The organism is Nitrospiria bacterium (assembly GCA_035498035.1).
GTDB lineage: Bacteria > Nitrospirota > Nitrospiria > JACQBZ01 > JACQBZ01 > JACQBZ01.
The window spans coordinates 1-43022 of record DATKAN010000006.1 but is presented as its reverse complement, the minus strand read 5'-3'; the positions used below and the strand labels follow the sequence as shown (position 1 = coordinate 43022).

General features: G+C 60.9%; 47 protein-coding genes and 1 tRNA gene. 21 read left to right on the top strand and 27 right to left on the bottom strand.

Annotated elements, in window-relative coordinates:
- The 4 genes from VMN77_00660 to VMN77_00645 all read right to left on the bottom strand — a co-directional run.
- A partial coding sequence (locus VMN77_00660; GenBank protein ID HTN42288.1) for a cardiolipin synthase B occupies positions 1 to 224 on the bottom strand: 224 nt, incomplete at its 3' end.
- 173 nt (positions 225 to 397) lie between these two features.
- Positions 398 to 472: transfer RNA gene (locus VMN77_00655), tRNA-Gly, on the bottom strand.
- A gap of 231 nt (positions 473 to 703) precedes the next feature.
- Positions 704 to 1207 (bottom strand): hypothetical protein, encoded by a 504-nt coding sequence (locus VMN77_00650; protein HTN42287.1) that lies wholly within the window; start codon positions 1205 to 1207, stop codon positions 704 to 706.
- 50 nt (positions 1208 to 1257) lie between these two features.
- Positions 1258 to 2079 carry a transketolase gene (locus VMN77_00645; GenBank protein ID HTN42286.1) on the bottom strand — a complete coding sequence of 274 codons (822 nt, stop codon included), beginning with the start codon at positions 2077 to 2079 and terminating at the stop codon, positions 1258 to 1260.
- Between the two features lie 132 nt (positions 2080 to 2211).
- On the opposite strand from VMN77_00645, the gene VMN77_00640 reads away from it, so the two are divergent.
- The 6 genes from VMN77_00640 to bcp all read left to right on the top strand — a co-directional run bounded on the left by VMN77_00640 (position 2212) and on the right by bcp (position 6609).
- A complete protein-coding gene (locus VMN77_00640; GenBank protein ID HTN42285.1) occupies positions 2212 to 2553 on the top strand; it encodes a hypothetical protein in 342 nt (113 codons plus the stop codon).
- A gap of 18 nt (positions 2554 to 2571) precedes the next feature.
- A complete protein-coding gene (gene def, locus VMN77_00635; GenBank protein ID HTN42284.1) occupies positions 2572 to 3120 on the top strand; it encodes a peptide deformylase in 549 nt (182 codons plus the stop codon).
- 117 nt (positions 3121 to 3237) lie between these two features.
- Positions 3238 to 4962, top strand: a complete 1725-nt coding sequence (locus VMN77_00630; GenBank protein HTN42283.1) for an ABC transporter ATP-binding protein — start codon at positions 3238 to 3240, stop codon at positions 4960 to 4962.
- 93 nt (positions 4963 to 5055) lie between these two features.
- Complete coding sequence (folB, locus tag VMN77_00625; protein ID HTN42282.1) at positions 5056 to 5412, top strand: dihydroneopterin aldolase; 357 nt, start codon at positions 5056 to 5058, stop codon at positions 5410 to 5412.
- Position 5413: 1 nt separating this feature from the next.
- Entirely contained in the window at positions 5414 to 6091 is a 678-nt protein-coding gene (locus VMN77_00620; GenBank protein HTN42281.1) for an LON peptidase substrate-binding domain-containing protein, read from the top strand.
- A 44-nt stretch (positions 6092 to 6135) separates the two neighbouring features.
- Complete coding sequence (gene bcp, locus VMN77_00615) at positions 6136 to 6609, top strand: thioredoxin-dependent thiol peroxidase (GenBank protein ID HTN42280.1); 474 nt, start codon at positions 6136 to 6138, stop codon at positions 6607 to 6609.
- Positions 6610 to 6678: 69 nt separating this feature from the next.
- On the opposite strand, the gene VMN77_00610 is transcribed toward bcp, so the two are convergent.
- A complete protein-coding gene (locus tag VMN77_00610) occupies positions 6679 to 7083 on the bottom strand; it encodes a 6-carboxytetrahydropterin synthase (protein HTN42279.1) in 405 nt (134 codons plus the stop codon).
- A gap of 204 nt (positions 7084 to 7287) precedes the next feature.
- Between VMN77_00610 and chrA the strand changes: the two genes are divergently transcribed.
- The 10 genes from chrA to VMN77_00560 all read left to right on the top strand — a co-directional run bounded on the left by chrA (position 7288) and on the right by VMN77_00560 (position 14987).
- On the top strand, positions 7288 to 8442 hold the full coding sequence (gene chrA / locus VMN77_00605; GenBank protein ID HTN42278.1) for a chromate efflux transporter: 1155 nt from the start codon (positions 7288 to 7290) through the stop codon (positions 8440 to 8442).
- A 124-nt stretch (positions 8443 to 8566) separates the two neighbouring features.
- Positions 8567 to 9241, top strand: a complete 675-nt coding sequence (locus tag VMN77_00600) for an aquaporin (GenBank protein ID HTN42277.1) — start codon at positions 8567 to 8569, stop codon at positions 9239 to 9241.
- The gene (locus VMN77_00595; GenBank protein HTN42276.1) at positions 9238 to 9633 is read left to right on the top strand and encodes an arsenate reductase ArsC; all 396 of its coding nucleotides are present in this window, start codon (positions 9238 to 9240) and stop codon (positions 9631 to 9633) included. The genes VMN77_00600 and VMN77_00595 overlap by 4 nt, the downstream gene beginning before the upstream one ends.
- A gap of 19 nt (positions 9634 to 9652) precedes the next feature.
- Positions 9653 to 10195: an RNA polymerase sigma factor SigZ gene (gene sigZ / locus VMN77_00590; GenBank protein HTN42275.1), complete on the top strand. Its 543-nt coding sequence runs from the start codon at positions 9653 to 9655 to the stop codon at positions 10193 to 10195.
- A gap of 86 nt (positions 10196 to 10281) precedes the next feature.
- Positions 10282 to 10902, top strand: coding sequence for a DUF2703 domain-containing protein (locus VMN77_00585; protein ID HTN42274.1), 621 nt, complete (start codon positions 10282 to 10284; stop codon positions 10900 to 10902).
- 86 nt (positions 10903 to 10988) lie between these two features.
- Positions 10989 to 11834, top strand: coding sequence for a 7-cyano-7-deazaguanine synthase (locus tag VMN77_00580; GenBank protein ID HTN42273.1), 846 nt, complete (start codon positions 10989 to 10991; stop codon positions 11832 to 11834).
- Positions 11831 to 12607 carry a cobalamin-binding protein gene (locus VMN77_00575; GenBank protein ID HTN42272.1) on the top strand — a complete coding sequence of 259 codons (777 nt, stop codon included), beginning with the start codon at positions 11831 to 11833 and terminating at the stop codon, positions 12605 to 12607. The genes VMN77_00580 and VMN77_00575 overlap by 4 nt, the downstream gene beginning before the upstream one ends.
- A 26-nt stretch (positions 12608 to 12633) precedes the next feature.
- Positions 12634 to 13599, top strand: a complete 966-nt coding sequence (locus VMN77_00570; GenBank protein HTN42271.1) for an ATP-binding cassette domain-containing protein — start codon at positions 12634 to 12636, stop codon at positions 13597 to 13599.
- On the top strand, positions 13596 to 14372 hold the full coding sequence (locus VMN77_00565) for an ABC transporter permease (GenBank protein HTN42270.1): 777 nt from the start codon (positions 13596 to 13598) through the stop codon (positions 14370 to 14372). The genes VMN77_00570 and VMN77_00565 overlap by 4 nt, the downstream gene beginning before the upstream one ends.
- A 237-nt stretch (positions 14373 to 14609) precedes the next feature.
- The gene (locus VMN77_00560) at positions 14610 to 14987 is read left to right on the top strand and encodes a 4Fe-4S dicluster domain-containing protein (protein HTN42269.1); all 378 of its coding nucleotides are present in this window, start codon (positions 14610 to 14612) and stop codon (positions 14985 to 14987) included.
- Between the two features lie 238 nt (positions 14988 to 15225).
- On the opposite strand, the gene VMN77_00555 is transcribed toward VMN77_00560, so the two are convergent.
- A complete protein-coding gene (locus VMN77_00555; GenBank protein ID HTN42268.1) occupies positions 15226 to 15615 on the bottom strand; it encodes a CBS domain-containing protein in 390 nt (129 codons plus the stop codon).
- 105 nt (positions 15616 to 15720) lie between these two features.
- Here VMN77_00555 and VMN77_00550 point away from each other — a divergent pair, with 105 nt between their 5' ends.
- The gene (locus VMN77_00550) at positions 15721 to 16578 is read left to right on the top strand and encodes a transglutaminase-like domain-containing protein (protein ID HTN42267.1); all 858 of its coding nucleotides are present in this window, start codon (positions 15721 to 15723) and stop codon (positions 16576 to 16578) included.
- On the opposite strand, the gene VMN77_00545 is transcribed toward VMN77_00550, so the two are convergent.
- From VMN77_00545 to VMN77_00490, 12 genes are all read right to left on the bottom strand, one after another.
- Positions 16561 to 16971: a (deoxy)nucleoside triphosphate pyrophosphohydrolase gene (locus VMN77_00545; GenBank protein ID HTN42266.1), complete on the bottom strand. Its 411-nt coding sequence runs from the start codon at positions 16969 to 16971 to the stop codon at positions 16561 to 16563. The genes VMN77_00550 and VMN77_00545 overlap by 18 nt on opposite strands.
- A 180-nt stretch (positions 16972 to 17151) precedes the next feature.
- On the bottom strand, positions 17152 to 17646 hold the full coding sequence (gene def / locus VMN77_00540; protein ID HTN42265.1) for a peptide deformylase: 495 nt from the start codon (positions 17644 to 17646) through the stop codon (positions 17152 to 17154).
- Between the two features lies 1 nt (position 17647).
- On the bottom strand, positions 17648 to 18196 hold the full coding sequence (locus tag VMN77_00535; GenBank protein HTN42264.1) for an ACT domain-containing protein: 549 nt from the start codon (positions 18194 to 18196) through the stop codon (positions 17648 to 17650).
- Positions 18197 to 18248: 52 nt separating this feature from the next.
- On the bottom strand, positions 18249 to 19424 hold the full coding sequence (gene thiI / locus VMN77_00530; protein HTN42263.1) for a tRNA uracil 4-sulfurtransferase ThiI: 1176 nt from the start codon (positions 19422 to 19424) through the stop codon (positions 18249 to 18251).
- A 157-nt stretch (positions 19425 to 19581) separates the two neighbouring features.
- Positions 19582 to 19899, bottom strand: coding sequence for a cupin domain-containing protein (locus tag VMN77_00525; protein ID HTN42262.1), 318 nt, complete (start codon positions 19897 to 19899; stop codon positions 19582 to 19584).
- Between the two features lie 4 nt (positions 19900 to 19903).
- On the bottom strand, positions 19904 to 20785 hold the full coding sequence (locus tag VMN77_00520; GenBank protein ID HTN42261.1) for a CoB--CoM heterodisulfide reductase iron-sulfur subunit B family protein: 882 nt from the start codon (positions 20783 to 20785) through the stop codon (positions 19904 to 19906).
- A complete protein-coding gene (locus VMN77_00515; protein ID HTN42260.1) occupies positions 20782 to 21744 on the bottom strand; it encodes a succinate dehydrogenase/fumarate reductase iron-sulfur subunit in 963 nt (320 codons plus the stop codon). The genes VMN77_00520 and VMN77_00515 overlap by 4 nt, the downstream gene beginning before the upstream one ends.
- Before the next feature lie 608 nt (positions 21745 to 22352).
- Positions 22353 to 23294: a lyase gene (locus VMN77_00510; protein HTN42259.1), complete on the bottom strand. Its 942-nt coding sequence runs from the start codon at positions 23292 to 23294 to the stop codon at positions 22353 to 22355.
- A 74-nt stretch (positions 23295 to 23368) separates the two neighbouring features.
- A complete protein-coding gene (locus tag VMN77_00505; GenBank protein HTN42258.1) occupies positions 23369 to 24814 on the bottom strand; it encodes an RtcB family protein in 1446 nt (481 codons plus the stop codon).
- 23 nt (positions 24815 to 24837) lie between these two features.
- Positions 24838 to 25272: an archease gene (locus VMN77_00500; GenBank protein ID HTN42257.1), complete on the bottom strand. Its 435-nt coding sequence runs from the start codon at positions 25270 to 25272 to the stop codon at positions 24838 to 24840.
- On the bottom strand, positions 25269 to 26396 hold the full coding sequence (locus VMN77_00495; GenBank protein HTN42256.1) for a Xaa-Pro peptidase family protein: 1128 nt from the start codon (positions 26394 to 26396) through the stop codon (positions 25269 to 25271). The genes VMN77_00500 and VMN77_00495 overlap by 4 nt, the downstream gene beginning before the upstream one ends.
- Before the next feature lie 54 nt (positions 26397 to 26450).
- Complete coding sequence (locus VMN77_00490) at positions 26451 to 27176, bottom strand: rhomboid family intramembrane serine protease (protein HTN42255.1); 726 nt, start codon at positions 27174 to 27176, stop codon at positions 26451 to 26453.
- Positions 27177 to 27288: 112 nt separating this feature from the next.
- Between VMN77_00490 and VMN77_00485 the strand changes: the two genes are divergently transcribed.
- Positions 27289 to 28134, top strand: a complete 846-nt coding sequence (locus tag VMN77_00485) for a patatin-like phospholipase family protein (protein ID HTN42254.1) — start codon at positions 27289 to 27291, stop codon at positions 28132 to 28134.
- Between the two features lie 72 nt (positions 28135 to 28206).
- Here the strand turns inward: VMN77_00485 and VMN77_00480 are convergent, their stop codons facing one another.
- Entirely contained in the window at positions 28207 to 29427 is a 1221-nt protein-coding gene (locus VMN77_00480; GenBank protein HTN42253.1) for a DEAD/DEAH box helicase, read from the bottom strand.
- 359 nt (positions 29428 to 29786) lie between these two features.
- Between VMN77_00480 and VMN77_00475 the strand changes: the two genes are divergently transcribed.
- A complete protein-coding gene (locus VMN77_00475) occupies positions 29787 to 30608 on the top strand; it encodes an SDR family oxidoreductase (GenBank protein HTN42252.1) in 822 nt (273 codons plus the stop codon).
- Here the strand turns inward: VMN77_00475 and VMN77_00470 are convergent.
- From VMN77_00470 to VMN77_00435, 8 genes are all read right to left on the bottom strand, one after another.
- Positions 30605 to 32047: a TldD/PmbA family protein gene (locus VMN77_00470; protein ID HTN42251.1), complete on the bottom strand. Its 1443-nt coding sequence runs from the start codon at positions 32045 to 32047 to the stop codon at positions 30605 to 30607. The genes VMN77_00475 and VMN77_00470 overlap by 4 nt on opposite strands.
- Before the next feature lie 52 nt (positions 32048 to 32099).
- On the bottom strand, positions 32100 to 33437 hold the full coding sequence (locus VMN77_00465; protein ID HTN42250.1) for a TldD/PmbA family protein: 1338 nt from the start codon (positions 33435 to 33437) through the stop codon (positions 32100 to 32102).
- Between the two features lie 6 nt (positions 33438 to 33443).
- Positions 33444 to 34655, bottom strand: coding sequence for a cytochrome b N-terminal domain-containing protein (locus tag VMN77_00460; protein ID HTN42249.1), 1212 nt, complete (start codon positions 34653 to 34655; stop codon positions 33444 to 33446).
- A 167-nt stretch (positions 34656 to 34822) separates the two neighbouring features.
- Complete coding sequence (locus VMN77_00455; protein ID HTN42248.1) at positions 34823 to 35659, bottom strand: SUMF1/EgtB/PvdO family nonheme iron enzyme; 837 nt, start codon at positions 35657 to 35659, stop codon at positions 34823 to 34825.
- A 221-nt stretch (positions 35660 to 35880) separates the two neighbouring features.
- On the bottom strand, positions 35881 to 37356 hold the full coding sequence (locus VMN77_00450) for an efflux transporter outer membrane subunit (GenBank protein HTN42247.1): 1476 nt from the start codon (positions 37354 to 37356) through the stop codon (positions 35881 to 35883).
- Between the two features lie 20 nt (positions 37357 to 37376).
- Entirely contained in the window at positions 37377 to 38864 is a 1488-nt protein-coding gene (locus VMN77_00445) for a DHA2 family efflux MFS transporter permease subunit (GenBank protein ID HTN42246.1), read from the bottom strand.
- A 47-nt stretch (positions 38865 to 38911) separates the two neighbouring features.
- A complete protein-coding gene (locus tag VMN77_00440; GenBank protein HTN42245.1) occupies positions 38912 to 40036 on the bottom strand; it encodes an HlyD family secretion protein in 1125 nt (374 codons plus the stop codon).
- A 2-nt stretch (positions 40037 to 40038) separates the two neighbouring features.
- A complete protein-coding gene (locus VMN77_00435) occupies positions 40039 to 40566 on the bottom strand; it encodes a MarR family transcriptional regulator (GenBank protein HTN42244.1) in 528 nt (175 codons plus the stop codon).
- A gap of 229 nt (positions 40567 to 40795) precedes the next feature.
- Here VMN77_00435 and VMN77_00430 point away from each other — a divergent pair, with 229 nt between their 5' ends.
- Together VMN77_00430 and prmA are read left to right on the top strand one after the other, a co-directional pair.
- The gene (locus VMN77_00430) at positions 40796 to 42130 is read left to right on the top strand and encodes a replication-associated recombination protein A (GenBank protein HTN42243.1); all 1335 of its coding nucleotides are present in this window, start codon (positions 40796 to 40798) and stop codon (positions 42128 to 42130) included.
- Positions 42030 to 43022 (top strand): 50S ribosomal protein L11 methyltransferase (prmA, locus tag VMN77_00425; GenBank protein ID HTN42242.1); only part of this gene is annotated, 993 nt, incomplete at its 3' end. The genes VMN77_00430 and prmA, both read left to right, overlap by 101 nt.

Genomic DNA, 43022 nt, shown 5'->3' with positions numbered 1-43022 from the left:
TCGTCTTCCTGGACGATGTAGTTTTCGAAGTAAACATGGCGTTTTGCCGCGCGGATCGCATCGAGCCACGCCGGATAATTTTCCCGCGCGTCGATGAGGAGGCGGATTTGGTTGCCTTCGATCAGGGGGGCCCCGGCCGCGCGCGAGAAAGCCTGGTTGGCCAGCGCGCGTAAGGTCGGGATCGCGTTGCGCTCACGGTTGTGGAGGGGGAGGGCGACACTCATGTCAAAACCCCCGGTCGCGTGTTTAAAGAGCGTGGAGGAGAGGAATAAAACCGGAGCGGAAGACGGGATTTGATAACGCACTGCGCCCAAGGCGCAGAATTTAAATCCTGCGCGCCAGCGCCTTCCTCCCGGAACCAAATCCCGTTCACCGGGAATCAATGGAATATAAAAAATGGAGCGGGAAACGGGATTTGAACCCGCGACCCTCGCCTTGGCAAGGCGATGCTCTACCACTGAGCTATTCCCGCATCCGGTAAGTCGGAAGATTCCGATTCAATTTTTAGCCCGGCTCGGGCATCGCCTTACTAAGCGACGGCTCTCAGCCGGAGCGCCTCAATCCTCGCTCTACCACTGAGCTATTCCCGCGTCCGGGTTGTTGAAGAATAATAAAGATAAACAAAGCGCGGAAAGTTACTATATCCAAAAACGGAGGAGATTGTCAATCGGCGCGGTTTGGACCCAAGCCTGCTCCGAACCATTCACAGCACCTTGAACTCGATCACCTTGGAGCTGGCCTTTCCCTGCGTGTCCTCGACGTAGAGTTCCACGGTGTGGTCGCCCTTCGGGAATTGGGCCTCGGGAGCATGGATCCGGTTGCCGGTCAGGTAGGGTTTGACCCGGTCGGTGATGTCGATCGAAAAGAATTTGATGTAGCGGACCTTGAGCGTGGACATGTTCGGCTCGGCCCCGTCCTTGGATTTATCGAATTCCACGTCGATCTCGACCGGCTGCTGGCCGATCTCTCCGCCGCCGGGCCGGACGACATCGATCTGGGGACCGTCCTTCAATTCCAGAATCATCGACCGGCCGACCTCGGTCATTCCCTTTTCCTTGGCCGTCTGATCCTGGTGGAGTACATCCTGGTCCGTTATGAGCTGAAGAACATCTTTTTTCGTCTGGGCTACGGTGAAGGAAGCCGCCGAGAAAAAGAGTACGGCGATCATTCCCCAAAGGATCCGTTGAGAAATTCGACCTGAATTCATCGGCGCGCTCTTGGAGGCTTCGAAAATGGACCGACCGATGCGGGAAGAGATTATCGCTGGTCGAGTTCGGCCAGCGCCCGCTCCATCTGCTCCGGCGTGGGCGGAATGCCGTGGAGCTCCGGCTTGTTTTCCATGAAGGAAACGCCCTTGCCCTTAACCGTCCGGGCGATGATCACGGTCGGCCTTCCCTTCGTGGCGCGGGCTTCATCAAAGGCCTTCGCGACCTGGTCCCAGTCGTGCCCGTCGATCTCGATCGCATGCCACTTGAAGGCCGTCCATTTATCGGCGAGCGGCGCGAGATCCATCACGTCCTTCACCCATCCGTCCTGTTGGGCCTGATTATGGTCGACCATGACGGTGAGATGATCCAGGCCGTGGTTTCCGGCGTGAAGCGCCGCTTCCCAGACCTGTCCCTCATCCAGCTCCCCGTCGCCCGTCATCACATAGACCCGGTAGTCCTTCCGATCCAGCCGTCCGGCCAGGGCCATGCCGATTCCGATCGAGATGCCTTGACCCAGCGATCCGGTTGAGGCCTCTACGCCGCCCATCCGGTGCCGTTCGGGGTGGCCTTGCAAGGGGCTGTCCAGCTTGCGCAGGGTTGTGAGCTGTTCGACCGGAAAATAGCCGCTGCGCGCCAGAAAGGAGTAGAGCGCGGGCGCCGCGTGCCCTTTGCTCAGAATGAAGCGGTCGCGGTCGGGCCAGTCCGGCCGCTTGGGATCATGCCGCAAAACCTGGAAGAAAAGTGTCGTCAGAATCTCAACGGTCGAAAGGGAACTGGTCGGATGACCGGATCCGGCGGCCGCGGTCATCCGGATGATGTCCTTTCGGACGGTGGTGGCCATTTTTTTAAGTTCGTCACGATTTGAGATCATCATAGTGTCCTTAAATTAACAAAAACCCGCCGCCAAGTCAATCATGATTTTGCCGTGGTTTCCCGGTTGACGCTGACAGGCAACTCCCCTATACTATCGGTTCAGACGCATTCACCGGTTGCGGGACACTCGATGGCTTCGGAGAAGATCGATCGGATCAAAAAGGTTCTCGCCGCGGACCCGGAGAGCGAGATGCTGTGGTTCAGCCTGGGCCAGGCTTACGCGGCGGAGGAATCGGCCGCGCTGGCCGTCGAGGCCTTTGAAAAGGCGATCGCGCTGAAGCCCGATTACACCGTCGTCTATGAACAGCTCGGCGGCGCTCTGGAAAAAATCGGAAAGATGGAAGAGGCCAAGGGCATCTACCGTAAAGGGATCGAGGTCGGTCAAAGGACGCGCGACATGATTCCGCTGGAACGGATGACGGCCCGCCTGGCCCGTCTCGAGAAAGGCCCCCGGCCCCGGCCGGCCGCATGAAAAGACGAGTGAGGCTTCATGTCGATCCTTAAAACGTCCAAGCTGGGAAATCCGGTCCTGCGACAGATCGCCAAGGAGGTCCCCCTCTCGGAGCTGAAGAGCCCGGCGATCCAGAAGCTGATCGACGACATGATCGAAACGATGCATGAATACGACGGCGTCGGGCTGGCCGCCCCCCAGGTGCACGAATCCAAGCAGATCGCCGTGATCGAGGTCCACAACAGCAAGCGGTATCCCTGGGCGCCCAAAGTCCCGTTGCTGATCCTCGTGAACCCGGCCTTTCTCTCCAAATCGGAAGAAACCTCCGAGGGATGGGAAGGCTGTTTGAGCGTGGAAGGCTTCCGCGGAAAGGTGCCCCGGTCCAAGAAGGTGGCGGTCCGTTTTCTCGACCGCCACGGAAAAGAACAGAAGCTGGAAGCCGAAGGCTTTCCGGCCGTCGTGCTTCAACATGAGCTGGACCATCTTGCCGGAAAGGTCTTTCTGGACCGGATGCACGACCTCTCGACGCTGACCCACCTCAAAGAATACGAGCGGTTTTGGATGAAGCCGCCGGATGAAGATTCATGAGCGGGTGGCCGGAAGCGGGGCGCCCCACCGCGCGCAGCCGGGGTCCCTACACCGGGCGGGGTGGCGAGCACGGTGGGGTTGCTGAAGGACAGGACCCGCGAATAAGGTAAAGGAAATATGCGATCTCTTTTCCGTGTCGTACGCTATATCAAGCCGTATCAACGCCTGGCCTACCTGACCCTGGCCTGCGCCGTTCTCACCACCACGCTCGAGATGGTCCCGCCGTGGCTCCTCAAGCGCGTGATCGACGACGTGATCCGGGGCGACAACCTCCCGCTGCTCCAATGGCTGATCCTCGGGCTGGTCGCGGTCCATCTGGGCCGGAACCTGTTGAACTCGGCGCGCATCCGCTTCAACAACACCCTGGAGCAGCGCGTGATCTACGACATGCGCGACCAGATCTATCGGGCCCTGCAGCGGCTCTCCGTCAGCTATTACGAGAACCGGGCGACGGGCGAGATCATGTCCCGCGTGGTCAACGACGTCAACAATTTGGAGCGGATCTTTATCGACGGCGTGGAGGCCCTGGTCATGGCCGGCCTCACGTTGCTGGGAATCATGGCGGTGCTTTTCTATCTGAACTGGCGGCTGGCCCTGATCGCCCTGATCCCGATCCCCTTCCTGGTTCTGGGGGCGACGGTCTTCACCACCCGCGTCCACAAGCTCTATCACCTCATCCGACAACAGGCGGCCCAGCTGAACGCGCTGCTCCAGGACAGCATCTCGGGAATTCGCGAGACCATGAGCTTCAACCGTGAAGCCTACGAGGTGGAACGCTTCAACCGGCAGAGCCTGGAATACAGCCGCGGCAACCTGCGGGTGGCGCGCATCTGGTCGGTCTATTCTCCCGGCATGATCCTGGTCGCTTCGACCGGCACCCTGCTCATTCTCTGGTTCGGCACCCATGCGGTACTGGAGGGCCGGATGACGGTCGGCGGACTGGTGGCCTTCCTGAGCTATCTGGGCCTTTTTTACACGCCGATCAACCAGATCCACTCGGTGAACCACATGCTCCAACAGTCGCTCGCCTCGGGCGAACGGGTCTTCGAGATCATGGACGCCGTGCCGGAGGTTTCCGACCGGTCCGGGGCGGTCCGTCCTCCCCGGAAAGCCGAAGGGTTTGTGGAGTTCAAGAACGTTTCGTTCCACTACCGCCCGAATGCTCCCGTCCTCCAGCAGATTTCCCTCCAGGCCTTTCCCGGCGAGAAGATCGCGCTGGTCGGTCCCAGCGGCAGCGGCAAGAGCACGATCATCAAACTGCTCATGCGGCTGTACGACGTCGACACGGGAGCGATCATGATCGACGGACGCGACGTCCGGGATCTCCAATTATCGTATCTCCGGGATCAGATCGGGGTCGTGGCCCAGGAGCCGTTTCTGTTCAACGGGACGGTGCGCGAGAATATTGTCTACGGGCGTCTGGATGCCACCGAAGAGGAGGTGACCGCGGCGGCCGAGGCGGCGCGGGCCCACGAGTTCATCCTCTCGCTTCCGGACGGCTACGCGACCTGGATCGGCGAGCGCGGCGTGAAGTTGTCGGTCGGTCAGAAACAACGGATCGCGATCGCGCGTGCGCTGCTCAAAGACCCGCCGATCATCATCTTCGACGAGGCCACCTCCAACATCGACACCGAGACCGAGGCCAAGATCCAGGAGGCCCTGGGCGCCCTGACCTACCATCGGACGACCTTCATCATCGCCCATCGTCTTTCCACCCTGAAGCACGTCAACAAGATCCTCGTCGTTCAGAACGGACGGATCATCGAGCGGGGAACCCACGAGGAGCTTCTCGCCGGGGGCGGCCTGTACACGCTTTTGTACGATGCGCAGTTTCAGATGTAGGGGCGCATGTAGGGGCGACACATGCGTCGCCCCTACCGGATCAATTGATGTTCACCACACGATTTGATATAGTCTGCTCCGGAGAACGACGGCATGGATAAAATAATCATCGACCATCTTGAATTTTACGGCCATTGCGGGATCACGCCCGAGGAGCAAAAAACCGGCCAGCGTTTCTCGCTGGATCTGGAAATCGGCTGCGACGTCCGCCGGATCGCCCAAACGGATCAGCTCCGCGAGGCCTTTGACTACGCCGCGATCTCGCGACGGCTGATCGAGATGGCCCGCAAGGAACAGTTCCGGCTGATCGAAACGATGGCCGAACGACTGGCCGAGGTCGTCCTTCGGGAATTCGGGGCGAAACGGGTGACGCTGCGCCTGAGAAAAACGGCTCCGCCCATCGAGCCGATCATGGCCTACTCGGCCGTTGAGATCCATCGCGAGGCATAAAATGATCCAAGACCGGCTCCCAAAAATCATTCCCCTGTTCCCGCTCCCCGCAACGGTTCTTTTTCCCAATACCTATTTGCCGCTCCATATCTTCGAGCCGAGATACCGGGAAATGGTCGAGGCCGTCCTGAACGATTCCACGGAAGCGGCCCGGATGATCGGGATGGTCCTCCTAAAAGAAAATTGGGAAAAGGGCTATTACGGCAATCCGCCGATCCACCCGATCGGCTGCATCGGCCGGATCATGCAGATCCATCGATTGAACGACGGACGCTACAATCTCGTCCTCTACGGTCAGGATCCGTTCCGGGTGAAAAAACAGCTCTACGACAAAAGCTACCGCCGGGCCTGGATCGAACCGTTTCGTCCGGCGGGGGAAACCGTCACCGCGCTGCCGGAACCGCTGCGGGATGAGCTGGTCCGTTCGCTGCAGGGCTATGCGAAACTGCGCGGCTGGGAAAACCAGATCAACACCCTCCTGGACATGCGGCTGGACGATGACCGGCTGGTTCAACTGCTGTCCTCCGAACTGGACACGACCCCGGTCGAGAAGCAGTTCCTGCTCGAGTCCGAGGACCTTGCGCAGCAAGGTCGGAGACTGCTCGATTTGATCGGGTTCATGACGGAAGAATACCGGTCCCGGAAGGAAACGAACCTGCCCTGGAATATCGGCGACTGAAGACCGGCGAAGCCATCGGACCGGAACAAGCAAAGGAGCGCATCATGGCCGCAAACGAGTTAAACGTCGGAGACGCCGCACCCGATTTCCGTCTCCCCTCCACCGAGGGAAGGGAAATCTCGCTGAAAGAGTTCCGCGGGAAGAAAAAGGTGGTATTGTACTTTTATCCCAAGGACGATACGCCCGGCTGCACGAAAGAGGCCTGCAGCTTCCGGGATGAACGCTCCAAATTCGACAAGGAAGACGCCGTCATCCTGGGCGTGAGCTTCGACGATCTGGAATCCCATAAAAAATTCGCGGGAAAATTCAAACTCCCCTTTCCGCTGCTGAGCGATGCCGACAAAAAGGTCGCCGAAGCCTACGGCGTTTACAAGGAAAAAAGCATGTACGGCCGGACCTACATGGGGATCGAGCGGAGCACCTTCGTGATCGACAAAGACGGAAAGATCGCCCGGATATACCGGAAGGTCAAGGTGGACGGCCACAGCGACGAGATTCTGGGGGCCCTGGGAACTTAATCAGCGAGCAAGGCGAGCGGGAGGGGGAGGCTCCGACGGCTTGGCCGACGGAGGGGGCGACGCAAGCCCCTATAACCCTTTATAGGCCGCGAAGGAGCTTTCGGATTCCCACATCCGGACCTCCGAAACCGGGAACCCTTTGGAACGCACGAATTCGAAGATCAATTTCGCGATGGACTCGGCCGTCGGGTTCGCGTCGAAGAGAAAAACCGGCTCGTTCATCTTCTGAAGCATCGGGAGCGCGGGGTCGTCCTTCCGCAAGAGCATCTTGTGGTCCAGCTCCCGGTCGAGCCAGCCCGCGACGACCTCCTTCACCTCCGTGAAATCCCGGACCATCCCGATCGCGTCCAGCTTGTCCGTCTCCAGCTCGATCTCGACCTTTCCGTTGTGGCCGTGGAGATGACGGCATTTGCCGTCGTAGTTCATCAGTCGGTGGCCGTAGCAGAATTCGATGGCCTTGGTGACTTTGTACACGAATCCCTCCGGGGTGTGGACAACAATGTCATCATACTAAAGGCGGATGACACGGTCAACAGATTTGAGAAGATAGACTATCTTTCCTTGCAGGCATAGTATTATTTATAATGATCGAGGTAAAGAAGGGCGGTCCCCTCACGAGCGCCAAGCCCGGCTGCATAAAGTAGGTGCGGCATCGGTCTGCGTGAATCGCTCCCAAAAATGAACCCATCGTTATTGCAGAGCCTGATCGAGGTGGCCGCGTTGTTTCTCAAGCTGGGCATGACCGGCTTCGGCGGGCCTGCGGCCCATATCGCCATGATGCACGATGAGACGGTTCGGCGCCGCGGGTGGCTGAGCGACCAGGAATTCCTCGATCTGGTCGGCGCGACCAACCTGATCCCCGGCCCGAACTCGACCGAGATGGCGATCCATCTCGGCTTCCGGCGGGCGGGATGGCCGGGGCTGATGGTCGGCGGCCTCTGTTTCATCCTGCCCGCCATGCTGATCGTCATGGGGCTGGCCTGGGTCTACGTGCGGTTCGGCTCCACGCCCCAGGCCGCGTGGCTGTTGTACGGCGTGAAGCCCGTCATCATGGCCATCATCGTGCAGGCCCTGTGGGGTCTTGGAAGGAGGGCCGTCCGCGGCCCGCTGCCCGGCGTGGTCGGGGCGGCCGTCCTCTCATCGTATTTTTTGGGCGTGAATGAAATCGCGTTGCTGTTCGCGGGGGGGCTGGTCGTCATGGTCGCCGCGAACGTCCGGCGATTGAGAAACCCGGTTCCGGGGCTTTTTCTCACGCCGGCCCTAGGCGGACGGAACCTGCTGGCGTCCTCCGCGGCGGTCGCCGCATCGTTCAGCCTGCCGGTGTTGTTCCTCACGTTTCTGAAAATCGGCGCGGTGTTGTACGGCAGCGGCTACGTCCTCCTCGCGTTTCTCCGTGCCGATTTCGTCGTGCGGTTCGGCTGGCTCACCGATCCTCAATTAATGGACGCCGTCGCGGTCGGCCAGGTCACGCCCGGACCGTTGTTCACGACGGCCACGTTCATCGGCTATATCCTCGGCGGAACACCGGGTGCGCTTCTGGCGACGCTCGGCATTTTTCTCCCATCCTTCTTCTTCGTCGCGGTTTCGAATCCGTTGATTCCCCGGATGCGCCGCTCGGCATGGGTGGGCGGTTTTTTGGACGGCGTCAACGCGGCTTCGTTGGGCCTGATGGCGGCCGTCTCCTGGCAATTGGGCCGGACCTCGGTGACCGACCCTCTCGCGATTGTGGTGGCTCTGATTTCATTCTTATTGCTGGCGCGCTATAAGCTCAATTCGACGTGGCTTATTGCCGGCGGAGCGGCCGTAGGATGGCTGTCGGCCGCGTTACGATGAAATTCAAATAGGATAAGGTTTCGGGTCTTGGTAAACTTTCGATGTCGGACGCCCCGCCCCGAGTCGGGCGCCGATGTGGCGACGACTCGCCGATTCATGTTAGTCTATAACTACGGAGGTGGGAATGAATCCTTATCTGGCCGAACTTTTCGGTACCTTTGCGCTGGTTTTTTCGGGAACCGGGGCCATTGTTATTAATGACGTCACGGCCGGCTCGGTGACGCATGTCGGCGTCTCCCTGACTTTCGGACTGATCGTGACGGCCATGATTTACACATTGGGAAATGTTTCGGGGGCTCATCTTAATCCCGCCGTGACGTTTGGGTTTTGGATCTCGGGCCGTTTTACAGGTCAAAAAGTGCTGCCGTACGTGATCAGCCAATGCGCCGGGGCCTTATTGGCCAGCGGATGTCTTCGTCTTCTGTTTCCTCAACACGCAACTTTAGGCGCCACGATTCCCGCAGGCTCGACCGCCCAATCTTTTGTTCTCGAGATTATTCTATCGTTGCTGCTGATGTTCGTCATTCTCAACGTCTCGGTCGGGGCGAAGGAAACCGGCGTGATGGCCGGCGTCGCGATCGGCGCGGTCGTCGGGCTTGAAGCCTTGTTTGCCGGACCCATTACGGGTGCTTCTATGAACCCGGCCCGTTCCCTGGCGCCGGCCGTCGTATCGGGCCACCTCCAGCCCCTTTGGATCTATCTTGTCGCGCCTTTTCTTGGCGCGTATCTCGGCGTCTGGGGGTGCCGATGCGTGCAGAATAAAGAATGCTGCGTTAATTTGCAGGAGCAGTCGCCATGAAACGGCTTTTGTTCGTCTGTGTCGAGAATTCATGCCGAAGCCAGATGGCCGAGGCGTTTGCGCGCCTCCACGGCAAGGGCAATCTCGAAATTTATTCGGCCGGGTCCCGTCCGTCCGGAAAAGTGAACCCGATGGCGATCGAGTCGATGCGGGAAGTCGGCTATGATCTGTCCCGGCATGAATCGAAGTCGCTCGCCGAAATTCCGGCGGTCGAATATGATTTCGTCGCGACCATGGGCTGCGGCGATGAATGTCCTTGGGTCCGGGCCAAACAGCGCGAGGATTGGAATATTCAGGACCCCAAGGACCTACCCCCGGAACAATTCCGAAAAATTCGGAACGAAATCGAGAAGAAGGTGAAAGAGGTTTTATCCCGAATCGAGGGCGCGTAACCCGCGCGGGAGCCGCCGCATGGATATCGAAGCGCTTTGGAAAGAGTACCACGCCTCCCTCCGGCGCTTTATTCAAAACCGGGTCTCGGAAGAATCCGCCGTGGAGGATCTGCTGCAGGACGTCTTTGTAAAGGTCCATTCGAAGATCGATACGCTAAAAGAAAGCCGTCGGATCCGGAGCTGGCTTTATCAAATCGCCCGCAATACGATCATCGATTATTATCGACGCCGCAAGCCGATGGAAGAGCTTCCCGAAGGCCTTTCTCATTCCGAGAAGGACGACCGCCGGGCGTTGAAAGAGCTGGCGGGCTGCTTGCGGCCGATGATTGAAAGACTTTCCGAGCCCACCCGCGAAGCGTTGATCCTGTCCGAATTGCAAGGACTCGCACAAAAAGATATCGCCGAAAAACAGGGGATCTCGCTTCCCGGGGCGAAATCCCGCGTGCAGAGGGGACGGCGGAAACTGAAAGAATTGATGCTGGAATGCTGTCATTGCGAATTCGATCGGCGTGGCGCCGTCTACGATTATGAACGGAAAAAGGATCACTGTAAGGCCTGTTGAGATCGAGCCCTTGCATCTTTTTGAGCGCGTCTCCGTCTATTGGGGTGTCAACCGATCTGATTACCCTGACAGAAAGGAGACCCAAGATGAAAACGGCCGATAAACAAGGAGGGATTCCCTCCAAAACCCGTCGAAGGGTCGAGATCGATTTTCTCTACGTCGACCTCACCGCCTGCACGCGCTGCATCGGAACCGGCGTCAATCTGGACGAGGCCTTATCGGAAGTGTCGCGCATCCTGGAAGCCGCGGGCGTCGAGGTTTCCGTCCGGAAGACCCTGGTCGAAACGGAGGCGCAGGCGAAGGCGGTGGGCTTCTTCAGCTCTCCAACGATCCGGATCAACGGAAAGGACATCGCGCTTGAGTTTCGCGAAAGCCGCTGCGAATCCTGCGAGGCCTGCGCCGGCAACGTCCCCGTGAATTGCCGGGTCTGGGTGTTCCAGGGGAAGGAATACACGGAGGCCCCGAAGGCCATGATCGTGGACGCGATCCTTCGGGAGGTCTATCGCGACGCGTCGTCGGAAATACCGCCGGCACGACCGATGAAACGGCGGGATGTTCCCGAAAACCTACGACGCTTCTTCCGCGGCAAGGCCGCCTTAAATTCGTCCTCCTGTTGTCCGCCGACAGAGCAGGCCGGCTGTTGCGCGGAATCCGAGAAGGCGGCTTGCTGCGCGGCGTCTGATTCCAAGGGCTGCGGCTGCAAGTGAGTTGATTCATCCACTTGATTTAGAACCACTCCTCTGGTAGAGTAACAATTCCTTTTAACATTTTGTCGAACGGATCAGGATCATCCTTGGCATTGAAAAAAACCCCAAAACCGGCCGAAAAGAATCCCGGCTCGATCTGCGTCCTGGCCAGCGGCGGCTCGGATTCAAGCATCATGCTTGTTGATCTGGCCGAACACGATGCGAAAGTCATCCCGCTTTATATCCGTAACGGCCTGGTCTGGGAGAAAGCGGAACTCTATTGGCTCCGACGATTTTTAAAGGCCGTCAACCGTCCGGAAATCGCCCCGCTCCAGGTTCTGGACCTTCCGATGCAGGACGTCTACGGAGCCCACTGGAGCATGACGGGGGAGGCCGTTCCGGACCATGCTTCCGGGTGGGAACAGGTTTATCTCCCCGGCCGCAACCTGATCCTCTTGGCCAAAACGGCCGTCTACTGCGGCCTGAACGATATCGATGCGATCGCGCTGGGGCCGCTGAAGACGAACCTGTTTGCGGACAGTTCTCGCGAATTTTTTTCCGGCTTCCAGCAATTGGTCCGGCGGGCCTTGAATCGCCGGATCGAGATCCTGACGCCGTTCTCGCAGTTGAGCAAGAAGGAAGTGATGGAGCGCGGGCGCCGGCTTCCGCTGGAATTGACGTTCTCCTGTCTCAACCCGCGGGGAAAGACGCACTGCGGGGCATGCAACAAGTGCGCGGAGCGCATGGCGGCCTTCACGGATGCCGGACTGAAAGATCTGACGAGCTACCACAATCCAGAACCGGGAAATATAAAACGAGCGAAGGGAATTGCCCCAGCGAGCGGGAGGGGGAGGACTTCGACGAGCTCAGTCGAGTCGCTCCGTCCGGACTTCGGCGAGCTCAGTCGAGCCTCTACGCCGGCGGAGGGGGCGACGCAAGCCTCTAAACATTGACCGCCGCGCCTTCCCGGATCGTCTGTCTCACGGCCGAAACGGCCGAGATCCTGTACGCCTTGAGCGCGGGCGATCGGGTCGTGGGAATCAGCGGATACACCACCTGGCCCCCGGAGGCCCGGAGCAAACCGAAGGTCGGAGGCTACACTACCGTACGCCTTGACAGGGTGCTGGGGTTGAAGCCGGACCTGGTGTTGGCCTATTCGGACCTTCAGGCCGACGTCGTGCGGGATCTGATCCGGCGGGGCGTCACGGTCGTCACGTTTAACCAGAGAAGCCTGCTCGAGATCCTTCAGGCCGTTCAGATGATCGGGGCGATCATCGGGAAACCGGCCGACGCGCTCCGGCTCGTGGCCATGATGGAAGCGGCCTTCGGCCAGGTCCGTATTTCGGCCGCGGGCATTCTCCGACGGCCGCGGGTTTATTTCGAGGAATGGGACGACCCGTTGATCTCGGGCATTCGGTGGGTCGGCGAACTGATCGACCTGGCCGGCGGAAACGATATTTTTCCGGAACTCCGGGAAGGCCGGACCGCTTCGGAACGGGTCGTCCGGCCGGAAGAGGTGATCCGGAGGGATCCGGAGATCATCGTGGCCTCCTGGTGCGGAAAGAAAGTCCGGTCCGAACGCATCGCACGGCGACCGGGCTGGGACGCGATCACGGCCGTGAAGAACGGAAGGATTCACGAAATCAAGTCGGCCCATATCCTGCAGCCGGGGCTGTCCATCCTCAACGGCCTGCAACAGCTGCACAAAATAATTTCGGATGCATAGGGGGCGGCGCAAGCCCCTATAAATAAATGAAAGCAATCGAAATCCACAATCTCAAAAAGACCTTCAACGAAAAGACCGTCCTCAAGGGCCTGACCCTCGATGTGGAACCCGGGGAAGTCTTCGGCATGCTGGGTCCGAACGGGGCCGGAAAAACCACGACGATCCGAACGGTCCTCACGTTGCTGAAACCCACCGAGGGCCAAGTAAAGGTCTGGGGCTATGATGTCCAGACGCAGCCGCGGGAGGTCCGCCAGGTGCTCGGGTACGTCCCGCAGGAAAAAGCGGTGGATCGTTTTCTGACCGGACGGGAGCATTTGACCCTTGTCGCCGACCTGTATCACTTGAACAAAACGGAGGCCCGGCGGCGCATCCGGGAGGTGCTGGAGCTGGTGGATCTGACCCAGAAGGCGGACGACCTTGTGAACAACTACTCCGGCGGCATGAAGAAGAAGCTCGACATCGCCTGCGGCCTGATCCCGGCCCCCAAGGTCCTGGTTCTGGATGAACCGACCCTGGGCCTGGATGTGGAAAGCCGCATCCGGATCTGGGATTACATCCGGCGGCTTCGGCGGGCGGGACTCACGATCTTGATGACGACCAATTACCTCGATGAGGCCGATCAGCTCTGCGACCGGATCGCGATCCTGGATCGGGGACGTCTGGCGGCCCTGGGGACGCCGGAGGGGTTGAAGAAGGGTCTCGGGGGCGACCGGGTGACGATTCAGTTCGGTCCGCAACAGGACCGGCTGGAGGAACTGGCCGGAGCGCTGAGAAAAGATTTGCCCTTCGTCAACGAGATCAAGGTTTCCCCGGAAAACCATGAACTGGAGATCCGCGTCGCCTCCAACGAAGAGGCGCTCGCGCCGCTCATCCAGGCCATCCATCAGCGACGCCATCCCGTCCTCGCCATCCAGTACTCGCGTCCGACCCTGGAGGACGTCTTCATCACCTACACCGGCCACAAGATCAAGGAGGACAGCGCGCTGTCATGAAATGGATTCTTCAAGAAACGCTCGCACTGACGATGCGATCGGTCAGGCGGCTTTCCAGGGAGCGGATCAGCATGGTCTTCGGGCTGATCCAGCCGATGTTGTTCTGGCTGATCCTGTTCGGGAACCTTTTTCAGAAGACCGCACAGATCCCGGGTTTCCAGGCCCCGAACTATATCACTTTTCTGACGGCCGGTGTGGTGATCATGACGGTTCTGAACAGCGGCTTGTCCGGCGGCGTCGACCTTCTCTTCGATAAGGAAAGCGGCTTCCTGGAGCGCTTGCTCTCGGCCCCGATCAGCCGCAATTCGCTCATCTACAGCCGATTCATTTTCGTCATGGGAATCACCTCGGTCCAGATCCTGGTCATCCTCCTGGTCGCCTTCCTCGTGTTCGGGGTCTATCCCCGCAGCGGCGTGTTGGGCATGGCCTTTATCATGCTGGTGGGCCTGCTTTTCGGCCTGGGGCTGATCGCCATTTCACTCACGCTGGCCTTCGCCATCAAGGGACACGGCAATTTCTTCGCCTTGATGGGGTTTTTAACGCTGCCCCTGATCTTTCTTTCCACGGCCCTGGTTCCGAGCCACGCGATGCCCGGCTGGATGGCCTTCATCACCCAATTAAATCCGATGACCTACGCCATCGAGGCGGTCCGGGAGTTGATCCTTGGCGGATGGTTTTGGGCCGATATCCTAAAAGTCCTGGCCGTACTTCTGGTCTTCGACGCCGTCAGCATCGGGCTGAGCAGCCGCATTTTTCACCGGCAGGTCGGATAGCAGCAAACGGTTAATCTACACAAACAAACCCGTGGGGATACTGATATAGCTAGCGAGCCATCCGCCGGAGGCGGACCGCACGGGCCCCCACATAGGGAAGGGGGCGACGCGAGCCCCTATAAATATCACCAAATTTTGTATTGACTCGGTTTAAATGGGTACGCTAAAATATGCTTCCTGTAACAAACCGATTGCACGATAATATAAGTCGTCAACTACTGAGAAGGGGGAGAACCTATGTCATTACTGATTGCCGATAACTGCATCAACTGCGGCGCCTGTCTGCCCGAATGCCCCAATGAGGCGATCTATGAAAACCGGAGTGCGTCGGAAGCCAAGGAATGCAAGGTGACCGAAGGCATCGGCGTGGGAGACGGGATCTACGTGATCTCGTACGACCGTTGCACGGAATGCGTCGGCCATTTCGACGAGCCCCAGTGCGCCGCGGTCTGCCCGGTGGACGAGTGCTGCATCCCGGATCCCGCCGTGCCGGAGTCCAAGGAAGCCCTGCTCGAGAAGGCGAGGAAGATCAATCCGGGAAAAGAGATCGACCCGGCCAAGTCCTGGGGCAAAGTCCGCACGGGTCCGATGGCGGGCAAGTTCGCAGGCGCTTAAACCAACGCATCCGGAATTCGTTTCCGATCAAAAAAGAAGGCCCCGAAAAACGGGGCCTTTTCTTTTCACGCCGATCGACTTTTTCAGCCGCTTGTAGAAAAACTGTGATCTTTTCAGGCTGCTCAAAAAGCTCCAGATGCGAGGCCGCAGGGACCGAGGAGCCCGGAGCGTACTTTAGTAGGTACGTGAAGACTCCGAGGGACTGAGAACGACGCAGGTGGACTTATTCAGCAGCCTGTTAAAACGAACCCCAGTTCTTATAATACCGCAATAGGTCCCGGACCGAAATGACGCCCACGATCTTTCCGCTGTCGGTCACGGCCAGGTGCCGGATCCCCTTCTCGCTCATCAGATCGCTGGCGTCGCTGGCCGGTCGGTCGATATCGATCGTGATGATCGGAGAGCTCATGATCGTCCGGACCTGCTCCTGATTGATCTCCCGTTCCTCGGCCATGGCCTTCCGGACCAGGTCCGTCTCGCTGACGACCCCGACCAGATGCCCGTCTTCTTCCACCAACAAGGCGCCGACCTGTACCTCCCGCATGAGCCGGGCCGCCTCCAGGAGGGTCGCCCCCGTCTGAATGGTCCGCATCTTCCTGTTCATCATCACGGCCAGCGGGCGCTTCATCGTCGGGCCTCGTTACTCCTCAGATGGATATTAAAGCATCTTAATTCACCCCGGAGGAAATGTCAAGGTTGCAAGGCCCCCGCATTTTTGATATAGTGAACGACAATGAATCCGGGCTTTGATCAACAACTCAACGCCATCTTCACCCTCCTGTCGGACCGGGATGAAAAAACGGTCGACCTCGTCCGGCAGACCTTGATCGATATCGGACCCGACGTGGTCCCCTCCCTGGAGCGGGCCAAGACCGATGCCGCTCCCCACGTCCGCGGACAGATTCAGACCGTGGTGGAACAGATCCGCCAGAATGACCTGGAGGACCGTTTCCGGGAGTACGCAGGCGGCGAGGACGCCGACCTGGATCTGGAAGACGGCGCCCTCCTGATCGCGGAGTTCCGCTATCCGGGTCTCAATCGGGCCGACAGCCATCTGGAACTGGATCGGATCGCGGACGAGATATCCGGTCGCCTCCCCCGAAAGAACCGCGCCGAGGAAATCATCCAGCGGATCAACCGCCATCTTTTCACGGAGCTGGGTTTCCACGGAAACACCCAGGACTATTACAATCCCGACAACAGTTATCTCAACCGGGTTCTGGAACGTCGTACCGGGATCCCCATCAGTCTTTCCGTCGTCTACCTGCTCGTCGCAGAGCGCTTGAGTCTTCCGATCGCCGGAATCGGGTTGCCCGGCCATTTCATGTTGAAATACGAACGGGAGGACGGCGGTCTGTTTCTGGATGCCTTCCACCAGGGGCGGATATTGACGCGCGACGAATGCATCCGGTTTCTGCTGAACTCCGGGCACGACGTCCAGTCGAGTCACTTCGCTCCCGCGACCGCTCGGGACATTCTCACCCGCATGTTGCGCAACTTGGTTTACGCCTACAGCCAGCTCAAGGACAAGGAAAAAGCCCACCGCCTGACCCGTCTCCTCCATATCCTCCAATCATCCGCCCAGGGCTGAATCCGGATTCTGCAAGTCCCGGATCAGGGACCGGTTCGCCTCGGGAAATTCAAACTGCGACAATTCCGAAAGGGGGACCCATCGGTAGGCCTGATTGCCCAGCGCTCGGGGCGTCCCGCCGATGATCGTGCAACGGTAGAAGTGCAAGCGGACGGTGTAGGCCGTATAGGCATGCCGGATCACCTTGATCTCCCCGTCCACCCCCGCCGTAATGTCCAGCTCTTCCTTCAACTCGCGACGGAGGCAGTCCTCGAGAGTTTCATCCGGATGGCGCTTGCCGCCCGGAAATTCCCACAGCCCTCCGTGCGGGCTCGTCTCCAGGCGTTGCGTGATCAGGCAGCGTCCGTCCCGGATGATCACGGCCGCCGCCACCTCGATGATCTTTTCGGCCACGGTTCACTCCTTTAGCTTACATTAACGACCTTGGTAGCTTGACACCCGGCGGGTGGCCGCAGACGCGGCGCCCCACCGCGCGCAGCCGGGGTCCGGTCCCTACACCGGGCGGGGTGGCGAGCACGGTGGGGCTGTCGCAGGACAGGACCCGCCGACGGAACAGGACCAAGGTCGTTTGTATTAATACGTTTTTCGTCTAAAGAGATCGGTGCTGAGCGAGGCGATCCGGTCCAGGAACAGTAAACCGTCCAGGTGATCCACCTCGTGTTGGAGGGCCAGCGCCTCCAGGCCTTCGGCCATAAGACTCACCGGCCGTCCGAGCGGGTCCAGCCCTTCCACCCAGACCGTCTCGAACCGGCTCACGTTTCCGGTATAGTCCGGGACGCTCAAACAGCCCTCGCGGACGATCTTTCTTCCTTCCCGTCGTCGAATGACCGGGTTGATCAGGACGATCCGTCCGTGATGTTTGATCTTCGCTTTCCTCGAGACATCGCAGACGATGATCCGGCGGGCCTCGCCGATCTGGGGCGCGGCGACGGCGACGCCGGGCGAGGCCGCCAGCGTGTCGAGAAGATTTTTGATGATCCGGCCGACCCGGTCGTCCATCGTCTGAACCGCCTCGGAGCGGGTTTTCAAAATCGGATGGGGATATTGAAGGATTTTCTGGACGGCCATCTCAGAGCTGAGCCGACTCGACCGGATGGAGGGTGACGTCCACCTTCACCGCCTTCTTTAACCTCCGAAGCGCGGCCTTCAAGCCCTCGATTCGAACCTTCCCGGGGATATCGACCTCCAGGACCATGACGTAAATCGGCCGGCCGGCCGGACCGACCACGCGCGTATTCATATCGGTGATGTTGATACCGCGCGCGGCGAGAAGGTGCGTGACGCGGTAGACGATCCCGGGCCGATCGGACCCATAGACCGAAAGAATATACGGGCGTCCGCCCGGCCTCGGATCCCGGCGGGCCTCCTTCGCCGAAAGCGGCTTGACCAGGAGGGAGAGGGCGAGGGCGTCCCGGACCATTTTGAACCGGGCCTCGATGGCCCCGGCGTCCAAACGCCGGGGCAGTCGAACGATCAACATCATCGCGAACTCACCCCGGAGGAGGGTCATGCTGGTGTCTTCGATGTTGCAGCCCGTCTCGTAGAGAACGCGCGTGATTCCGGCGACGATCCCGGGCCGGTCCGGGCCGGCGGCGGTGATGATGGCGAATCGTTTCATGGGCCTCCCCGTGTTCAACGATACCGACCTCGAAAAACAGGCGCCCGGCGGCTCAGGGAAAGGTAAACTCCGTCCGTTCCGCCGTCTCCAGTCCCATCTTCACAAGATCCGGAATATTCAGTTCACGCTCCGCTTTTTCGACCTCGCCGATTCCGGCCGCGACGCTCGGGTGCGGGGGAATGAAGAGCCGGCAGCAGTCCTGATCCGGTTGAATCGAGACGGGATAGGTGCCGATGGTCTTGGCCCAATCGATGATTTCCTCTTTATCGAAACCGATCAGGGGGCGCAGGACCGGAAGTCGCGCGGCCGCTTGGATCGCGGTGAGGTTCTCCAGCGTCTGGGAGGCGACCTGCCCCAGATTTTCTCCCGTCACGATGGCCTTGGCCCTTTCCCGCCGGGCGATCTCCTCCGCGATCCGGACCATGAACCTCCGATACAAAACCACGCGGAGTGGAGGCGGCGCGCTCAACACGATCAAACGCTGGATCTCCCCGAACGCCACGGCATAGAGGCGCGACTTGTATTGATGCCGCGTCAGGTGCTGCACCAGTTCTTCCGCTTTTTCGAGCGAGGCCTTGGTCAGATAGGGGAACCCGTGGAAATGGACGAAGGCGACGCTGCAGCCCCGCTTCATCATGAAATACGAGGCCACGGGGGAATCGATCCCTCCGGAGATCAGGCTCAGCACAGGGCCGCTGACTCCCACGGGCAGCCCCCCGGGCCCGTCGTGTTTTTCATAATAAACCAGGGCCTCCTTCCGGAGCAGCTCGACATGGATCGTGAGCTCCGGGTTTTTCAGATCCACGCGCGCCCTCGATTTATTCTGAACGAATCGGCCCAGGCGTTCGTTCAATTCCACCGAGGTCAGGGGATAATTTTTATCGCTGCGCCGTGCTGAAATGCGAAAGCTTGCAAACGATTTTCCCGCAAGGGCCGCGTGCAGGAAGGTCTCCATCGCTTCCGGTTCGCGGGCCGTACGGCAGGCCGGCGAAAAGTTGGCGACGCCGAACACGCCGCGGACGCGCTCGCGCAGAACCGGCCAGGCTATTTCTTGTTCCAACTGGATCAGGATCCGTCCGTAGGGGGTCAGGACTCGAACCCCGCCGAGATCGTGCGTGGCCTTTCGAAGGTTTTCGGCCAGCCGGCGTACGAACATCGGCCGATTTCCGCCTTTGAGGGCGATCTCATGATAATGAACGACGACGCAATCGAAGCGGGGCTCGGCCATGCCGGTATCATATCATGTTGCGAAAAATCATGCACCGGTCGGATTTGGAACGATTGAACGACGCGGACCGAAAATCTTTCCAGCGAGCAAGGCGAGCGAGAGGGGGAGGCTCCATTCCGCCTGAGGCGGATGGAGGGGGCGACGCGAGCCCCTATAATCAGGGCCTGGGCGCCATGAAGACCAAAAGAACCAGACGCTCGCCCGAGCCGTTCTTAACGCCGTGGTCGACGCCCGCCGGGGCCAGTACGCCCCGCTCCCGGCCGATCTCGCGCTCTTCGGAGCCGATGCGAAACCAGCCGCGGCCCTCCAGCACGATGTAGATCTTGTCGGAGTCCTCATGCAGGTGCGGCTTCTGTTCCTGCCCGGGCTCCAGACAATACAGATCGCAAAAGAGGCGGTCGGTTTCGGCCAGGTTGTTTTTCTTGAGCTTGTCGGGGGAGAAGCTTCGGCTTTTTTGGAGATCGAAGATCTGCACGCCCCTACACCTTCAATTGAATTTTTTCGACCACCGATTTTGTCGGGATCAGATGGCGCGAAAGCCCGAGTTCTTTGGCTTTGAAACCCATGGCCAGACCGATGAGCTGCGGGAGATGGAGGATCGGGAGGGCCAGCTTCCCGCCGATCTTCTTCCCGGCCCGATCCTGATAGATATCGAGATTCATATGACAGAGCGGGCAGGGCGTGACCATCGCGTCGGCCAGCTCGTCCTTCGCTTCCTTGACATGGGCGCCCACCATGCCGATCGCAATCGGCTCCTTCTCCAGCACCAGCGGAAAACCGCAGCATTTCGTCCTTCCCTCATAATCGACCGGATGGGCGCTGAGGGCCGAGATCAGTTTTTCGAGCGAGACCGGGTTCTCCGGATCGTCGAAGCCCAGATATTTCGAGGGACGAAGGATGTAGCAGCCGTAAAACGGCGCGATCCGGAGGTTTTCCAGGGGCACGGTCACGTGGCCCCGCAGCGTGTCGAGGCCGATATCGCCGACGATGATCCAAAGGAGATGCTTCACCTCGACGCCGCCGTTGTAGCGGACGCCCTCCGGCTCGAGGAGCCCGTTGATCCGGTCGAGCAGCCCCTCCTCGGTCTTGAGCCGGTGGTTCGCCATGGCCATCACGCCCTGACAGGTGCCGCAGATCGTCATGATGTTCAGGCCGAGCGCCTCGGCTTGCGCAAAGGTGCGTGCGTTGATCGCGAGCGCGAGGTCGGGATCGGCCTCCGTGATCACGCCGGCCCCGCAGCACGCCGCGTTCAGCATCTCGACCACTTCGAGACCGAGCCGCTTCGTGACCAGCATCGTCGACTGGTAAAGCTCCGGACAGGCGCCCTTGGCCGCGCAGCCCGTGTAGAGCGCGTATTTCATGGTTTCTTTTCCCTCGCCTGCGCGCGGGCGGCGAAAACGGCCCGGACCTGTTTCATTCCCGGGATGGCCGGTTTAAGCTTGAACGGGAACGGCACCTTCCCCTTCAGAAACATCCGGATACCCAGCGGGAGGACCCGCAAGAAATCCTTGAGCCTGAACCCGATCACCTTCATCGGCATGAGCCCTTCATTCAAACGACCCTCGTGCCGTATGATGTCCACAAAACTCATGATGTGACGGGAACCCATCGTCTGCGTCAGGCCGGACTGAAGGGAGGCCCGCCGCAAAAGGATGATCGCCTCCATCGGCTTGACGTCCTTCGGACAGACCTCGACGCAGTAATTGCACCGCGTGCAGTCCCAGATCCCGCCGTCCCCCTGCAATCGGTTCAGCCGTTCCGGCACGGCCGCCTCGCGAGGATCGGCCGTGAACCGCCAGGCCTTGGCGAGCGCCGCGGGGCCGGCGAAATTTTTTTCGACTTCGTAGACGGTGCAGGCCGCGACGCAGGCCCCGCAGAGGATGCAGGCCTCGACGTTGTTGAAGGCCGCGTAGGCGTCCCGCATCCGGGCCGGATCCACCTGCTCGTGCGGCAGCGGCTCGAGCCACGGCTGGATCGAGCGGATCTTCTCCCAAAAGGGACTCATCTCGACCACGAGGTCCTTGATCAGCGGAAGGTTCTTAAGCGGGCCGATCCGGATCTCGCCGTGCCGTTCCAGCTCGGGCCGGATCTGCGTCTTGCAGGCGAGCTTCTCGCTCCCGTTGATCTCCATCGCGCAGGAGCCGCAGATCGCGCTGCGACAGGCGTAGCGGAACGTCAGCGTGCCGTCGGTCTCGTTCTTCAGGCGCATCAGCGCCTCGAGCACCGTCGTGCCGTGACCGACGTCGATCCGGTACGGCTCCTCGTACGGCTTCGGGTCCCGTTCCGGATTGTATTTCTGTATGTGAAACGTGACGCGCATGGAATGATTCCGGAGGATAATGGAGTCGTATTCTACCAGAGCGGGAAGCGGTGTGCAATGTGCAAATGGGATTTCTTGAATATCGCCCGCGCACGGGGCCGGAGGGGTGTGACTTACTTGGAATATTCGAAAGTCTTGATTTAAGACTTGGCTTCAATCGTTTCTATTATTGGCATTGGCACCCAATTCCATTGATTATTTTCTGATGGAATCTATCATATCAGGTATTTTTTCAAAACAACCAGACCTCCTGCGAAAAACAAGAAATGTAAGAAATAGGGAGGATTACAATATCCCTTTTCTTCCCGGCGGATGCAACCGGGTGAAAGTTAGTGACGGAAGGAACGGCTCACGCTGGGGGAATATTATCGCGGATTATACCGTTTCAGGTGAGGCGGGTCAATTAAAGACGGTAGGGGTTTGACTAATCCAACCCCTACAATTACGGCCCCTATCTCCCTACATATCTAAATATTATAATGATGCAGATCGAATATATTCGTTCTTTTTGGCGGTCAATTCGGAGCGAAATGGATCATTTGGAATGTAGGGGCTGACCGATGTGTCAGCCCAAAAACCCTTGGACCATCGGAAGGGAATTTTCCAAATCATTTAAACCGGCACGGGTCGCAGATGACGGCCAGTTTGTCGTTGGCCGACTCGGCCATCCAGATTTCCTCCGGCCGACCGAGGATCTGCCGGACCGCCGCCCCGGGGGTCGGAAGCTTGAACGGCGTGAAGGCTTCCGTCTCCGGGTCAAAGCGCACGATCACGTCGCCGCCGAAATCGGAGAGCCACACCTTGTCGTTCTCATCGACATAGACCGCGTAGGCCTGGGGATCTTTACCGGGCAGTTTCCATTCCTTCCACCGCCCCGTCTTCGGATCGTAGACGGCGACCTTCCCGGCATTCCATTCGCTCACCCAGACCCGGCTTTTCGAATCGGCCCAGACCCGCCGCGCGCCCTGACCGCGCGTCGGCGGGTCGAGAACGGTCGGGCGGCCCGAGGCCGGGTCGACGCGGGCGATATGGGAGCCGGCCAGCGAGGCGTACCAGACGGCGCCGTCGGGGGCCGTCGCGATGCCGTAGGGTCCCGGCCCGCGCGGGGCGTCGAACACCGATACCTTGCCGCTCTTCGGGTCCAGCCGTCCGTAATAGCCGCTCTGGCCCGTGAACCAGAGCGTGCCGTTGTGATCGAACGCGGCGGTGTTGAGGTTGGCGTACGCTTTGATGGGAAGCGGAAAGGCGCGCACCGAATACGTCTTCGGATCGACGCGGACGATCGCGTTCCGCCCGGAGTCCGTGACCCACGGCGCGCCGTCCGGCCCGACGATGACGCCGTGCGGGGAAGACCCTCGGCCCAGCAGGATCTCCCTCGTCCTGGCGCCCTTCGGGTCGAGGCGTCCCAGCGCGCCGCGGCCCTGGGCCGTGTACCACACTGCGCCGTCGGCCGCCGGCGCGACATCATGCGGATGCGATCCGTCCGGCAGCGCAAACTCGTGAACGGCCGGTCCGGCCGCGTGCGCCGGCGGGGCGAAACCGATCAGCATTATGGCCAGCAGAAGGATCACATCGGATCCTGGTGTATCTTGGATTTAGGAAAATGCGGAATGGAAGCCCGGCCCTATCCCTTGATATTCCCGATCGGCTTGAGCCGGACGACTTTTTTCGATACCCCGACGGCATCCATCGTGTCCACGACCTCCGAGATGTTCTTGTAGGCCGCGCCGGCCTCCTCGGCCAGTCCGGACATCGAGACGGCCTTCACGAGGATCCCGTGCTGCTCCATCCGCCTCTGTAGATCGCTCCCACGGATCATCCGCTTGGCCGCGTGTCGGGACATTGTACGGCCCGAGCCGTGCATCGTCGAGCCGAAGGTCTCGGTCTCGGCCTTCCGGGTTCCGATACAAAGGTAAGACCCGGTCTCCATCGAGCCGCCCACGATCACCGGCTGCCCCCAATCGCGGTAGAGCGTCGGGACCTCGCTTCGGCCGGGTCCGAAGCAGCGCGTCGAACCCTTGCGGTGGACGAGGACCTCCGTCGGTTTTCCGTCGATCTCGTAGGTCTCGATTTTGGCCACGTTGTGCGCCACGTCGTAGATCGTTTCCAGCCCCAGCCGCTCGGCGTCCTCGTTGAAGACCTGGCTGAAAGCCTCGCGGATACGGTGCGTGATCACCTGCCGGTTGGCGAAGGCCATGTTTGCGGCGCAGTTCATCGCGCTGTAGTAGGCCTGACCCTCCGGCGACCGGAACGGCGCGCAGGCCAGTTGCCGGTCGCGCACCGTGATGCCGTATTTCTTCATGGCCGTGTCGAACACGCGGAGGTAATCCGTCCCGATCTGGTGGCCGAAGCCGCGCGAGCCGCAATGGACCATCACGACCACCTGGTTCTGCCCGAAGATCCCGAGCGCGCGGGCCAGCTTTTCGTCGAAAATATTCTCCTGCGAGGCCACCTGGATTTCCAGATAATGATTGCCCGAGCCCAGCGTCCCGATCTGGCCGATCCCCCGCTCCACGGCATGCGGACTCACATGGGAGGGATCGCCGCCCGGGAGGCATCCACCGCCCTCGACCCGATCGCGGTCCTGCGCCCAGCCGTAGCCCTTCTTGATGCACCAATTCACGCCCCGCGTCATCACCTCGGACAGCTCTTTCCTGTCGATCTTGACGAACCCTTTCGCGCCCACGCCGGCGGGCACCTTGTTGAACAAAACGTTCAGCAGGTCCCGAAGGCGCGGCTGCACATCGGCCAGCTTCAGATCGGTCCGGATCAGCCGCATCCCGCAATTGATGTCGAACCCGATCCCGCCGGGGGAGATGACGCCGTCCTTCGTCGAGAATGCGGCCACGCCGCCGATCGGAAACCCGTAGCCCCAATGGCCGTCGGGCATGCAGAGCGCGTATTTCTGGATTCCCGGAAGGCAGGCCACGTTCGTGATCTGCTCGAACACGCCCGCGTCCATCTCCTTCAACAACTTTTCGGAGGCGAATATCCGCGCCGGGACATGCATCCCTTCCTTCTCGGTCTTCGGGATTTCCCACAGATAGTCTGTAATCTTGTTGATTTGCATAGGTCGTATAGGTCTGAAAAGACCTATATGTCCACGACGACGAGGGCCTTCCAGCCCCCCGCCTCCGTCTGGGCCACCTCGAACCGGTGATAGGTCACGGCCTTTGCATCGGCGCGGAGGCCGTGGCGCTTGGGATCGATCGGCTCGCCTCCGACGCTGGCCATCAGACTCCATTCCGAATTGTGATCCAGCCGGACGGTGAATTCCTTGAACAGAAGCCCTTCCTTATCCTTCAAATAGATCAGCTCCGACAGCCAGTCATACATCAGCTGATCGAGTTGGGCATGCCGCAAGCGGATTTCTTTCCGGATCTTCGGACGCAGCCGGTGGGTGTCGGCCATTCCCTCGAAAAGGGCGAGAGCCGCCGCCTGAAACAGCTCGGCGGGGGTATCGCCCCTCGCCTCGAACGCCAGGTCGGAGATGGCTATGTCTTCCAGAAACGTATACCCTTGGGTCATACTTCCAGCACCTTCGGAAATCGCGTCAGGTTCTCGCAACCGGTTTGGGTCACCACGACCAGGTCCTCGATCCGGACCGCGCCGATCTCGGGATAATACAGCCCCGGTTCGACCGTGACGACCTCCCCGGCCTTCAGGGTCCATTCGGCCTTGCTGATCCGCGGCGGCTCATGGATGTCCAATCCGACGCCGTGTCCGGTGCCGTGGAAAAATCCCTGCATCCGGCCGTTCTTCGGGCCCGTCGGATAGCCCGACTGCTCGAAGAGCGTCATGATCCGCTGGTGGATCGCCCGGCCGTCCGCCCCGTCGCGCACCATCGCGATCCCCTCTTCCTGGCCGCGGCGCACGGTGTCGTACATCTTACGAAGCGCATCCGGGGCGCGTCCCTTCACGACGGTCCGCGTCATGTCGGCATAATACCGCGAGCGGGCCGAACGGGGAAAAACGTCCATCACGATGGATTGATTCGGCCGCAGCGGACCGGACCCTTCGTCGTGCGGATCGCATCCCTGGATCCCGCAGGCCACGATCGTGTGCTGGGCGATGCAGTCCATCTCCATCAGTTTTACATTGATGATTTTTTTGATCCCCTCGGAGGTCAGGACCCCTTCGCTTCCGTGCAATTCGTCTTTTTTGATTTTGGATTCCCGGATCACGTCGATCGCGGCCCGGACCGCCGCCTCGGTCGCCCGCTGGGTCTGCGTGATCGCCTCGATCTCATCGGACGATTTCAGCACCCGCTCTTCGAAGAAGGGATCGGGTTTGACCGTCAGGGCGTAGCCCTTTGATTGGAGCGCCTGGGCGTGTCGGAAGCCGAAATCGCCGGGAACGAGAAGCCGTTTCACCCCGCGCTCTTTTAAACAGGCGTCCACGACGTCGGTCGTCCTGGGATTGGCATGGCCCTGCTCTTTCAATCGCTGTTCGATCGCGGAATAGGACAGCACCTCGTCCACGCGCGCCTGGGCACGGGCCCGGTCGACCTCGAGATCGCTCATCACCAGGGTTTTCTGTCCGTTGGTCTGGATAAAGATGAAGGGATCGGGGGCCAGAAACTTCGTGGCATAATAAAGGTTCGAATCCAGTTCGCTGTTGGCGATCATCAGGACCGCCTGGTCGTTCGTCATCGCATCCTTCCTCCGACGGGTATTATAAACGGCCGGGAAGGGGAATGCAATCTCCTACCCTTCCGTATAAAACCGCGGGGACCGACGATTGGGCGGGTTGAAAAACCGGACGCTGCGGTGCTTGAAGAAACCGATCAGGGCCATCCCGGCCAAGAATCCGCCGATGTGCGCGAACCAGGCGACGCCCCCTCCCGCGGCGCCGACCGAGGAAGTTCCGCTGATTAGTTGAAGCACGAACCAGAACCCCAACATGATGCTCGCCGGGATATGCGCCCGCCAGAAAAAGAAGCCGAGAGGGATGAGGGTGTAGACCCGCGCGCGCGGATAGAGCAACAGATAGGCGCCCAACACGCCCGAGATGGCCCCGCTCGCGCCGATCATGGGCGAAACCGAAGCGGGATTGGAAAAGGCGTGGCTCATCGCCGCGACCACGCCGCAGATCAGATAAAAAAAGATGAACCGGACATGGCCCATCGCCTCTTCGATATTGTCTCCGAAGATCCAGAGAAATAGCATGTTCCCGATCAGGTGCAGAGGCCCGCCGTGAAGGAACATGCTGGTGATGAGGCTCAGCGAGGGTGGAAGGGCCATCACCTCTCGCGGCAGTGTTTGCTGTCCCATGATCACGGCCGGTATCGCCCCGTACAGATAGACGAACTGCTCCCCGGCCTGCGGGCCCAGGGTGAGCTGGTAGATAAAGACCACGGTGGCGGCCACAATGATCCCGATCGTCACCACGGGCGTCGTCTTGGTCGGGTTGTCGTCGCGGAGCGGAATCATCTTGATTTCTCACAGTGGATATAAATCATGCGGATAAAGTAACGGATTGAAACGGGTCCGTCAAGGGGCAGGAGCACTTGCGATTTTTTGCGGGCCGATTTAAGATAGCGCGATGGGTTTCTGGGAAAAACTACGGGTCCGTCTGGGGGGCCGGCCCAAGTTATCTCCCCGGGTCGCCCTCGTGCTCGGCGGCGGCGCGGCGCGGGGTTTCGCCCACATCGGGGTGATTCGCGTCCTGGAACAGGAAGGGATTCCGATCCACCTGGTGGTGGGCACGAGCGTGGGGAGCCTCATCGGAGCGCTTTATGCCGCGACGCCCCACAGTCCGAACCTGGAATCGATCGCCTTCCAACTGGAACGGAACGATCTCGTGGACTACGCCTTCCTCACGCTCCGGAAGGGCCTGATCGTCGGAGACCGGCTGGAACGCTTCGTCTCGCAGAAGGTGGCCGCCTCGCGGATCGAGGACCTCAAGATTCCCTTCGCGGCCGTCGCGACCGATATCCGGGCCGGCGAACGCGTCATTTTGAACCGCGGCCCCCTGGCGCCCGCGGTGCATGCCAGCTGCGCGCTGCCGGCCGTTTTCCAGCCGGTCGAGATGGACGGGAGGCTTTTGGTCGACGGCGGCGTGCTGGAATCGCTCCCGGTGCCCACCGCAAAGTTCCTGGGCGCGGACGTGACGATTGCGGTCGACGTCGGGACCCGGGTCAGGGACATCCAGGGCGCGGACATCGTGACCGTCATCATCCAGGCCCTCAGCATTTCCGGGGCCGAGATCCGGCGGCGGCACGCGCAGGAGGCCGACGTTTTGATTCACCCCGATGTGAACGGGATCGCCGCCTTTGATTTCACCCAAAAGGAACGATGCGTCGAGGCCGGGGCGGCCGCCGCCCGTGAAGCTCTGCCCCGCATCCGCGAAGTCCTGGCCGCGCACCGCATCTTCCTCCCACGATCGTAAAAAATTTAGGCCGGGTCTGGTATCCAGACCCGGCCTTTATACTTCAAAAGAACGAGGCTTAATGCGAGCGGCTTATCGTTGGAACACCGGCCGCCGCCACTTCGATGCACCCCCGCTTTGTCGATGCCGGGAACGGGTAAACCGGCCCGGCGCTTCCTCCTGAGCCTCTCCCGTGCTTTCAAACCCGGGGATCTCCATCTGGGGAATCTTCGATCCGATCAGACGCTCGATCTCGCGGAGGTTTCCCCGCTCGTTCGGGGCCATCAGCGAAATCGCATCGCCCTCCGCCTCGGCGCGGGCGGTCCGCCCGATCCGGTGGACATAGTCCTCCGGGGAATCCGGAAGATCGAAATTCACCACGTGTGAAATTCCTTTGACGTCCAGTCCGCGCGCGGCGATGTTCGTGGCGACCAGGACCTGGATCGATCCTCTCCGGAACTCATCCAGGATACGGGTCCGCGCCCCCTGGCTCTTGTTGCTGTGAAGCGCCGCCACGCGTTTTCCGTTCCGCTCGAGCTGTTGGGCCAGATGGTCCGCTCGGTGTTTCGTGCGGGTAAAGACGAGCACCTGGTCCATCTTTTCCTTCTCGATCAAATGGAGCAGCAGGTCCCGCTTGCGCGAGGCGTCGACGGAATACACCGCCTGCCGCACGCCGCTGGCCGGCGTCCCCTGTCGCGCGATCTGGATCACGACCGGCTGCCTCAGAATTTCATGGGCGAGCACCTGGATCTCCCCCGGCATGGTGGCCGAGAACAGGAGGGTCTGACGGTGCTGGGGGATGTTTTTGATGATCGCACGGACATCCGGAATGAATCCCATGTCGAGCATCCGGTCCGCCTCGTCGATCACCAGGACCTCGAGGCTTTTAAAACTCACATTCCCCTGCCGCATATGATCCAGCAAACGACCGGGAGTGGCGACGAGGATGTCGATCCCTCGGCGGAGCGCAAGCTCCTGCCGCTCGAAATTCACCCCTCCGAACACGACCCCGGTTCGCAAATGAAGATAACGGCCGTAGGTCCGGATGCTTTCGTCCACCTGCGCCGCCAGCTCGCGCGTGGGCACGAGCACCAGAACCCGAAGCGACGGCGAACGGCCTTCGCGCAGCCGGTGGAGGATCGGCAGCGTGAAACCGGCCGTCTTGCCGGTCCCGGTCTGCGCGCAGCCGATCAAGTCCTTCCCCGCGCGTATGGCCGGGATGGCCTGCTCCTGGATGGGGGTGGGCGCTTCATAATTTTTCGCCTTGACGGCGCGTAGTATTTCCGGGGCAAGCCCCAACTCTTCAAACGTCATTCCTTGTAACTCCTTTATATCCTGGGACCGCAGTCCCGTGCCTGTTTGCAAAAAAGCGACGGCGCATACGTAGCCCTGCATCATGTGAGGCAGAGTTCAGCTCGGCCGGACTTTTTGCCCTGATTGAAGAACCTTTTAGAAGAGTGATGGTCTATCGGTAGGTATTGATGGACCTGCTTCTTGAGGAGGGATCATCGTGGTTGGATACCGCCTCGTGGTTCGTCAAACTTTTGCCACTATAACACGGTCGGGATAAAAATAGCAAGCCCTAAATATCAAAAAAGGATGGGTCGGATTATACGGCCCCGTGATCCGGAAAAACTTGACAACCGGCCGGATTCATATTCTACTTAACGAGTATGTCGCCCATTTCAAATCAAGGGAGGACGGCCCTCGTCACCGGCGCCTCAAGCGGGATCGGGTATGAGCTCGGCCGGCTGCTCGCCCGGGACGACTACAATCTCGTCCTGGTGGCCAGGGACGGGGAACGACTTGAGGAAGCGGCCGAGGCGATCCGAAAAGAAGAGCCCAAAGTATCGATCAAAACAATCTCAACGGATCTCTCCGAACCGCGTGCGGCCGAGGCGATCATCCAGGAGCTTCGGAAGGAATCCATCAAGATCGATGTCCTGATCAACAACGCCGGATATGGGGTCTACGGGCGGTTCGCCGAAACGGCGTTGGATGAGGAAGTCCGGATGATGCAGGTCAACATGGTCAGCCTTACAGACCTGACCAAACGGCTGCTTCCGTACATGATTCAGAAGAAAGAAGGCCGGATTATGAACGTCGCCTCGGCCGGGGGCTTCGTGCCGGGACCTTTCTTCGCCGTCTATTATGCGACCAAGGCATACGTGCTGTCCTTGTCCGAGGCGCTGAACGAGGAGCTTCGCGGTACGGGCATCACGGTGACGGCGCTCTGCCCGGGCGCCACGGAGACAAAATTTCAGAATAGGGCCCGTGTTAAAAATACGATCCTTTACAAACCCTGGAAGATGATGGATGCCGGGACAGTCGCGCGGATCGGGTATCGCGGGATGATGAAGGGAAAGGCGGTCGTGATCCCCGGGCTGCTCAACAAGCTGATGATCTTCTCGACCCGGTTCGGCCCGAGAAGTTCCGTGGCCCGGCTGACCAGGTTCATTCAGGAAAATCGCAACACGAACTCACCGTTCTTCTAGGCCGTCACCCCCACCGTGACCTTCCGAAACCTCGCCGGCGCGGCGCCGTGGGACATCTCGGCCGTCTGACCGGGCTGGCCCTTTCCGCAGTTCACGACCCCCCAGAGCGTCCAGTGATCGCCGTTTGAGACCCCGTCGCAGGAGCCCCAGAATTCCGGCGTGATCCCCTGATAGGTGCAGTTCTTTAGCATCGCGCCGAGCTTTCCGTTTTTGATCTCCCAGCCGATCTCGCATCCGAACTGAAAATTGTACCGCATCTGGTCGATCGACCAACTCTTGTTCGTGCACATGAAAATCCCGTCTTTCGTGTCGGCGATGAGCTCCTCCGGCGTCCGGTCGCCCGGCATCAGGCTCAGGTTCGTGATCCGGATCATCGGGAGCGAGGCCCAGGAATCGGCGCGGCAGGCTCCGCGGCTGGACCCCCCGATCACCGGGGCGAATTCGCGGTTCGTGTGATACCCGACGAAGATCCCGTTCTGGACGATCGGCCAGCGCTGCGCGCGTACGCCGTCGTCGTCGTAACCGAAGGTCGAAAGCCCCCCCGGCACGGTCGAGTCGGCCATCAGGGTCACCCGATCCGAGCCGTAACGGAACTTCTTGTACTTCTCCAACGTCAGAAAACTCCGGCCGGCGTAATTTTCCTCCAGTCCGAGGACCCGATCCAGCTCCGAGGGATGGCCCATCGATTCATGGATTTGAAGCGCGAGCTGGGTCCCGTCCAGGATCAGGTCCTTCTTTCCGGAAGGGCAGGGCTTCGCGGTCAACAGCGCCACGGCCTCCTCGCGGGTCTTCTCGGCGTTCTCGATCAAGGCGAGTCCCATGACCAGCTCGTAGCCCATTCCCATGTACTGTCCCCCGAAGCTCATCGGGTAGGACCGCTTCTGGACCTCGCCGCCCTCGACGGCCGTCGCGGAATAACCCGCGCCGGTACGGGTCAGCGTCTGGTCGATAAAGGTCCCTTCGCTCGTCGCCAGCCACTGCCGCTCCCGTACGCACCCCACCGTGGACTCGGCGACCTTGATGCGGCGGTCTTTCCGGAGGATCTCATCGGTCCGAAACAGCAGGTCGAGTTTCTGGCTCACGGGAACTTTGAAGGGATCGATCACGACCGGGGTCTGCCATGCCGTGTCCACGACCTCTTCCTTCGAGAGACGCACCCGGTCTTTCTTCAATTTCGCGCTGGCCTTCGCGATCCGGCAGGCCTGGACGGCGGTCTTGCGGATATCTTCCTTCCTCAGGGACGGGCCGGCCGCGAAGCCCCAGGCCCCGTCCACGATCACGCGCACGCCGATCCCGAGCGATTCGTCCTGTCGGATATCGCCCAGCTCGCCGTTCCGGACGGTCAGATCCTCGACCGTGATGTGCAGGATCCGGATATCGGCGTACGACGCCCCGTGGCGTTTGGCGGCATTCAGTGCGATGGCGGTCAGGTCACGCATGGATTACACCTTCTTATGTAGGGGCGCACGGCCGTGCGCCCCTGCGTTCCAATTAAAATCGGGTCCCGCTCGAGAAATTAAACCCCCGGATCTTCGCGGCCGGGCAGACGATCCCCCCGCCCCAGAAGGCGTGGGCATAAACCGTCTCACGGCCGAGCGCCTCGACCTGATTGAAGGCCTTCACGACGCTCTCGGTGAAGCGGAAATTTTTCACGGGATGCCTGACCTTCCCCTTCTCGACCCAAAAAACGCCGTCCCGCGTCATGCCCGTGATCATCAAGGTCATGGGCTCGAGAATATTCGTGTAATGAAAATGGGTGATCAACAGCCCGCGATCGGTCGAGGCGACCATCTCGTCCACCGACGAATCGCCCCCGGCCAGCATCAGATTGAGCGGCATCGGGCCGTTGGTATTCGGCTGCGGCAACGCGTGGCCGGTCGATTCCGTTCCGGCCTCTTTCGCCGTCTTCCGGTCATGCACCACCGCCTTGGCCACGCCCCCGTCCACCAGAACGACGCGTTGACGCGGCATGCCCTCGTAGTCAAAATTCAGACCGAGCGTCTGGTGGTTGTAGACGTCGTCCACGATCATCACCTTCTCGCTCAAGATCTTTTGGCCCAGCCTTCCCGACACGAAGCTGCGGCCTTCCAGATACGGCAGCGCGCCGAAGCCGTCCCAGGCCATGAAGAGCAGCAGCTCCGCGACCGCGGCCGGCTCCAGGATCACGTCGTACTCCCCCGGCGGCAGGGCCCTTGGACGGCGACCGGCCAGGGCCTTTTCCAGGGCGACGGAGGTCAGGACCTCCGGATGGACGGCATGGATGTTCGGTTGAGTCGAGTCGGCCCATCCGGAGCTGTCGTCGGCCATGACCGTCACGCTAAAGCTCGCCGAGGTGTAATCGTTGTAGGCGAAGAGGCCGCTGGAATTCGCCAGGCCCACCGCCTGCATCCCGTGCGAGAAGATCCCGGCCGCAGTCGTCTTTTTTCTCCTGCAGAGCGAGACGGCGCGGCGGATCTGATCCACTTTTTCGTCCGGTGCGACGGCCAGCGTCGCCGGAACGGAATGGGAAAGGGGCTGGTAGGACTGGGGTTCCGGGAAGGTCAAAAGCGCGGGGTCTTCCGCCTGGACCGCCGCGATCGCGACGGCCTTCCTCACCGTCCGCTCCAGCGTGGCGCGGTCGAACTGATTGCAGCTGGCCCGTCCCTGGCGCCTCCCCTTTTGAACGCGGATCACCGCCTCGGCGTTCCCGGTATCGATGTGCTGGGAAACAATGTTGTTCCCGAAGCGGGTGAGGCCTTCCCGTTGCAGGGCAAACAGGATTTCGACGGCCGTTCCCTCGGCCAGCGCCGTCACCTCTTTTACGATGTCACGAAACCGGGATTCGTTCATATCGGGTCAGTGCGCCTCTTGTTCGGAGGGATGGTCCGGGGGCTCGTCGTGATGGTCATCATGATGTTCATTCGGCGGGACGGATTCGGGGTGAGAATCCCCGGCGGACGGCGCTTCATTCATCTCCATCCCGGGCATCTCTTCCATATTTCCCCCGTGGCCATGGCCGTGGCCGTGATGAACCTGTTTGGGGGAAAGCCAGCCATAGAGGGTCAGGCTCAGGAGGACGAGCCCGGTCAGGGCCCCCAGCGCCAGAACGCCCTTGCGGTCCTTCGGATCGCGGTTCAGTCCACGGTCCAGCAAGGGCACGATGAGAAAAAGCAGGAGCAGCAGCAGGGTGCTGTACAGGATCCCGGCCATCCCCAGAAAATTCTCGACGCCGTACTGCCACAAATAGATCCAGGGCGGTTTCACCCCGGTCGCCTCGGACGTGGCCGCGGGCCCCAGCGACGCGGGAACGATCGCGGCGAGGATCGCGACCAGGCCATAGAAGATGAGGCTGAAGCGGACGATCCCGAGGAGGTGTTCGGTAAAGGTCCCGGTCAGCTCGGCCTTCGGGACCTCGGGCATTTTGGAATGCGGTCCCCGCGGAAGGGGCGAGATATTGAAGACATGGATCAGATAGAAATGGCCGACGACCAGAAAAATCAAAAGCAGCGGGGCCAGCGTGACATGAAAGCTGTACATCCGGACATTCATCGAGACGCTTTGGGTCAGGCCTTCCCCCAGCAGGGTGCCGAGGGGCCCCAGGAGGCCCACGACGAACTGGAAATGCTCCAGCGCCTCGGACCCCTCCTGGTCCCATTTGATCACGGTGCCCGAAAAATAGGACAGCATCGTGGCGGTGAAAAACAGCGCCGTTCCAAAATACCAGGTCAGGATGCGCGGGGCCTTGTAGGATCCGCTGTAGAAGACCCGGAGAAGGTGCGCGCACATCGAAAGGATAACGGCCTGCGCCGTCCAGTAATGAAAGGACCGGAGCCACCGTCCGCCGCTCACCTGCTCCGCGATGTAATGGACGCTGCGGTTGGCCTGGTCCGGCTGGGGGTTGAAAAATTGGGCCAGGATCAGGCCGGTCAGAAACAGAATGGAAAATCCCGTCAGCGTGATTCCGCCGAGGCAGTAGCCGAGATTTTTCGCGTGGGCCGGGACCGGAAAGGAGAGGCGGCTCAAGCGGGTCCATTGATCCAGCCGATTCCAGAGACTGCCGTTCGACATGCGACCTCGAATCGATCAGGCTGCGGTACAAGAGTGTCGATTTTACTTGAACGGAGAGTGTTTGTCAAAGCAGCGAGCAAAGCGAGCGAGAGGGGGAGGCTCCATCCGGCTTTGCCGGGGGAGGGGGCGACGCGAGCCCCTACAGACGGTCAACCGTTTGTCAAAAATCAGCCGTTCTTTGCGCACCGGAAGCCCAGATCCCCGAAACTGAACCCCGGGTCATAATAAAGACGATAGGACGCCCGCGCCTCGTGCGCGGTGATTTCCTGCGCTTCATCCGCGTGCTGATGGCCGAAACCCTGGGTCCAGGATTTTCCGCGGATCACTTTGAAACGCTGTCCGTAATTGTCGGAGGGACGCGTATTGCCCGGATACGGTTGATACCAATCCGCCGTCCATTCCCAGACGTTCCCGACCAGATCCTCCACGCGATACGGACTTTCCCCCTGCGGAAAGGACCCGACCGGCCGCGGGCCGTCCGAGAGCAGGTTGGCCTTCCGTGCGTCGAACGCATTTCCCCACGGGTAGATCAACCCCTTGGGTCCGCGCGCGGCCTTTTCCCATTCGGACTCGGTGGGGAGGCGTTTTCCGGCCCACAGGCAGTACGCGGCCGCCTCGTACCAGGTCACATCGGTCACGGGATAACGATCCAGGCCCGCAGGATAAGTCCCGCCCTTCCAGGACTCGGGAGCTTGCGCGCGCCGCGCGCGGACAAAGTCCGCGAAGTTCTGATTCGTCACCTCGGTGCGGTCGAGGTAGTACCCCGGGAGGGTGACGGCATGCGCCGGCCCCTCGTCTTCAAACCAGGGCTTGGTCAGACCCAGATCGATGCTCCGTCCCTGGACATCTTTTTCGTCGCTTCCCATCGTGAAGGGGCCGGAAGGGATCCAGATCATCCCGGAAGGCGGCCACGAGCAGGAAAACGAGCCGATCGACACTCCGATGAAACAAAGGATCCGGAAAACGTATTTGGGATGGGTTGAATGTCGAGACGATTTCATCATGACGGGCGTATAGGATCATAGCAATTCCCACGGGATTAAATCAATGCGGGCCCGCCCCGCCTATCGGGGCGACTAGGGCATCAGGCCAAACGCAAGGATCGATGGCGTGGATACTTTCATGTTCAATGGCCGCGGCCCCTCGCAGCGATGACGCGTAAACGAAGAGAATTATATATCAGGATCGGAAAAACGGGAATCGCTGAGGACGGAAGGGAACCGACTCAGGGGTGCTGACGGGGCGACGGGTGTGAGTGGTCTTCACCGGTTGCATCGGATCCCGGTCCCGATCCTCCCAGCGAAAGGAAGAGCTGCACCGTGTCCAAGTAACGCTGCGCCTGGGCGCGCACATAGCCGAGGCGGGCCTGCTGATACAGCCGCTCGGCGTCGAGAACCTGCAGTACGCCCACGTTGCCTTCGCTGTAGCTCTCGCGCGTCAGATCCAGATTCTCGCGCGCGGCATCCTGGGCGTGGGCCTGGGCATTGAGCTGTTCGGCGTCGTGGTCGAGCGCCTGCAACGAGTCGGCCACCTGACCGAACGCCGCCAGAACCGTTTGTTCGTAATTCGCCGCGCTGGCATGCATGGCGTCCATCGCGGCTCTCCGTTCCGCGCGCCGCGTGCCGCCGTCGAAAAGCGGCGCGAGAAGCCCCCCGGTATAACTCCACACGTTGCTCCCGCGATCGAACAAATGGTCGAAGTCGACCGCCTGTTGGCCGGTCGATGCGGTGAGATTGATGCGAGGATAAAGATTGGCGGTGGCCACGCCCACGGCCGCCGTGGCCGCGTGCAACTGGGCCTCGGCCGCCAGGATGTCGGGCCGCCGGTGCGCGAGTTCCGACGGCAGGCTTACCGGAAGCTCCCGAGGCAAGGTCAGGTGCGACAGGTCGAGTTCGGGCAGGGCAACGCCGGCCGGAGGCCGCCCCAGGATGATCGCCAGGGCGTGCTGCGCCAGATCCAGTTCCTGGCGCAGAGGCGGCAACAGAGTCGTGTCGCTGGCGAGCTGGCTGTCCGCGGTCACGATATCCAGATGGGATACGGACCCCGCGTCAAAGGCGACCTGCACAAGGTTCAGGTTTTCCCGGTCCTCATCCAGGATGGCCTCAACGGTGGCGATCTGAGCCCGGAGCTCGGCGATCTTCAGCGCCTGCAGGACCGCGTGGCCGGAAACGGCGAGATAGGCCGCGTCGAGCTGGTTTCGCTGGTAGTCGGCGATCGCATATTGCTGTTCGACCGAGCGCGCGAAACCTCCCGTATAGTCGAGCGCGTAACTGACCGTCGCTCCGACCGCGAAATAGGTAAACGGCGGCGGTTTGGGCAAGGGACCGAGGAACTCGGCGCCGTATTTCTGCCTGCCGGCTCCGGCGGTGAGACCGACCCGGGGAGCCAGGGTCCCCCCTTGCGCGGCAGCCAGTTCCTGGGCCTGCGCGAGCGTGGCCGCCGCCGCGACGAGCGTGCGATTGCCCTCCAGAGCCCGCTTGACGACATCATCGAGCGCGTCCGACTGGAACAGACGCCACCAATCGCGGCGGAGTTGTTCTCCCGGCACCACGCGCTGCGCGGAATCGTCTTCGGGCTTCGCGGCCTCGCCGGCCAGCGGCTGCGGCGTGTAGCGATCGGCCCGCGGGGGCGCGGGTCGCGCGAAATCAGGGCCCACGGCGCACCCGGCGAGCGTCGCCGCGGCGACGGCCGAGGCCAGCATCCTGCCGAATCCCCCCCGCGTCATTCGATCACTCCCGGCTCGGGATTTTTTTCCGGCCCCCCGCTGCGAAGCAGCACGACCAGCGGAATGGCGCAAAGCGTGAGCACCAGCATCAATTTGAAGTCATTGTTGTAGGCGATCATCGCGGCCTGACGGCTGACGCCTTCGTTGAGCATAGCCAGGTCGGGGGGTGTCGACCATGCCATCGGCGACGGCGCGATCCGCACGCCGCCGAAAGGCGTGATCTGTTCGGCGAGCCGCGAATGCATCATTTGCGTATTTCGCGTCAGAAGGGTTTCCACGCCAGAAATACCGATGCTGCTGCCGAGATTACGGATGAGACTGAACAACGCCGTCCCTTCGTTGCGAAATTTCGGCGGCAGCGTTGCAAAGGTGATCGCCGAAAGCGGCACGAAGACGAGTCCGGTGCCGAGCCCCTGCGTGAAGCCCGACCATGCCACCAGCGAACGATCCATCTGCAGGTAGAAATCCGTCATCTGCCACAGCGAAAACGCGGTGAGACCGAAGCCCGCGGCGATGAGGAGCCGTGTGTCGACCTTTCCCATCATCCGGCCCACCAGGACCATGGCCACAAGAGTGCCGATGCCCCGCGGCGCGGTGACCAGACCGGTCAGGACGACCGGATAATTCAAAAGGTCCTGCAGCAAGGGCGGCAGCAGCGCCAGCGTCGCAAACAGCACGGCGCCCACCATGAAAATGAACACGTTGCCCGTCAGAAAATTGCGGTCTTTGAAGAGGGCCGGGCTCACGAACCGGGGCTTGTCCGTCGTAATCATGTGCACGACGAACAGATAAACCGAGACGCCGGCCACGATGGCCTCGATCCATATCTCGGGGGAATTGAACCAGTCCTGGATCTGGCCGCGGTCGAGCATGAGCTGAAACGCGCCGATGGCCAGACTCAGCACGGCAAAACCGAAGAAATCGAACCGGGATTTCCGATTCGGAGTCTCCGGCATAAACCCCAGAATACCGAGGAAGGAAAGAATGCCGAACGGCAGGTTGATGTAAAACACCCAGCGCCAGTTGTAGTTCTCGGTCAGCCAGCCGCCGAGCGCCGGGCCGAGGATGGGTCCGATGGTGATGCCCATGACCCAGATCGCCATCGCCTTGCCGTGTTGCTCGGGCGGATTGATGTCGAGCAGCACGGCTTGCGACATCGGGATCAGCGCCGCTCCGAAGAGCCCCTGAAACACCCGGGCGAGTATGATCTCGGGCAGCGACTGAGCCAATCCGCACAAGGCGGATGCGACGGTGAAACCCACCACCGAAATCAGGAAGACTCGCCTGCGCCCGACCTGTCCCGCCAACCATCCGCTCAACGGGGTCATAATGGCGGCGGCGATGATGTAGGAGGTCAACACCCACGCCATTTGATCCTGCGTCGCCGACAGCGTGCCCTGGATGCGCGGCAGCGCCACATTGGCAATGGTATTGTCGAGGGCCTGCAGGATCGAGGCCAACATCACGGACAGCGTGATGAGCATCCGGTGCGGCGCCCGGACGGGTTCGCCTCCTATGGCCGCAGATGTATTCACTTGACTCCGGTAGAAGCGCTGGCCGGAGTCGCCTCGGCCGGCCCGAAAAGATGGCGCCGATACCCGGTATCGACGCTGACATTGGCGCTCAGTCCGCCCTGCAGCGGATAGGACGAATCGGGATGTTCAAGTTCTACGCGCACGGGCAATCTTTGGACCACCTTGACCCAGTTCCCCGTCGCGTTTTCGGGTGGCAATACCGAGAACTGCGAACCGGTCCCCGGACTGACGCTGGCCACCCGACCCTCGAAGGTTTTGCCGGGATAGCTGTCGATTTTGACGCGGGCCGCCTGGCCGGCCCGCACGTGGGTCAGTTGGTCTTCCTTAAAATTCGCCTCGATCCAGACGTCTCCGGTTGACACCAGCGCAAACACCGGCGCAGAGGCGTTGATATAACTGCCCACCTGCAGTTGCTCGACGCGCGTGACGACGCCGTCGCCGGGCGCCGTGACGATGGTGTAGGATAGGTTGAGCCTGGCTCGGTCGAGCAGGGCCTGTGCCTGCTGCACCATGGGATGCCGGTCCGGGGCGATGTCCGGGTTCCCGCCCAGGCTGGCGGCCACGGCGTTGACCTGTTGCTGCGCGCCCGCAACCTGGGTGCGGGCTTCGTCAAGCGCGTGCTGCGCACGGTCGACCTGTAACTGCGACGCGATGCCGGAAGCGAGCAAGCGCCGCTGCCGTTCGTATTCATGCTGCTGGAACGCCAGTGTATCCTGCGCCGATGTGAGTTCGGACCGGCGTTGCCGGTAGGTCGCCTTCAACGACTCGATCTGAAGCCGGGCCGCGGCCAACTGCGCACGGGCCTCCTCGACCGCGATGCGGAACGGTGCGTCGTCGAGGCGAAACAGCACGTCGCCCTTGCGCACGGACTGGTTGTCGCGCACGGCAATCTCCCGCACCCGTCCGGCGATGTTGGCGCTGATGGCCACACGCGCGGTCTGTACGTAGGCGTCGTCGGTGGCCTCAAATCTTCCTCCGGTAAGATAGAAGAAGCCGGCGAGGGCGGCGAGGACGGTCGGTCCGAACACCATCAACGGAAGGCGCAGACGCTGTAGCCGGTCCGGCGATGGCGGCTGCGGCGGGGCGCCGATTTCCTCGTCCTTTACGTTCGTTGCATCCATGGTCACTTTCTCCTTTGGGTTTTGCGGGAACGGCCCGACCCCTTGGCGGAGGCCGGTTTCGTTTGCATGTCCGCGACCGTCTCCGGGGACGTGATGGGCCGGTCCTCGAGCGCGCAAACATTGCGGTGCATCCGTTCCAGCAGACCCATGAAAGCCTCCCGGTCCTCTCGATTGATGCCGGAGAAGGTCTCGGCGCGAGTCAGCTCGGCCAGGCGCCAGATCTTGTCGAGGAGTGTCCGGCCCTTCCCGGTCAGGTAGAGGCGGCGCGCTCGACGGTCCGCCGGATCCGATCGCCGTTCGATCAGGCCGTCGGCCTCCATGCGATCGAGGATGCGGACCATCGTCATCTGTTCGACATCGGCGAGTTCAGCGAGCTTCGCCTGACTGACACCCTCGTTGTTCTCAAGACGGACCAGCGCCTTGCACTGCGGAAGGGTCAGAGAAATCCCGCGCGCCCGCTGCTCGAAGCGAAGCACATACCTATGGCTTACGTCCTTGAGAAGAAAACCGAAGTTGCGTAGTCGATTCATCGATGGCCCCTGATCCCCGTTTGATATCATTATTTATAATATCATTTGTTATTATTCCACGCCCTACCTTATTTGTCAAGCCGGCTTCCGGCGGGGACGCGGCTTTAAGAAATTTTGGCCGCCCCTCTGCGTTGAACGGCCAGCGTTGCAAATTCATGGGCGATGTGCCATCCTATTTGAAAAACTCCGGCCTTCCAGCCGGGGATTGCGCCCGCCACACGGATTCATCATGGACTTATTTGACGCCAAAGAACCCACAGGCCCTCCGCCTCCTCTCGCGGAGCGGATGCGGCCGAACAATTTAAACGAGTTCGTCGGACAGGAGCATCTGGTCGGCCCGGGCCATTTTCTATCCACCGTGCTTCAATCCGACCATCCCCCCTCGATCATCTTCTGGGGCCCGCCCGGCTCCGGCAAGACGACCCTCGCGCGGATCATCGCGCAGGCCACGAAATGCCACTTCGTATTTTTCTCGGCCGTCCTGGCCGGCGTGAAAGAAGTGCGGGAGATCGTGGCCGAGGCGAAGGCCCGGAAAAAATCTGAAGGCAAGCGGACGATCCTTTTTGTAGACGAGATCCACCGTTTCAACCGGAGCCAGCAGGACGCCTTCCTTCCGCACGTCGAGGACGGGACGATCATCCTCATGGGCGCCACGACCGAGAATCCCAGCTTCGAGGTCAACGCGCCGCTGCTATCCCGCTGCCGCGTGCTGGTGCTGAAACCCCTCGACCCGGACCATATCGTCCGCGTCCTCAAACAGGCCCTCACCGATACGGAGCGCGGACTGGGTAAGATGGCGATCGATGTGACGCCGGAACTCTTAAACGAGATGGCCGACTGGGCCGAGGGGGACGCGCGGCGCGCGCTCAATCTCCTCGAAGCGGCCGTCTCGCTCTGCCCCGAAAAAAACGGGAAGCGGCATCTGACCGAGAAAGAGGTCCGGGAGGCGGCCCAGAACCGCCTGCTCCTTTTCGACAAGGACCGCGAGGAGCATTACAACGTCGTCTCGGCCTTCATCAAGAGCATGAGGGGCAGCGATCCGGACGCCGCGGTCTACTATCTGGCCCGGATGCTCGAGGCCGGGGAGGACCCCCTCTTCATCGCGCGCCGGATGGTGATCTTCGCGTCGGAGGACGTCGGAAACGCCGATCCCCGGGCGCTGCCGATCGCGGTCGCCGCGCTGCAGGCCTTTCACGCCGTCGGCCTTCCGGAGGGGTGGATCCCCTTGAGCCAGGCCGCCACCTACCTTGCTTCGGCGCCGAAGAGCAACGCGAGCTACATGGCGTACAAGAAAGCGGCCAAGGCCTCAAAGGAGCACGGAAGCCTTCCCGTCCCGCTTCACCTGCGCAACGCCCCGACCCGCCTGATGGAAACACTCGGATACGGGAAGGGCTATCAATATCCGCACGATTTTCCGGATCAGGTTGCGGGACAGGACTACCTTCCCGATCGGCTATTAAAAGATCGGTATTACGAGCCCAAGGAGGTCGGACACGAAAAAGAAATCAAAAAACGGCTCGACGAAATCCGCGAGAAAAAGAAAAAAATCCGCAAAGAACAATGACGACGCCGACCGCTGGCTCGAGATCGGCGTCGAGTGCGATCCGGCCGCCGGCGATGGCGTCGCCGAGCAACTTGGACCTTACGGCGAAGGCGGGGCCGTGGTCGAGTTGCGGCCGGAGGGAGCGGCCCGGCTTTCAGATAACCCGGTTGCTTCTTCGGTTTGGGTCAAGATTTATCTTCCCGCCGCCGTTTGGGACCGGAAACGTTCCCGCGTCGAGCGAGCGCTGCGGGATCTTCGGAAGGAATATCCGATTTCGGAAACCCGGACGCGCACGTTGGGCCGGGAGGACTGGACGGAGCAATGGAAGAAGGGTTATCAAATCCGGAAGGTCGGGCGACGGATCGTAATCGTGCCTTCCTGGAAAAAGTACATCCCCAAGGAGAGCGAGATCGCGGTAACGATGGACCCCGGCATGGCCTTCGGGACCGGGCTTCATCCCACGACGCGGCTCTGCCTGAGGGCGCTTGAAAAATATCTTAAGACCGGCCAGCGTGTGCTGGACGTCGGGACGGGCTCCGGGATTCTCGCCATCGCGGCCGTGAAACTCGGCGCGGAATCCGTCGAGGCGCTCGACATCGAGGCCGCCGCGATCGACGCGGCCAGGCGGAATGCGGCCGAAAACGGGGTCGCCGGTCGCGTCAAGCTTCATCTTGGAACGCTGAAAGAGCTCGGCGCGAAGATCCCTCCCGCGGATCTGGTCCTGGTCAATATCCTCGCTTACACCATCATCCGGATGCTCCCCGAATTGAAGTCAAAGCTCCGCCCCGGCGGCCGTCTCGTCACGGGCGGGATCCTGGCCGAGTTCCGTCCCGACGTCGAGGCCGCGTTAAGGCAGGAAGGCTTCGAGGTCATCGAAGCGCTCCAGGAAGAAGACTGGGTCTCCCTCGTCGCG

What these genes read in the sequence shown, in the direction of transcription:
- VMN77_00650 (HTN42287.1), bottom strand. Translation starts at nt 1,207, where the DNA reads ATGAATTCAGGTCGAATTTCTCAACGGATCCTTTGGGGAATGATCGCC.
- VMN77_00645 (HTN42286.1), bottom strand. Translation starts at nt 2,079, where the DNA reads ATGATCTCAAATCGTGACGAACTTAAAAAAATGGCCACCACCGTCCGA.
- VMN77_00640 (HTN42285.1), top strand. Translation starts at nt 2,212, where the DNA reads ATGGCTTCGGAGAAGATCGATCGGATCAAAAAGGTTCTCGCCGCGGAC.
- def (HTN42284.1), top strand. Translation starts at nt 2,572, where the DNA reads ATGTCGATCCTTAAAACGTCCAAGCTGGGAAATCCGGTCCTGCGACAG.
- VMN77_00630 (HTN42283.1), top strand. Translation starts at nt 3,238, where the DNA reads ATGCGATCTCTTTTCCGTGTCGTACGCTATATCAAGCCGTATCAACGC.
- folB (HTN42282.1), top strand. Translation starts at nt 5,056, where the DNA reads ATGGATAAAATAATCATCGACCATCTTGAATTTTACGGCCATTGCGGG.
- VMN77_00620 (HTN42281.1), top strand. Translation starts at nt 5,414, where the DNA reads ATGATCCAAGACCGGCTCCCAAAAATCATTCCCCTGTTCCCGCTCCCC.
- bcp (HTN42280.1), top strand. Translation starts at nt 6,136, where the DNA reads ATGGCCGCAAACGAGTTAAACGTCGGAGACGCCGCACCCGATTTCCGT.
- chrA (HTN42278.1), top strand. Translation starts at nt 7,288, where the DNA reads ATGAACCCATCGTTATTGCAGAGCCTGATCGAGGTGGCCGCGTTGTTT.
- VMN77_00600 (HTN42277.1), top strand. Translation starts at nt 8,567, where the DNA reads ATGAATCCTTATCTGGCCGAACTTTTCGGTACCTTTGCGCTGGTTTTT.
- VMN77_00595 (HTN42276.1), top strand. Translation starts at nt 9,238, where the DNA reads ATGAAACGGCTTTTGTTCGTCTGTGTCGAGAATTCATGCCGAAGCCAG.
- sigZ (HTN42275.1), top strand. Translation starts at nt 9,653, where the DNA reads ATGGATATCGAAGCGCTTTGGAAAGAGTACCACGCCTCCCTCCGGCGC.
- VMN77_00585 (HTN42274.1), top strand. Translation starts at nt 10,282, where the DNA reads ATGAAAACGGCCGATAAACAAGGAGGGATTCCCTCCAAAACCCGTCGA.
- VMN77_00570 (HTN42271.1), top strand. Translation starts at nt 12,634, where the DNA reads ATGAAAGCAATCGAAATCCACAATCTCAAAAAGACCTTCAACGAAAAG.
- VMN77_00565 (HTN42270.1), top strand. Translation starts at nt 13,596, where the DNA reads ATGAAATGGATTCTTCAAGAAACGCTCGCACTGACGATGCGATCGGTC.
- VMN77_00560 (HTN42269.1), top strand. Translation starts at nt 14,610, where the DNA reads ATGTCATTACTGATTGCCGATAACTGCATCAACTGCGGCGCCTGTCTG.
- VMN77_00555 (HTN42268.1), bottom strand. Translation starts at nt 15,615, where the DNA reads ATGAAGCGCCCGCTGGCCGTGATGATGAACAGGAAGATGCGGACCATT.
- VMN77_00550 (HTN42267.1), top strand. Translation starts at nt 15,721, where the DNA reads ATGAATCCGGGCTTTGATCAACAACTCAACGCCATCTTCACCCTCCTG.
- def (HTN42265.1), bottom strand. Translation starts at nt 17,646, where the DNA reads ATGGCCGTCCAGAAAATCCTTCAATATCCCCATCCGATTTTGAAAACC.
- VMN77_00535 (HTN42264.1), bottom strand. Translation starts at nt 18,196, where the DNA reads ATGAAACGATTCGCCATCATCACCGCCGCCGGCCCGGACCGGCCCGGG.
- thiI (HTN42263.1), bottom strand. Translation starts at nt 19,424, where the DNA reads ATGGCCGAGCCCCGCTTCGATTGCGTCGTCGTTCATTATCATGAGATC.
- VMN77_00520 (HTN42261.1), bottom strand. Translation starts at nt 20,785, where the DNA reads ATGAAATACGCGCTCTACACGGGCTGCGCGGCCAAGGGCGCCTGTCCG.
- VMN77_00515 (HTN42260.1), bottom strand. Translation starts at nt 21,744, where the DNA reads ATGCGCGTCACGTTTCACATACAGAAATACAATCCGGAACGGGACCCG.
- VMN77_00510 (HTN42259.1), bottom strand. Translation starts at nt 23,294, where the DNA reads ATGCTGATCGGTTTCGCCCCGCCGGCGCACGCGGCCGGACCGGCCGTT.
- VMN77_00505 (HTN42258.1), bottom strand. Translation starts at nt 24,814, where the DNA reads ATGCAAATCAACAAGATTACAGACTATCTGTGGGAAATCCCGAAGACC.
- VMN77_00500 (HTN42257.1), bottom strand. Translation starts at nt 25,272, where the DNA reads ATGACCCAAGGGTATACGTTTCTGGAAGACATAGCCATCTCCGACCTG.
- VMN77_00495 (HTN42256.1), bottom strand. Translation starts at nt 26,396, where the DNA reads ATGACGAACGACCAGGCGGTCCTGATGATCGCCAACAGCGAACTGGAT.
- VMN77_00490 (HTN42255.1), bottom strand. Translation starts at nt 27,176, where the DNA reads ATGATTCCGCTCCGCGACGACAACCCGACCAAGACGACGCCCGTGGTG.
- VMN77_00485 (HTN42254.1), top strand. Translation starts at nt 27,289, where the DNA reads ATGGGTTTCTGGGAAAAACTACGGGTCCGTCTGGGGGGCCGGCCCAAG.
- VMN77_00480 (HTN42253.1), bottom strand. Translation starts at nt 29,427, where the DNA reads ATGACGTTTGAAGAGTTGGGGCTTGCCCCGGAAATACTACGCGCCGTC.
- VMN77_00475 (HTN42252.1), top strand. Translation starts at nt 29,787, where the DNA reads ATGTCGCCCATTTCAAATCAAGGGAGGACGGCCCTCGTCACCGGCGCC.
- VMN77_00470 (HTN42251.1), bottom strand. Translation starts at nt 32,047, where the DNA reads ATGCGTGACCTGACCGCCATCGCACTGAATGCCGCCAAACGCCACGGG.
- VMN77_00465 (HTN42250.1), bottom strand. Translation starts at nt 33,437, where the DNA reads ATGAACGAATCCCGGTTTCGTGACATCGTAAAAGAGGTGACGGCGCTG.
- VMN77_00460 (HTN42249.1), bottom strand. Translation starts at nt 34,655, where the DNA reads ATGTCGAACGGCAGTCTCTGGAATCGGCTGGATCAATGGACCCGCTTG.
- VMN77_00455 (HTN42248.1), bottom strand. Translation starts at nt 35,659, where the DNA reads ATGATGAAATCGTCTCGACATTCAACCCATCCCAAATACGTTTTCCGG.
- VMN77_00450 (HTN42247.1), bottom strand. Translation starts at nt 37,356, where the DNA reads ATGCTGGCCTCGGCCGTCGCCGCGGCGACGCTCGCCGGGTGCGCCGTG.
- VMN77_00445 (HTN42246.1), bottom strand. Translation starts at nt 38,864, where the DNA reads ATGCTCATCACGCTGTCCGTGATGTTGGCCTCGATCCTGCAGGCCCTC.
- VMN77_00440 (HTN42245.1), bottom strand. Translation starts at nt 40,036, where the DNA reads ATGGATGCAACGAACGTAAAGGACGAGGAAATCGGCGCCCCGCCGCAG.
- VMN77_00435 (HTN42244.1), bottom strand. Translation starts at nt 40,566, where the DNA reads ATGAATCGACTACGCAACTTCGGTTTTCTTCTCAAGGACGTAAGCCAT.
- VMN77_00430 (HTN42243.1), top strand. Translation starts at nt 40,796, where the DNA reads ATGGACTTATTTGACGCCAAAGAACCCACAGGCCCTCCGCCTCCTCTC.